47 protein-coding genes, 3 tRNA genes and 3 pseudogenes are annotated in these 55,916 nt (G+C 67.7%); 20 read left to right on the forward strand and 33 right to left on the reverse strand.

Features of this window, described 5'->3' with window-relative positions; genetic code table 11:
- The 3 genes and pseudogenes from Q0W90_RS02940 to Q0W90_RS02950 all read right to left on the reverse strand — a co-directional run.
- Positions 1 to 808: pseudogene (locus Q0W90_RS02940) on the reverse strand (DNA-directed RNA polymerase subunit beta); the annotation flags it as partial.
- A gap of 404 nt (positions 809 to 1,212) precedes the next feature.
- Complete coding sequence (locus tag Q0W90_RS02945; protein WP_297594946.1) at positions 1,213 to 2,223, reverse strand: ATP-binding cassette domain-containing protein; 1,011 nt, start codon at positions 2,221 to 2,223, stop codon at positions 1,213 to 1,215.
- A 172-nt stretch (positions 2,224 to 2,395) separates the two neighbouring features.
- The gene (locus Q0W90_RS02950; protein WP_297773084.1) at positions 2,396 to 3,898 is read right to left on the reverse strand and encodes a carotenoid oxygenase family protein; all 1,503 of its coding nucleotides are present in this window, start codon (positions 3,896 to 3,898) and stop codon (positions 2,396 to 2,398) included.
- Positions 3,899 to 3,960: 62 nt separating this feature from the next.
- Here Q0W90_RS02950 and Q0W90_RS02955 point away from each other — a divergent pair, with 62 nt between their 5' ends.
- Entirely contained in the window at positions 3,961 to 4,653 is a 693-nt protein-coding gene (locus Q0W90_RS02955) for a TetR/AcrR family transcriptional regulator (protein WP_297594944.1), read from the forward strand.
- A gap of 60 nt (positions 4,654 to 4,713) precedes the next feature.
- On the opposite strand, the gene rplL is transcribed toward Q0W90_RS02955, so the two are convergent.
- From rplL to Q0W90_RS02985, 6 genes are all read right to left on the reverse strand, one after another.
- Positions 4,714 to 5,106 (reverse strand): 50S ribosomal protein L7/L12, encoded by a 393-nt coding sequence (gene rplL, locus Q0W90_RS02960; protein ID WP_008260886.1) that lies wholly within the window; start codon positions 5,104 to 5,106, stop codon positions 4,714 to 4,716.
- Positions 5,107 to 5,139: 33 nt separating this feature from the next.
- Entirely contained in the window at positions 5,140 to 5,772 is a 633-nt protein-coding gene (gene rplJ, locus Q0W90_RS02965; RefSeq protein WP_297594943.1) for a 50S ribosomal protein L10, read from the reverse strand.
- Positions 5,773 to 6,032: 260 nt separating this feature from the next.
- Positions 6,033 to 6,473 (reverse strand): DUF1772 domain-containing protein, encoded by a 441-nt coding sequence (locus Q0W90_RS02970; RefSeq protein WP_297594941.1) that lies wholly within the window; start codon positions 6,471 to 6,473, stop codon positions 6,033 to 6,035.
- A gap of 41 nt (positions 6,474 to 6,514) precedes the next feature.
- A complete protein-coding gene (locus tag Q0W90_RS02975; protein ID WP_297773087.1) occupies positions 6,515 to 7,435 on the reverse strand; it encodes an ROK family protein in 921 nt (306 codons plus the stop codon).
- Positions 7,436 to 7,440: 5 nt separating this feature from the next.
- Positions 7,441 to 8,058: a malonyl CoA-ACP transacylase gene (locus Q0W90_RS02980; protein ID WP_297773089.1), complete on the reverse strand. Its 618-nt coding sequence runs from the start codon at positions 8,056 to 8,058 to the stop codon at positions 7,441 to 7,443.
- The gene (locus Q0W90_RS02985; protein ID WP_297773091.1) at positions 8,055 to 12,254 is read right to left on the reverse strand and encodes an NEW3 domain-containing protein; all 4,200 of its coding nucleotides are present in this window, start codon (positions 12,252 to 12,254) and stop codon (positions 8,055 to 8,057) included. The genes Q0W90_RS02980 and Q0W90_RS02985 overlap by 4 nt, the downstream gene beginning before the upstream one ends.
- Positions 12,255 to 12,315: 61 nt before the next feature.
- On the opposite strand from Q0W90_RS02985, the gene Q0W90_RS02990 reads away from it, so the two are divergent.
- The 8 genes from Q0W90_RS02990 to Q0W90_RS03025 all read left to right on the forward strand — a co-directional run bounded on the left by Q0W90_RS02990 (position 12,316) and on the right by Q0W90_RS03025 (position 20,242).
- Positions 12,316 to 12,900: a DinB family protein gene (locus Q0W90_RS02990; RefSeq protein WP_297773125.1), complete on the forward strand. Its 585-nt coding sequence runs from the start codon at positions 12,316 to 12,318 to the stop codon at positions 12,898 to 12,900.
- Positions 12,901 to 12,940: 40 nt separating this feature from the next.
- Positions 12,941 to 14,302 (forward strand): AarF/ABC1/UbiB kinase family protein, encoded by a 1,362-nt coding sequence (locus Q0W90_RS02995; protein WP_297594933.1) that lies wholly within the window; start codon positions 12,941 to 12,943, stop codon positions 14,300 to 14,302.
- A 10-nt stretch (positions 14,303 to 14,312) separates the two neighbouring features.
- On the forward strand, positions 14,313 to 15,218 hold the full coding sequence (locus tag Q0W90_RS03000; protein ID WP_297773093.1) for an alpha/beta hydrolase: 906 nt from the start codon (positions 14,313 to 14,315) through the stop codon (positions 15,216 to 15,218).
- An 87-nt stretch (positions 15,219 to 15,305) separates the two neighbouring features.
- The gene (locus Q0W90_RS03005) at positions 15,306 to 16,166 is read left to right on the forward strand and encodes a cyclopropane mycolic acid synthase family methyltransferase (protein ID WP_297594925.1); all 861 of its coding nucleotides are present in this window, start codon (positions 15,306 to 15,308) and stop codon (positions 16,164 to 16,166) included.
- A 127-nt stretch (positions 16,167 to 16,293) separates the two neighbouring features.
- Positions 16,294 to 17,160, forward strand: coding sequence for a cyclopropane mycolic acid synthase family methyltransferase (locus tag Q0W90_RS03010; protein ID WP_297594923.1), 867 nt, complete (start codon positions 16,294 to 16,296; stop codon positions 17,158 to 17,160).
- A 163-nt stretch (positions 17,161 to 17,323) separates the two neighbouring features.
- Complete coding sequence (mmaA4, locus tag Q0W90_RS03015) at positions 17,324 to 18,220, forward strand: hydroxymycolate synthase MmaA4 (protein WP_297699110.1); 897 nt, start codon at positions 17,324 to 17,326, stop codon at positions 18,218 to 18,220.
- A gap of 92 nt (positions 18,221 to 18,312) precedes the next feature.
- Positions 18,313 to 19,011, forward strand: coding sequence for a YciI family protein (locus tag Q0W90_RS03020; RefSeq protein ID WP_297594919.1), 699 nt, complete (start codon positions 18,313 to 18,315; stop codon positions 19,009 to 19,011).
- Positions 19,012 to 19,015: 4 nt separating this feature from the next.
- On the forward strand, positions 19,016 to 20,242 hold the full coding sequence (locus Q0W90_RS03025; RefSeq protein ID WP_297773097.1) for a sigma-70 family RNA polymerase sigma factor: 1,227 nt from the start codon (positions 19,016 to 19,018) through the stop codon (positions 20,240 to 20,242).
- A 71-nt stretch (positions 20,243 to 20,313) separates the two neighbouring features.
- Here the strand turns inward: Q0W90_RS03025 and rplA are convergent, their stop codons facing one another.
- From rplA to Q0W90_RS03080, 11 genes are all read right to left on the reverse strand, one after another.
- Positions 20,314 to 21,021 (reverse strand): 50S ribosomal protein L1, encoded by a 708-nt coding sequence (gene rplA, locus Q0W90_RS03030; protein WP_297594915.1) that lies wholly within the window; start codon positions 21,019 to 21,021, stop codon positions 20,314 to 20,316.
- A gap of 76 nt (positions 21,022 to 21,097) precedes the next feature.
- On the reverse strand, positions 21,098 to 21,526 hold the full coding sequence (gene rplK, locus Q0W90_RS03035) for a 50S ribosomal protein L11 (RefSeq protein WP_007767860.1): 429 nt from the start codon (positions 21,524 to 21,526) through the stop codon (positions 21,098 to 21,100).
- Positions 21,527 to 21,574: 48 nt separating this feature from the next.
- Entirely contained in the window at positions 21,575 to 22,375 is an 801-nt protein-coding gene (nusG, locus tag Q0W90_RS03040; RefSeq protein ID WP_297594899.1) for a transcription termination/antitermination protein NusG, read from the reverse strand.
- Between the two features lie 41 nt (positions 22,376 to 22,416).
- On the reverse strand, positions 22,417 to 22,872 hold the full coding sequence (gene secE / locus Q0W90_RS03045) for a preprotein translocase subunit SecE (protein ID WP_297594897.1): 456 nt from the start codon (positions 22,870 to 22,872) through the stop codon (positions 22,417 to 22,419).
- Positions 22,873 to 23,018: 146 nt separating this feature from the next.
- Positions 23,019 to 23,091, reverse strand: a tRNA-Trp gene (locus Q0W90_RS03050).
- Between the two features lie 139 nt (positions 23,092 to 23,230).
- On the reverse strand, positions 23,231 to 23,737 hold the full coding sequence (gene hadC, locus Q0W90_RS03055; RefSeq protein WP_297594895.1) for a (3R)-hydroxyacyl-ACP dehydratase subunit HadC: 507 nt from the start codon (positions 23,735 to 23,737) through the stop codon (positions 23,231 to 23,233).
- Positions 23,738 to 23,740: 3 nt separating this feature from the next.
- A complete protein-coding gene (hadB, locus tag Q0W90_RS03060) occupies positions 23,741 to 24,169 on the reverse strand; it encodes a (3R)-hydroxyacyl-ACP dehydratase subunit HadB (protein ID WP_297594893.1) in 429 nt (142 codons plus the stop codon).
- On the reverse strand, positions 24,156 to 24,635 hold the full coding sequence (hadA, locus tag Q0W90_RS03065; protein ID WP_297594891.1) for a (3R)-hydroxyacyl-ACP dehydratase subunit HadA: 480 nt from the start codon (positions 24,633 to 24,635) through the stop codon (positions 24,156 to 24,158). Before hadA ends, hadB begins: the two co-directional genes overlap by 14 nt.
- 48 nt (positions 24,636 to 24,683) lie before the next feature.
- Entirely contained in the window at positions 24,684 to 24,851 is a 168-nt protein-coding gene (rpmG, locus tag Q0W90_RS03070; RefSeq protein WP_066818100.1) for a 50S ribosomal protein L33, read from the reverse strand.
- A gap of 45 nt (positions 24,852 to 24,896) precedes the next feature.
- Positions 24,897 to 24,970: transfer RNA gene (locus Q0W90_RS03075), tRNA-Met, on the reverse strand.
- A gap of 51 nt (positions 24,971 to 25,021) precedes the next feature.
- Positions 25,022 to 25,094, reverse strand: a tRNA-Thr gene (locus Q0W90_RS03080).
- 132 nt (positions 25,095 to 25,226) lie between these two features.
- Here Q0W90_RS03080 and Q0W90_RS03085 point away from each other — a divergent pair.
- From Q0W90_RS03085 to Q0W90_RS03105, 5 genes and pseudogenes are all read left to right on the forward strand, one after another.
- Entirely contained in the window at positions 25,227 to 25,940 is a 714-nt protein-coding gene (locus Q0W90_RS03085) for an MBL fold metallo-hydrolase (protein ID WP_297699106.1), read from the forward strand.
- 70 nt (positions 25,941 to 26,010) lie between these two features.
- Positions 26,011 to 26,858, forward strand: a pseudogene (locus tag Q0W90_RS03090) (hypothetical protein).
- Entirely contained in the window at positions 26,855 to 27,550 is a 696-nt protein-coding gene (locus Q0W90_RS03095; RefSeq protein WP_297594882.1) for a crotonase/enoyl-CoA hydratase family protein, read from the forward strand. The pseudogene Q0W90_RS03090 and the gene Q0W90_RS03095 overlap by 4 nt, the downstream one beginning before the upstream one ends.
- A gap of 60 nt (positions 27,551 to 27,610) precedes the next feature.
- Entirely contained in the window at positions 27,611 to 30,031 is a 2,421-nt protein-coding gene (locus tag Q0W90_RS03100; protein WP_297773104.1) for a molybdopterin oxidoreductase family protein, read from the forward strand.
- Positions 30,028 to 30,507 carry a hypothetical protein gene (locus Q0W90_RS03105; RefSeq protein ID WP_297594878.1) on the forward strand — a complete coding sequence of 160 codons (480 nt, stop codon included), beginning with the start codon at positions 30,028 to 30,030 and terminating at the stop codon, positions 30,505 to 30,507. The genes Q0W90_RS03100 and Q0W90_RS03105 overlap by 4 nt, the downstream gene beginning before the upstream one ends.
- Positions 30,508 to 30,616: 109 nt before the next feature.
- Here the strand turns inward: Q0W90_RS03105 and Q0W90_RS03110 are convergent, their stop codons facing one another.
- The 3 genes from Q0W90_RS03110 to Q0W90_RS03120 all read right to left on the reverse strand — a co-directional run bounded on the left by Q0W90_RS03110 (position 30,617) and on the right by Q0W90_RS03120 (position 32,958).
- The gene (locus Q0W90_RS03110; RefSeq protein WP_297773107.1) at positions 30,617 to 31,621 is read right to left on the reverse strand and encodes a patatin-like phospholipase family protein; all 1,005 of its coding nucleotides are present in this window, start codon (positions 31,619 to 31,621) and stop codon (positions 30,617 to 30,619) included.
- Complete coding sequence (cynS, locus tag Q0W90_RS03115; protein WP_297594874.1) at positions 31,622 to 32,089, reverse strand: cyanase; 468 nt, start codon at positions 32,087 to 32,089, stop codon at positions 31,622 to 31,624.
- Positions 32,090 to 32,208: 119 nt separating this feature from the next.
- The gene (locus Q0W90_RS03120; RefSeq protein ID WP_297594949.1) at positions 32,209 to 32,958 is read right to left on the reverse strand and encodes a class I SAM-dependent methyltransferase; all 750 of its coding nucleotides are present in this window, start codon (positions 32,956 to 32,958) and stop codon (positions 32,209 to 32,211) included.
- Positions 32,959 to 33,151: 193 nt separating this feature from the next.
- On the opposite strand from Q0W90_RS03120, the gene Q0W90_RS03125 reads away from it, so the two are divergent.
- Genes Q0W90_RS03125 through Q0W90_RS03145 form a run of 5 tightly spaced genes read left to right on the forward strand, consistent with a single transcriptional unit; the run spans position 33,152 to position 43,136 of the window.
- Positions 33,152 to 34,018: a cyclopropane mycolic acid synthase family methyltransferase gene (locus Q0W90_RS03125; protein ID WP_297773111.1), complete on the forward strand. Its 867-nt coding sequence runs from the start codon at positions 33,152 to 33,154 to the stop codon at positions 34,016 to 34,018.
- Between the two features lie 37 nt (positions 34,019 to 34,055).
- Entirely contained in the window at positions 34,056 to 37,355 is a 3,300-nt protein-coding gene (recC, locus tag Q0W90_RS03130; protein ID WP_297773114.1) for an exodeoxyribonuclease V subunit gamma, read from the forward strand.
- Entirely contained in the window at positions 37,355 to 40,657 is a 3,303-nt protein-coding gene (recB, locus tag Q0W90_RS03135; RefSeq protein ID WP_297773116.1) for an exodeoxyribonuclease V subunit beta, read from the forward strand. Before recC ends, recB begins: the two co-directional genes overlap by 1 nt.
- Complete coding sequence (gene recD, locus Q0W90_RS03140) at positions 40,654 to 42,387, forward strand: exodeoxyribonuclease V subunit alpha (RefSeq protein ID WP_297700278.1); 1,734 nt, start codon at positions 40,654 to 40,656, stop codon at positions 42,385 to 42,387. The genes recB and recD overlap by 4 nt, the downstream gene beginning before the upstream one ends.
- A gap of 8 nt (positions 42,388 to 42,395) precedes the next feature.
- Complete coding sequence (locus Q0W90_RS03145) at positions 42,396 to 43,136, forward strand: TVP38/TMEM64 family protein (protein ID WP_297773127.1); 741 nt, start codon at positions 42,396 to 42,398, stop codon at positions 43,134 to 43,136.
- A gap of 17 nt (positions 43,137 to 43,153) precedes the next feature.
- On the opposite strand, the gene Q0W90_RS03150 is transcribed toward Q0W90_RS03145, so the two are convergent.
- The 10 genes from Q0W90_RS03150 to Q0W90_RS03195 all read right to left on the reverse strand — a co-directional run bounded on the left by Q0W90_RS03150 (position 43,154) and on the right by Q0W90_RS03195 (position 54,507).
- The gene (locus Q0W90_RS03150; RefSeq protein ID WP_297773119.1) at positions 43,154 to 44,704 is read right to left on the reverse strand and encodes an MlaD family protein; all 1,551 of its coding nucleotides are present in this window, start codon (positions 44,702 to 44,704) and stop codon (positions 43,154 to 43,156) included.
- A gap of 3 nt (positions 44,705 to 44,707) precedes the next feature.
- Positions 44,708 to 45,838 carry a virulence factor Mce family protein gene (locus Q0W90_RS03155; RefSeq protein ID WP_297596566.1) on the reverse strand — a complete coding sequence of 377 codons (1,131 nt, stop codon included), beginning with the start codon at positions 45,836 to 45,838 and terminating at the stop codon, positions 44,708 to 44,710.
- 20 nt (positions 45,839 to 45,858) lie between these two features.
- The gene (locus Q0W90_RS03160; protein ID WP_297596567.1) at positions 45,859 to 47,358 is read right to left on the reverse strand and encodes a virulence factor Mce family protein; all 1,500 of its coding nucleotides are present in this window, start codon (positions 47,356 to 47,358) and stop codon (positions 45,859 to 45,861) included.
- Complete coding sequence (locus Q0W90_RS03165; protein ID WP_297596569.1) at positions 47,355 to 48,836, reverse strand: virulence factor Mce family protein; 1,482 nt, start codon at positions 48,834 to 48,836, stop codon at positions 47,355 to 47,357. The genes Q0W90_RS03160 and Q0W90_RS03165 overlap by 4 nt, the downstream gene beginning before the upstream one ends.
- Entirely contained in the window at positions 48,833 to 49,864 is a 1,032-nt protein-coding gene (locus Q0W90_RS03170) for an MlaD family protein (RefSeq protein ID WP_297596571.1), read from the reverse strand. Before Q0W90_RS03170 ends, Q0W90_RS03165 begins: the two co-directional genes overlap by 4 nt.
- Entirely contained in the window at positions 49,861 to 51,084 is a 1,224-nt protein-coding gene (locus Q0W90_RS03175; protein WP_297596573.1) for an MCE family protein, read from the reverse strand. Before Q0W90_RS03175 ends, Q0W90_RS03170 begins: the two co-directional genes overlap by 4 nt.
- Before the next feature lie 5 nt (positions 51,085 to 51,089).
- A complete protein-coding gene (locus Q0W90_RS03180; RefSeq protein ID WP_297596575.1) occupies positions 51,090 to 51,968 on the reverse strand; it encodes an ABC transporter permease in 879 nt (292 codons plus the stop codon).
- A gap of 1 nt (position 51,969) precedes the next feature.
- Positions 51,970 to 52,767: an ABC transporter permease gene (locus tag Q0W90_RS03185; RefSeq protein ID WP_297596578.1), complete on the reverse strand. Its 798-nt coding sequence runs from the start codon at positions 52,765 to 52,767 to the stop codon at positions 51,970 to 51,972.
- Positions 52,764 to 53,486 carry a FadR/GntR family transcriptional regulator gene (locus tag Q0W90_RS03190; protein ID WP_297596580.1) on the reverse strand — a complete coding sequence of 241 codons (723 nt, stop codon included), beginning with the start codon at positions 53,484 to 53,486 and terminating at the stop codon, positions 52,764 to 52,766. Before Q0W90_RS03190 ends, Q0W90_RS03185 begins: the two co-directional genes overlap by 4 nt.
- Before the next feature lie 73 nt (positions 53,487 to 53,559).
- Positions 53,560 to 54,507 (reverse strand): class I SAM-dependent methyltransferase, encoded by a 948-nt coding sequence (locus Q0W90_RS03195; RefSeq protein WP_297773123.1) that lies wholly within the window; start codon positions 54,505 to 54,507, stop codon positions 53,560 to 53,562.
- A gap of 171 nt (positions 54,508 to 54,678) precedes the next feature.
- On the opposite strand from Q0W90_RS03195, the pseudogene Q0W90_RS03200 reads away from it, so the two are divergent.
- Positions 54,679 to 55,916: pseudogene (locus tag Q0W90_RS03200) on the forward strand (TIGR00374 family protein); the annotation flags it as partial.

A 55,916-nucleotide genomic window follows, 5' to 3' on the forward strand; every position in this document is an offset into this window, starting at 1 on the left:
CGTCCGAGGACGCGATGTGGTCCTTGTCGAGGGTGGAGATGATCGTCTCGGACCACGCGAAGTGCTCGCGGATGCGGTCCTCGGACCAGCCGAGCGCCTTCAGCAGCACCGTGATGGGCTGGCGGCGCTTGCGGTCGATGCGCACGCCGACGGTGTCGCGCTTGTCGACGTCGAACTCCAGCCACGCGCCGCGGCTCGGAATCACCTTGACGCTGTGCAGCAGCTTCTCGGTCGACTTGTCGATGGTCTCGTCGAAGTACACACCGGGCGAGCGGACCAGCTGGCTGACCACCACGCGCTCGGTGCCGTTGATGATGAAGGTGCCCTTCTCGGTCATCATCGGGAAGTCACCCATGAACACCGTCTGGCTCTTGATCTCACCGGTGTTGTTGTTGATGAACTCGGCCGTGACGAACAGCGGGGCCGCGTACGTCATGTCCTTGTCTTTGCACTCGTCGACCGGCGCCTTGACCTCGTCGAAACGGGGGTCGGAGAACGACAGCGACATCGAGCCGGAGAAGTCCTCGATCGGCGAAAGCTCTAAGAGCACCTCTTCCAGGCCGCCCACCGGGGTGACCCCCACGGCCTTGCCCTCGCCGCGTGCGGCGGCCGCCGCACGCCACCGCGGCGCGCCGATCAACCACTCGAAGGCGTCGATCTGCACGTCAAGCAGACCCGGAACCTCGAGCGGTTCGCGGAGCTTGGCGAAGGAAACTCGGTTGGGCGCTCCGGGCACGGAGCCGTTTGACGAACTTCCGTTAGAGGAATTTTGTGGGCGATCCGTCTTGCTCTGGCGGAAATCAGCCAAGATGCATCCTTCCAGCACCTCGTGCGACTCACGAAGGCCGGGAATACCGGCCAGCTCGCCGCGAATTGTGTCGGTTCGGCCGGCGAACGATCTGTCCGGATCTCACGCGCGCAACTAAAGAACTAAGCCACGTAGGGGGCTCAGGCTTAGACCACGGTGTCAAGTGGCGGGTGAGGTGGGCAGGAGGTAGCCAGCGCAACGTCCAACAATAGCGCAGGACTGCGCATTCCTCAACTTCCCAGTACTGGCGGTCCAGGGACATCGACGCTGGCTGGCGATCTCGACTTCCCTTGAACAGTTCAGGTACATGCTGCCCAACAGACTGGCTCGTTTAGGGCCCGTCGTCAAGAGGGCGGGCCGCCGTGTTACGCGGAGTTCTCGCGCAACCCGCCGGGGCGGGCGCCCTAACCGCCGAACTCGTTCGCCCGGTACCGGTGGGTGCCCTCGAGGTCGTCGAGGATGGCGGCTTGGGCGCTCTTGGGCAGGGTGTGCAGAATCTCGCGCACCCGGGCCTGGCGGCGGGCGACGGCCTTGCGCTCGGGCATCCCCGGCGTCGCGACGATCTGCGGCGGCACACCCTCGATCTCCTCGACACCGCCGTCGCGGTGACCGGCATCGACCATGGCCTGCTCTTCGGCCATGGTCGCCTCGTCCTTTTCCTCCGACATGCCGATCGGCCCGATGCGGCGGCCGTTGAGGAACTGCCGCACCACCGGCTCGTCGCTGGTCAGCAGCACCTCACGCGGGCCGAACATGACCAACTTGCGGCGGAACAACATGCCCATGTTGTCCGGCACGGTGCGGGCGATGTTGATGTTGTGCGTCACGATCAGGACGGTGGCGTCGATCTGGGCGTTGATGTCCAGGATCAGCTGGCTCAGGTACGCGGTACGAACCGGGTCCAGACCCGAGTCCGGCTCGTCGCACAGGATGATCTGCGGGTCCATCACCAGGGCCCGGGCCAGGCTGGCGCGCTTGCGCATACCGCCGGAGATCTCGCCGGGGAACTTCTTCTCGTCGCCGCCCAGGCCGACCAGGGTCAGCTTCTCCATGACGATGTCACGGATCTCGCCTTCCTTCTTCTTGGTGTGCTCGCGCAGCGGGAACGCCGCGTTGTCGAACAGGTTCATCGAGCCGAACAGAGCGCCATCCTGGAACATCACGCCGAACAGCGTGCGGATCTCGTAGAGCTCCTTGGCCGAACACTGCAGGATGTCGGTGCCGTCGATGACGACCGAGCCGCGCTCGGGGCGCAACAACCCGATCAGTGACTTCAGGAACACCGATTTGCCGGTACCCGACGGCCCCAGCAGAACGCTGACCTCCCCGGAGGGGATTTCCAACGTCACGTCTTCCCAGATTCTCGAGGAGCCGAAGGACTTCGTCAGTCCATTCACCTCGATAGCGACGCCCATGGGAAATCCTTCCGTCGACACTCGTGCCCGCCACCTGCCCTTTTGTGTGGCATGAGTCACTGTAGCGCACGCCTGCCACACGGCATCAGGGTTGCTGAACACCGCCGGAAAAAATTAGCCGCCCGCAGACTCGGCCGGAAGCCCCGACGGCGCAAGTTATTTGACGCACGTGTTAGCCGGCTGGCGCCCAGTTCCCGTGGAAGCCCATCGGCACCCGCTGCGGCAGGTGGACGGTGGCGACGTGCTCGAGTGTCTGTGCGTCCAGCAACAGCAATTGGCCTTCGTCGCGGCCGCGGTGATAGCCGAAGCCCATCAGGATGCCGTCGTCCTCGGCGCGTGCCGCCGGGTCGGGCACGAACGACATCTCCCCGAGTAAAAGGCCGGGATCGAGTTCGGCGGCGGTGCTGGAATCGGTGGCGTAGTCGTGCTTGTACAGGGCGCTGGACATCTCGGATGCGCCGTTCGACAGGTAACCGCCTTCGGTACCGATGGTGTAGCCGAACCGGTGCCGCCCACCCAGCAGGGTCTCGTTGATACGCGGGAATTCCTGGGGGCGATCGTCGCGGCGTTCGCTGGTCAACGCCCCCGTCGCCAGGTTGAGCGTCCAGCGGTCCAGCGTCGGCCGGCTGTCGCCGGGACCGCGTAGGTCACGGTCGAACATCCGCGAGTAGCGCACCACATCGAGCACCAAAACCTCTGCCCCGTCCCGCATTTCGGAGTAGGCGTTGAGCGGGTGGTAGACGTAGCAGGGCTCGATGTCGAACCAGCGCATGTCTCGACTGCCGCCGTCCCGTGGCATGACCCCGATGCGCGGCGGGTAGTCGTCATCCCACGTGTAGGGCATCCGATCGATCGGCCGCCGATTGCGATTGAGCATCGTCGCCATCGGGCTGGGCAACCGCACGCGCCCGATGAGCGACTGCATGACCAGCCGGGCCGGCAGGCTCAACCAGCGGGGCACGTTCACCGGCATTACCTGGACGGGGTCGAACGTGACCGGCAGGTCGTAGATCACCACGTATTTGTCAGTCAGCGAGAAGTCGTGCATCATCGGCGACCCGCCCACCTCGATGTCGACGGTGCGCCGGGCTCGGCCGCGGGTGTCGATCACCGAGTACTGCACGGTGCGCCCGCGGGTGAACGAGTAGGAGACCGCGTGCAATTCGCCGGTCCGCGGATCGGCGTGCGGATGGGCGGTGTATCCGCCGAACAGGGTCCCGTCGAAATCGCAGGGCCCTTCGGTGTCCAGCTCGTCGGTCAGCCGGTAATTGGCCCCGCCGCCCTCCACGAGCGCCAGCGTGTGTCCGGCGTGGCTCAGCACGTTGGTGTTGGGACCGACGGAGAGCATGCCGGCGCGCGGGTTCAGCCCGCTGGGTGCCGGCTCGCCGAGTTCGGCGCAGACGTGGGCGGTGCGCACCCACCGGTTGCGATACCAGCACGCCTGGCCATCGCGCAGCGCAACCCCGTGCACCATGCCGTCGCCGCTGAACCAGTGGTAGGTCGCGGGGTCGACCTCGGCAACCGGGTTCGGCCCGTTGCGCAGGTAGCGCCCGTCGAGGTGTTCGGGGATGCGCCCGGTGACCTCGAGGTCGGTGGCGGTGACCTCCGCGTTCACCGGGGCCAGGAAGCCTTCGAGGTAGGGGTTCGACGACTTGACGGTTTCTCTGGTCGTCATGGCTGAGCTCCTATAACATTGTTATTTCAGCGTTATTGGCACGCTACGCCCCGGGTGAGAAGATGGCAAGGATGACTTCGGAGGTACGGGGCGGCGTCCGCAACGTCCGGGACGACATGCTGTCCGCGGCGGTCGACCTGCTGCACGAGCACGGCCCCGACGCACTGCAAACCCGCAAGGTGGCCGGCGCGGCGGGCACCTCGACGATGGCCCTGTACACCCATTTCGGCGGGATGGGCGGGCTGATCGCGGAGGTGGCCGAGGCGGGACTGCGGCAGTTCGACGCCGCGCTGGCCGTGGCCGAAAGCGACGATCCGGTCGCCGACCTGTTCGTGATCGGTGCGGCCTACCGGCGCTACGCGATCAAGCGCCCGCACATGTATCGGCTGATGTTCGGCAGCACCAGCGCACACGGCATCAACGCGCCCGCCCACAACGTCCTGACGCTGACGGTCGCCGAGATCGAGCGGGGCTACCCCAGCTTTGCGCACGTCGTGCGCGCGGTGCACCGGTGCGTGCTGTCGGGGCGGATCGGCGCCGGTGCGGCCGACGACGACGCGGCGGTGGTGGCGATAGCGGCCCAGTTCTGGGCGTCGATCCACGGATTCGTCATGCTGGAGCTGGCCGGCTATTACGGCGATGACAACTCGGCCGTCGTCCCGGTGCTGGGTTCGATGACGTCGAACCTGCTTGTGGCGCTTGGGGATTCACCGGAGAAGGTGAACCGGTCGCTGCGGTCGGCGGCGTCGCGCTGAGCAGACACAAAGCCCCCGACACGCCGGGCGTGTGGGGGCTTGTGTGTCTGCTCGGCAGAACTACTTGACGGTGACGGTGGCGCCGGCGGCCTCGAGCTTGGTCTTGGCCTCGTCGGCGGCCTCCTTGGCGACCTTCTCCAGCAGCGGCTTGGGTGCGCCGTCGACCAGGTCCTTGGCCTCCTTGAGGCCCAGGCCGGAGACGATCTCGCGGACTACCTTGATGACGCCGATCTTCTTGTCACCGGCGGACTCGAGGATCACGTCGAATTCCGACTGCTCCTCGGCGGCCTCGGCGGGCGCGCCACCGGCGGCCGGGCCGGCCGCGGCGACAGCGACCGGGGCGGCCGCGGTGACCTCGAAGGTCTCCTCGAACTTCTTGACGAAGTCGGAGAGCTCCAGCAGGGTCATTTCCTTGAAAGCGTCGAGCAGGTCGTCAGTAGACATCTTTGCCATGGGTGTGGGTCCTTCCTGATTTCGGGTTGGGGTTTATTCGGCTTCGGCCGGGGTTTCCGGAGCCTCAGTGGGTGGTTCCGAAGCTGCTTCTGCGGCGGGTTCCGCGGCGGCGGCGGGTTCTGCGGCGGGAACTGCCGGCCCCGCTGGTCCCTCTGCGGCCTTCTTCTCTTGCAGCGCGGCCGCGAGCCGAGCGACCTGCGAAGCCGGGGCGTTGAACAACCCGGCCGCCTTGGCGAGGTTGCCCTTCATCGCGCCGGCCAGCTTGGCCAGCAATACCTCGCGCGACTCGAGGTCGGCGATGCGCTCGACTTCGGCGACCGTCAGCGCGCGGCCGTCCATGTAGCCGCCCTTGATGACCAGCGCGTTGTGTTCCTTGGCGAAGGTCTTGATGGCCTTGGCGGCGTCGACCGGTTCCCCGGTGACGAACGCGATGGCCGTCGGACCGGCGAAGAGTTCGTCGAGGCCCTCGACCCCGGCTTCCGAAGCCGCGCGCTTGACCAGCGTGTTCTTGGCCACCGAGTAGGTGGCCGCCCCGCCGAGCGAGCGCCGCAGCGCGGCCAGGTTGGCGACCGTCAGACCGCGGTACTCGGTGACCAGGGCCGCGGTCGATTCCTTGAACTGCTCGGCGATGTCTGCAACGGCGGTGGCCTTGTCAGCCCTGGCCATGCCTACCTCCTGAAGTGAGAGTCATGCGACGTGTCGTCTCGATTCCCCCGAAAATCGACGAACGCCCCGGCGCAGGAAGCGGCCGGGGCGTAAAAACACGCCGGCGCGAGCCGGCGCTGGTGCCTCGTCCTCCTGCGTGGGCCGCCGGGATGCTCCCGGACCTTCAACCGATTGCTCGGTGACCGACGGTCTTCGGTGGATCGGCTAACAGAATAGCTTGGCCCGCGCGGTCAGCCAAAACGGCGTCCTCAGGTGACGGCTCAGGTGACAGCGAGGGTCAGCAGGACGAACGCCGCCAGCAGCAGGATCACTCGTAGTCGATGCCGTCGATCCCACCGGGCCGCGAGCTCGCGGGAGAGCTCACCTGTGGCCGGCCATTTCGCGATGCGGTTGTTGATCGGCACCAGCATGGTGACCGTCAGCAACACGGCCGCGCCCATCAGGCCCCCGGCGACGCCGCAGAGCCAGTCGCGCGGCGCTCCCCGCTCCTGGACGGCGAGCGCCACCACCAGCAGCAGGGTGACGGCGTACCAGAACGGCATCGTCGTGCCCAGCGCTCGGGCGGCACCGCCGCGGGCCGCACGGAAGGCGTCATCGGGCAGCCGGGCGATGACCGGGTTGAAGAAAACCGCGACCGCCAGCTCCACGCCGACCATCAAACCCGTGATCACAATCGCGAGCGCGTCGATGCCGTGGTTCATGCAGCCAGCGTAGGGAGCCGTCCGGGGCCGTCTGCCGCGCGTCAGCCGAGGGCCGCGAGCCGGGCGGCGCCGATCAGACCGGCTTCACCGCCGAGCTCGCCCGGCACCACGCGCAGGCCGGACAAGAAGTCCAGTCCCGCGTAGTCGCCGAGCTTGGCCCGCAGCGGGTCGAAGAGCAGCGGCCCGGACTTGGCCACCCCTCCCCCGATCACGACGAGGTCCAGATCGCAGACCGCGCCGACCGAGGCGATCATCGCGGCGAGAGCGTTGGCCGACCGATGGAACGCCCGCTGGGCCAACGGGTCTCCGGCCGCCGCCGCAACGGCCAGGTCGCTGGCGCCCGCGCCGGGCGGTGCGGCCCATCCGTTTTGCCGCGCCCAGCGCACCATCCACGGCCCGGACGCCACCGTCTCCACGCAGCCGCGGCCACCGCAGGTGCAGGGCGAACCGTCCAGGTCGACCACGACGTGCCCGACGTGACCGGCGTTGCCGGTGCGTCCGGTGTAGGGGACGCCGTCGAGCACCAACCCGCCGCCCACCCCGGTCGAGACCACCATGCCCAGCAGGAACCGGGCGTCCGGCCCCGCGCTACGGCCCGCACCAATCCAGTGCTCCCCCAACGCCATACACAGGCCGTCGCCGCCCAGTATCACCGGCAGCCCCGGCACCGTCGCGGCGACCCGGTCGCGCAGCGGGAAGCGGTCCCAGTTCGCGATGTTGATCGGGCTGACCGATCCGGTGCGCCCATCGATCGGCCCGGCCGAGGCGATGCCGACGGCGGTGATCGGGGCGTCGGCCGCCCGCAACGCGTCGGTGATCATGGCTTCGACGACGGCCCACACGTCGTCGGAGGCGGCCGTGGCCGGGGTGGGGCGGATCGCGGTGTACGCGAGCGCGCCAACCGAATCGACCAGTGCGGCAGCGATTTTGGTGCCGCCGATGTCCAAACAGAGGGTAAGCATGGCGTTCAGTGCCGGTGGGTGTTGTCGGGTTGGCGGGGGTCGCCGGGATGCTCGTACCCGGGTGCGAGCCGCACCAGCTCGGCGCGGCGGGCATCCAGCCACAGCCGGAAGGCGCGCCGGCGCGCGGCGCCGCGCAGATGTTCGGCGATCACCGATCGCACCTCGCTCAGCGGTGGTGCAACCAATGCTGTTGTGCGCCAGCCATTTTGACCCCGTCGGGTTGCGGCGAATCGCAGCGGGTTGCGGGCGTGATAGGCGGCCACCTCGCCATCGGTGACGTGCACCGCGGCGGTGACATCGGCGAACAGCGCCCGGGCGCGCGGATCGGCCAGCACGGCCGCGGCGACGCTGCCGATCTCCAGCCGCGCGGTCGCGTCGGGCAGCAACTCGGTCTCGGGCGGGGCCCCGCACGCGGTCAGCCCGCGCGCGCCCGCCTCCGTGGCGATCAGGCGTTGGGTCACGATCAGTTGGGTCAGCCAGCGCCGCAGTTGACGGCCCTCGCCGGTGCCGCCGGCCGGCAGCGCGCCCGCTGCCCGCGCGGCGCGCAGCCGCGCTTCGGCCGCGTCGATTTCGGCGGACGACACGGGGACGCCGGCGACGGTGGCGATCGGGTGGTTGTTCATGTCACCGTCACCTGCACGGCGGGCGAGTAGATCAGCCGGCCGGCGCAGCCGATGCGCACCAGCGCCCACCACCGGCCGGGTTCCAGCCACGCCGGCGGGGTCAACCGGAAGCCGAGGTCGACGGTGCCGCGGGCGGGCAGGACCGCGCCGAGCGCGGCGGGGCCCATCCATTCCCACGTCCCCCACGGGCTGATCAGATGCGCCTCCAGCCCCAGGTCGGCCCGGGCGCGGGTGCCGACCGTGACGGTCAGGTCGCCCGCTTGCCCGGGTCGCAGCGTGACCTCGCTGGGCCCGCCGGCGAGGTAGATCAGCTCGCCGGGGTCGGCCGGCCCGCTCCCCACCGCCACCACGCACACGTCCTCCACCCCTTGCCGCCACGAAGTCGGGATCCCGTCCCCGGTGAGGCGCAGCTCGGCCCGGACCGGGTAGAGCCCGGGTTCGGCGCCGAGCGGGATCGACATCACCACGTCGGCCTCCAGGTGGCCACCGCTGCACAGGGCGAAGGGCAGCTTCGCCGGTGCGGCAGACCAGCCGTCCGGACACGCCAGGACGACCGCGCCGCGCAGCGGGGCGTCGCTGCAGTCGCTGGCCGCCGTGAGGCGCACGGTCACCTCGCCGCCGGGCCGCGCGCTGATCAGTGTCGGGTGCAGGTGGGCGACCGCCGGCAGCCCACCGAGCGGCGCGGGGCCCCGGTTGTGCAGCCAGTAGCGGGCGTACAGGGGTTGGGCGACCTCGGCCTGCGGCGCCAGCCCGGCGGCGGGCGATACCGCCGCGGGCGTGTCGAGGCGGGCGAGCACGGTTGCCACCTGGTAGCCGTGCAGGTCGACCGAATCCAGGCACTCGGCTGGGTGTTCCAGGAGATCGGCGCGCCGCAGGTCGCTGATCGCCGCGAAGTCCGAGCCGAGGACGACGCGGGTGCGGGCACCGGTCGTTTCCACCAACCGCAGCGCGACCGCGTTGGGGTCGAGCTGCGCCGCGCTGCCCGCGGTCAGTGGATTGCCGGCCGCCTTGAGCGCCGCCAGGTGCACCGATTCGGCGGGCTCGACGCGCAACAGCGACCCGGCCGGCGACGGCGCGCCGTCGCCTCGGCCCCCGGCCACGGCCAGGAGCGGCTGGGAGAACTGTGCGCTGCGGGCGGGGATTTCGGCGCGCCGCCAGTCGCCCTCGCCGCTGACCACTGCGTAGTCGAAATCATGGGTCCAGTGCTGAAGCTGGAAGTTGGAACCGTCCGGCGCGGTGCGGCGGGGGTCGTCGATCCAGATGCCCGACGGCCAGCCGGTGCAGGAGCGCATCAGCGCCGTGTGCAGGGTGCCCTCGGTGTCGGCGGCGAAGCTGGGCACCCCCCGGTTGAGCAGGGCGACGGTGCGGTCCTCGAATGCATCGGTTCCCGGCGGGGGTTGTTGCGTGACGACGATCTCGGCGTCGCCGAGCTCGTCGGCCACCGAGGCGATCGCCGCCCGCAGTTCGTTTTCGTCGCGGCCGTCGATCACCAGCACGGGCAGCGCCCGCAGCGGGCGCAGGTCGGCGCCGGGCACCCACACCGCGGCCAGCGGCGTCGCGGCCGGCACCCACACCCTGGCCCGGCCGGCCGCCGCCAGCTGACGGTCCAGTTCTTCGGCGTAGACCGGATCGGCGTGGGCCAGCAAGGCCCCGGTGAAGGCGTTGCGGTCCGGCCCGCCCAGCGCGATGCGCACGTCGGGCAGGTTGGAATCCACCTCGAGGTAGCCGTAGCGCGGTTTGTCCGCGGCGCTGCAGGTGGCCGTGACTCCGGCGCGGACCAGCGCCACCATCAGCTCACGCGCCAGCGGTCCGGACAGCGTCTCCGCCGGCGACACCACCTCGGCGACCGATATCGCCCGCACGCCGGCCCCCGAAACCCGCACCCGGGCCGCCGACGACAGGCCGAACCAGCCGTACGCCGGGTTGTCCAAGGTCCACAGGTGTCGTGCGGTATCCACCGAGCGGGAGCCGCTGGGAGTGGGGTGCAGCAGCGCGAAACCCCGACCGACGACGGCGTCGCCGACTTCGCTGACCGGCATGGCGCCCGGCACCGGGCACGGCCAGCGCAGCCGCACCAGCTGATCGGCGCCGGTGAACTCGCCGATCGTGGTGCGGCAGTCCACCCGGGCGACGCCTCGCCACAGCGTCAGGGTTTGGGTGTAGCGCAGCAGCGTGCCGATCCGGCCACGCACCACCACCCGCTGACCGAGGGGACCGTGGTAGGCCCGCACCCGCGCCCGCGCTTCCGACGAGCACACCACCGGTCCCTTGGGCAGCAGATGCCACGGGCCCTCGCCCTGCGTCGGGTGCGAGGGATATTCCTCGTAGACGGCGAGCTCGTTGCCCACCCGGCCGTCGGCGATCAGCTCGCGGCCCCCCTGGCCAGACAAGTCGATCAGCGAGGCGACCGCCCCGCCGCGGGCGGCGTCGACCTCGATCCGGTAGTGCTCGTTGGCGATCAGTGATCCCGGCGCCGGTTCCCAGCCGGTCGCGCGGTCGGCTTTATCGGCGGGAGCCAGCCGGTAGGCCCGCCAGCCCAGCGACGGGACGTCGCGGGCCAGCCAGGTGACCGAGCTCCCGTCGTGCTCGACAAGCGCGGGCAGCTCGGCGCCGTCGGCGTCCAGCACCCGCGCGCCCGCGCGCAGCGGCGGATCGACCCGGGCGGTGACGATGTCGGTGCGCTCCTGCGTCAGCGAGTTCCACACGATGACGTCCCCATCGATCGCACCCGACAGCAGCGCCAGTGAGTTGTCCCGGGCCTCGCGACCCAACTCCCACGCGTCGCGCCAACCGGTCAACAGGTCGAGGTAGACCTGGTCGGACTCCGAGCCGGTGATTGCGTCGTGGTGCGCGCCGTAGGCCAGCTGCACCCACGCCTTGGCCAAGGCGGCATGTGGGTAGTCGACGCCGGCCGTCAGCGCCGCGAACACCGCGAAGCGCTCGGCCGCCAGCACGGTGTTCTCCGCGGCCCGGTTGGCTTGCTTGGTGTCGATGTACGACACGTCCTTGCCGGTGTAGATCGGATTCATGTCGCGGGTCTGCGGCGACGGCGCACACTCCCGCTGCGCCAGTTCGGCGCGCACCGCCGCAAAGAATTCGCGCGGCAGCGCGCACACGAATCGCGGCCAGGTGTAGCGGGCGGCCCAGTCGCGATGGATGGCGGTGACCCACGTGTTGGGCGGGGTGTAGTCGGTGCCGACGGGCAGCAGCACGTTGCGGGTCAGCGCGACCTTTTTGAGCTGGTCGAACAGCTCGTACGTGGCGTCCTCGGCCTCGCCCAGCGACGTCGCGGAATCCATCCACCAGCCCGCCGAGTAGTGCGCGGGCATGTAGTGGGTGAGCAGGCCGCGGCCCGACGGCGAGATCCACTCGAACTCGCTGCAGAACTGCATGCCGCCCAGGCCGCCGTCGCTGTGCATCGGGCCCCACTGGTGGTGCGGTCCCCGGGCCCACGAACTCGACGTCAGGCCGGCGTCGGCGGCCAGCCCGGGGAACTGCGGGTCGTGGCCGAACACGTCCAGCTGCCACGCGGTCGCCGGGTCGGCACCCAGGATGTGACGCTGAAAACCCATGCCGTGCACCAGGTTTCGAATGGTCGTTTCCGGGCTGGTCAGATTGGTGTTGGGTTCGTTGTAGGTGCCGCCCATCACCTCGACGCGGCCCTGCGCGATGAACCGCCGCAGGTCGGCGCGGTCCTCGGGCCGGGTGTCCCAGTACGGCTTGAGGTAGTCCACCTCGGCGAGCACGAACTTGTACTCGGGCTCGCGGCGCGCCATCTCCAGGTGTGCGTGCACGAGTTCGAAGCCGTTGGTCTGCCGGGCCCGCCCCGGCGGATCCTCGGTCCATTCGCTGGTATAGGCGCCCTGCGTGTTCCACCACACCGGGTCGTAGTGGAAATGACTGACCATGAACATGGTCCAGCCGGGCTCGGCGACGGTGAAGTCAAATGGCAGTCGCGCGCGGCCGGCGTGCACCCGCGCGGGCCGGCGCTCACCGACGACCGGACCCTCCACGGCGACCGGGACCTCGATCACTTCCCGGCCGGCCTCGGCGAGGATCTGCCCGCCCAGTCCGTCGCCGTCGATGCGGATCGGCGTCGGCTCGGCGCACCCCGAGACGGTGAGCCGGACCAGCTGCAGCGGCGCGTCCGGCGGCCCGACGAATAGCTCGGTCGAGCGCGCCGAAACCAGCTGCATCCCCGCACTTTACGGCGTGCGGACGAACTACGATCGGACAATGCCCGCCCTCGCCCGACCGGTGGCCGACGAACGCAGCGCCCTGCGCGAATTCCTCGCGTTCCACCAAAGCGCGTATTTCGCCGTCTCGCACGGCCTCACCGACGAACAGGCCCGGTCCGCGCCGTCGGTCAGCGCGCTGTCGATCGGCGGACTGGTCAAGCACGCGACCGGGATGCAGCGCAGCTGGATGGCCCGCGTCGCCGCCGCTCCGGACGCGCCGCCGAAAGACACCCGCCCGTTCGAGCAGATCAGTAAGGAGTTCGCGGATCAGCATGTGATGCGGCCCGACGAGACGCTGGACGGGCTGCTGCGGGCGTTCGAGGCGCAGAACGCGAAATCGCTTCGGCTGGTCGAGACCGCGGCCCTCGACGCCGCGGTGCCCGTGCCGCGGGACATCCCGTGGTTCCCGAAGGACCAGGAGGCCTGGTCGGTGCGCTGGGTGATCCTGCACGTGATCAACGAGCTGGCGCGGCACGCCGGGCACGCCGACATCATCCGGGAGACCATCGACGGCGCCACCATGTATGAGCTGATCGCCGGGCTCGAGGGCTGGGCGATCCAGGGGTGGGTGCAACCGTGGCGAAGCGGGGATCGGCCCCGGTAGAGATTGGGACTTGGCAGAGCCGATTTGGCAGACTGCTGGGATGGGTTCTACCAAACATCGCGAGGTGGCCAAGCTCGACCGGGTGCCGTTGCCGGTCGAAGCGGCCCGGGTAGCGGTGACAGGCTGGCAGGTCACCCGCTCCGCCGCTCGCATCGTCACCACGCTGCCGGGCCGCGGGCCGTGGCAGCAGAAGGTGATCAGACAGCTCCCCCAGACCTTCGCCGACCTGGGGCCGACGTACGTCAAGTTCGGGCAGATCATCGCGTCCAGTCCGGGGGCGTTCGGCGAATCGCTGTCCCGGGAGTTTCGTGGCCTGCTGGACCGGGTGCCACCCGCGGACCCCGGCGAGGTGCACAAGCTGGTCATCGACGAGCTCGGGGCCGACCCGTCCGAGCTGTTCGCCACCTGGGACGAAGAACCGTTCGCCTCGGCCTCCATCGCCCAGGTGCACTACGCGACCCTGCACAGCGGTGAGGAGGTCGTCGTCAAGATCCAGCGGCCGGGCATTCGCCGCCGGGTCGCCGCCGACCTGCAGATCCTCAAGCGCTTCGCCCAGGCCGTCGAGGTGGCCAAGCTGGGCCGCCGGCTTTCCGCGCAAGACGTCGTCGCCGACTTCTCCGGCAACCTGGCCGAGGAGCTGAATTTCCGGCTGGAGGCGCAGTCGATGGAGGCGTGGGTGTCGCACCTACACGCCTCCCCGCTGGGCCGCAACATCCGGGTGCCGCAAGTGTATTGGGACTTCACCAGCGACCGGGTGCTGACGATGGAGCGGGTCTCGGGCATCCGCATCGACGACGTCGCCGCCATCCGCAAGGCCGGGTTCGACGGCGTTGAACTGGTGAAGGCGCTGCTGTTCTCGCTCTTCGAAGGTGGGCTGCGGCATGGGCTGTTCCACGGCGACCTGCACGCGGGCAACCTCTACGTCGACGATCAGGGCCGCATCGTGTTCTTCGATTTCGGCATCATGGGCCGCATCGACCCGCGCACCCGCTGGTTGCTGCGCGAATTGGTGTACGCGCTGCTGGTCAAGAAAGACCATGCCGCGGCGGGCAAGATCGTGGTGCTGATGGGCGCCGTCGGCACCATGAAGCCCGAAGCCGAGGCCGCCAAGGACCTGGAGCGCTTCGCCACCCCGCTGACCATGCAGACGTTGGGCGACATGTCCTACGCCGACATCGGCCGGCAGTTGTCGACACTGGCCGACGCCTACGACGTCAAGCTGCCCCGCGAGCTGGTGCTGATCGGCAAACAGTTCCTCTACGTCGAGCGCTACATGAAGCTGCTGGCGCCCAAGTGGCAGATGATGTCGGATCCGCATTTGACGGGGTATTTCGCGAACTTCATGGTCGAAGTCAGCCGCGAACACTCCTCCGACGTGGACCAGTCCGACGTCGAGGTATAGGAGCCCTTCGGTGCAGGTCCGCGCGGGGCATGCCATATCAGGCGGCCTGAAGCTGTACTACGAGGACATGGGCGACATCGACGACCCGCCCGTCCTGCTGATCATGGGGCTAGGGGCCCAGCTGCTGCTGTGGCGGATCGCCTTCTGCGAGAAGCTGGTCAGTCGGGGCCTGCGTGTCATCCGGTACGACAACCGCGACGTCGGCCTGTCCAGCAAGACCCGCTACGGCAGCTCGGGGCAGCCGCTGGCGGCGCGGTTGGTCCGGTCCTGGCTGGGTCTGCCCAGCCGGGCGGTGTACAAGCTCGAGGACATGGCCGACGACGCCGCGGCCGTGCTGGATCATCTGGGCATCGACCGCGCCCATGTCGTCGGCGCGTCGATGGGCGGCATGATCGCCCAGATCTTCGCCGCGCGATTCCGCGAGCGCACCCAGACCCTGGCGATCATCTTCTCGAGCAACAATGCGGCCCTGCTGCCGCCGCCGGCACCGCGCGCGTTGCTGGCGCTGCTGAAGGGGCCGCCGCCGAACTCGCCGCGCGAGGTGATCATCGACAATGCGGTGCGCGTCGGCAAGATCATCGGTAGCCCGCGCTACCGCGTCCCCGACGAGCGGGCCCGCGCCGAGGCCGCCGAGGGGTATGACCGCAACTACTACCCGCAGGGCGTGGCGCGGCATTTCGCCGCGGTACTCGGCAGCGGCAGCCTGCGGCGCTACAACCGCGAGACCGTCGCCCCCACCGTGGTAATCCACGGCCGGGCGGACAAGCTGATGCGGCCCTTCGGAGGCCGCGCGGTGGCCCGCGCCCTCGATGGCGCCCGATTGGTGTTATTCGATGGGATGGGTCATGATCTGCCACAGCAGTTGTGGGATCAGGTGGTTGGCGTGCTGACAAACAACTTCGGCAAGGCGTGCTGAGCCAAAGAGCATCCCGTAGACGCATTTCTTCGCATTTTCAGTCCAGTCACAGCGTTGTACGGTTGTCGAAGGAGGGTGGGTGTACCAATGGTCAAGCTGGAACCGTATTACGAAGAATCGCAGGCAACCTACGACATTTCGGACGAGTTCTTCGCATTGTTTCTTGACCCCAACATGGTCTACACCTGCGCCTATTTCAAAGACGACGACATGACGCTGGCAGAGGCACAGCTTGCCAAGTTGGATCTGGGACTGGACAAGCTGAACCTCGAGCCGGGAATGACGGTGCTCGATGTCGGCTGCGGCTGGGGCGGGGCCGTGGTGCGAGCGGTGGAGAAATACGACGTGAATGTCATCGGCATCACGCTCAGCCGCAACCACTACGCGCGCACCAAAGCGAGGCTGGCCGCGATCCCGACGACTCGGCGGGCCGAGGCCCGGCTGCAGGGTTGGGAAGAGTTCGACGAGCACGTCGATCGGATCATCAGCTTCGAGGCCTTCGACGCATTCAAGAAGGAACGCTGGCCCGCGTTCTGGGATTGGGCGTACGAGACCCTCCCCGACGACAGCCGGATGCTGATGCACAGCATATTCACGCACCCGCAGTCGCACTGGAAGGAAGTCGGCATCAAAATCACGATGTCCGACCTGCGTTTCCTGCACTTCCTCGGCAAGGAAATCTTCCCCGGCGGGCAGATGTGCGGCGAATCCGACATCGTCGACTTGTCGCGAGCCAGCGGTTTCTCGCTCGAGCAGACCCAATACCTGCAGCCGCATTACGTCCGGACCCTGGACACGTGGGCGGCCAATCTGGAGGCCAATCGCGAACGCGCCATCGCCATCCAGTCCGAAGAGGTCTACGACCGCTTCATGCGCTACCTGACCGGCTGCGCGGGCCTTTTCCGCAAAGGCATCTCCAACGTGGCCCAGTACACGCTCACCAAGTAACGCCTGACGTCGTTCGCTCGGGGTTTGCGCTGAACCGAACGGTTAGGCGCCTCGTCCTTCGGGGTATACGTGCTTGCGATCCTGACTGTCGAGGGGGCCGGCGAGGTCCGGGAAGGCGTTTCGCCTGATGGCCGCCAAAGACTTGACGCCGCATTTCGGAGATGTGCAGGCGCATTATGACCTGTCCGACGACTTCTTCCGCCTGTTTCTCGACCCGACCCAGACCTATAGTTGCGCGTACTTCGAGCGCGACGACATGACGCTGGAAGAGGCGCAGATCGCGAAAATCGATCTGTCGCTCGGCAAATTGGGGTTACAACCCGGTATGACGCTGCTCGACGTGGGCTGCGGGTGGGGCGCCACTCTGCGCCGGGCGATTGAGCGGTATGACGTCAACGTGATCGGCCTGACGCTGTCGAAGAACCAGGCCGCGCATGTACAGCAGTCGTTCGACGAGATGGACAGTCCGCGTGGTAAGCGGGTACTTCTCGAGGGTTGGGAACAATTCAACGAGCCCGTCGACCGCATCGTGTCGATCGGCGCGTTCGAGCACTTCGGCCCCGACCGCTACGACGGATTCTTCACAATGGCCCACAACGTGCTGCCCACCGATGGCGCGATGCTGCTGCACTCGATCACCGGCTTGTCGCAACAGGTAGCCATCGACCGGGGCTTGCCGATATCCATCGAGCTGCTTCGCTTCCTCAAGTTCCTCCAGACCGAGATCTTCCCCGGTGGCCGGTTGCCGACGATCGAAATCGTGGAGGAGCACTCGTCGAGGGCGGGCTTCACACTGACCCGCCGCCAATCGCTACAGCAGCACTACGCCCGAACCCTCGACCTATGGGCCGACGCCCTGCAGGCACACAAGGACGAGGCCATCGAGCTACAGTCCCAGGAAATCTATGAGCGCTACATCAAGTACCTGACCGGCTGCGCCAAGCTGTTCTGGGACGGCTATGCCGACGTCAACCAGTTCACGCTGGAAAAGTAGGCTATGTCTCCACGGTTGGGGTATCCACGGTCGGGCTGGCGACGCGCACCCCATCCTCGTGAGATGATGCCTCGACGTTGGGTATCGTTGCCGGTCACACCGGGCCCCTCGATGCGTACGTGGGTTATAGGAAGTGAACCTCATCCAGGAGAACAGGACGAAAATGGCTGAGCAACCGACTGCCCCGACGAAGACGCGGACGCGTTCGGAGGACATCCAGGCGCACTACGACGTCTCGGACGATTTCTTCGGCCTGTTCCAGGACCCATCGCGGATCTACAGCTGCGCCTTCTTCGAGCGCGACGACATGACCCTGGAAGAGGCCCAGTACGCCAAGATCGACCTCAATCTCGACAAGCTGGATCTGAAGCCGGGCATGACCCTGCTGGACATCGGCTGCGGCTGGGGCACCACCATGAAACGCGCCGTCGAGCGGTTCGACGTCAACGTCATCGGCCTGACGCTGTCCAAGAACCAGCACGCCCGCGCCGAGGCCTTGCTCGGTTCCATCGACAGCAACCGCTCGCGCCAGGTGCGCCTGCAGAACTGGGAGGACTTCACCGAGCCGGTCGACCGCATCGTGTCGATCGAGGCCTTCGAGCACTTCGGCCACGAGAACTACGACGACTTCTTCAAGCGGACCTACGGCATCATGCCCGACGACGGCCGGATGACGGTCCAGAGCAGTGTCAGCTACCACCCGTACGACCTGGCCGCGCGCGGCAAGAAGCTCAGCTTCGAGACGGCGCGCTTCATCAAGTTCATCGTCACCGAGATCTTCCCCGGCGGCCGGCTGCCCACCACCCAGATGATGGTCGACCACGGTGAGAAAGCCGGTTTTGTTGTGCCCGAGCCGCTTTCGCTGCGGCCGCATTACATCAAGACCCTGCGCATCTGGGGCGACACGCTCGAGTCGAACCGGGACAAGGCCATCGAGGCCACTTCCGAAGAGGTCTACAACCGCTATATCAAGTACCTGCGCGGCTGCGAGCGTTACTTCACCGAGGAGATGCTCGACGTCAGCCTGGTGACCTACCTCAAGCCTGGTGCGGCCGCCTGATTCCCCGGCACCTGTCGGATTAGCGCTGCGCGGTTCGTCGAGTAGGTAGAGAGTGGAGCAGACGGCTTCGCTCACTATCGGAGGTGACGACCATGCAGTACTTCGCCTTGTTGATCAGCAAGGAACAGGACCGTACGCCCGACGATGCCGCCGCCGCGATGGCAGCATTCGAGAGCTTCCACGCCACAGCCGGGCCGGCGATCAAAGCCGGTGACGCGCTGGCGCCCGCCGCGGCCGCCGTGGCCATCACGGGCGGCCCGGATGCGCCGACCGTCACCGACGGGCCCTTCGCGGAAGCGGCCGAGGTGGCGTGCGGCTATTACGTCTTCGAGGCCGAAAACCTCGATGAGGCACTGGCATTGGCACGCGACGTCCCGGTGGCCGCGTTCGGGGCGGTGGAGCTGTGGCCGGTGGTCCACGCCGTCGAGCCGTCCCGCGCGCTCACCGGCGACGACTGGCTCGCGCTGCTGCTGGAACCCCCCGAATCCGCGCACACACCGGGCACGCCGGAGTGGGATGCCGTGGCGGCCAAGCATGTGGATCTGCACGCCGCCGCCGGCGATCATGTGATCGGCGGCGCCGCGCTGCACGACCGATCCACGGCCACGACCGTGCGGGTGCGCGGCGGCGAGGTCCTCATCACCGACGGGCCGTATGTGGAGGGCGCCGAAATCGCCACCGGGATCTACCTCCTGAGCGCCGCGGATCGTGACGAGGCGGTCAAGATCGCTTCGATGATCCCCGCCTCGGCGGTGCACCTGCGCCAGCTGGCGGGAGTCTCCGGCCTGTAAGCAGATGGCCGACCTGGACGGCGTCTTCCGCCGGGAGTGGGGCCCGGCCGTGGCCGCGCTCGCGCGGTGGTCGGGTGACCTCACCGTCGCCGAGGACGCCGTCCAGGAGGCCTGCGCCGAGGCGCTGCGGACCTGGCCGCGCGACGGGGTGCCCGTCAACCCGGGCGGATGGCTGGTAACCGTCGGCCGCAACCGCGCCCGGGATCGCCTGCGGCGCGAATCACTGCGCCCCGGAAAGGAATTGAAAGCGATGCTCGGCGATATGGAGGCCATCAGGGCACGCACCGAGCACACCGACCCGCATCCGGTTCGCGATGACGAGTTGCGGATGATGTTCACCTGCGCGCACCCGGCGCTGGATCGGCAATCACAGCTGGCGTTGACGCTGCGGTTGGTGTCCGGTCTGACCGTCGGTGAAATCGCCCGCGCGCTCCTGCAGACCGAAACGGCAATCGGCCAGCGAATCACGCGCGCCAAGAACAAGGTTCGGCACGCCAACATCCCGCTGCGGGTCCCGCCCGCTGAGCTGCTGCCCGAGCGCACACACCATGTGCTGGGCTGCGTCTATTCGGTGTTCACCGAGGGCTACTGGTCGACCGCCGGGCCTTCGGCCATCCGTGACGACCTCTGTGACGAAGGGATCCGGCTGGGCGGCGAGCTGTGTGCGCTGCTGCCCGATGAGCCGGAGGCGCACGCATTGTCCGCCCTTATGCTGCTGCATGATTCGCGACGCGCGACCCGGGTGGACGAGTCCGGGATGCTGGTGCCGCTCGAAGATCAGGACCGCCGCCGGTGGGACCGCGCACGCATCGCCCGCGGGCTGCAGCGGTTGCGGCGGGCCCAGGGTTCGACGGGCGCTTATCTGCCTCAGGCGGTGATCGCCGCGCTGCACGCGACGGCGCCGTCGTGGGAACATACCGATTGGGTCGCCATCTGCACCGCCTATGACCGGCTATTGGGGATCACCGACTCCCCGGTGGTGGCCGCCAACCGTGCGCTGGCGATTGGGTTTCGCGACGGTCCCGATGCCGGCCTCGCCGCCTTGGACAAGGTGGCGGCCGATCCGCGGCTCGGCCGGTCCAATCTCGTCGTGACGGTGCGCGCCGACCTGCTCCGGCGCGCGGGCAGACCGGCCGAAGCGCTCACCTGGTACCGAACGGCATTGGAGTCCCACGGATCTGAGCCGGGTCGCGAGTTTCTGCGGCGGCGCATCGCCGAGTGCTCAATGTGAAGTCGCCGAACGTCGACTCGTTGCGCCCGTCGGGTCCGAATCGCCCAACAAGTCGACGCTCGCGAGAGAACTCAGTCCTCGGAGAAGTTGCGGGTGACGGACGGGTCGACCGGAATGCCCGGGCCCGTCGTCGTCGAGACGGTGATCTTCTTCAGGTAGCGGCCCTTCGACGCGGACGGCTTGTGCCGCAGCACTTCGTCAAGCGCGGCGCCGTAGTTCTCGACCAGGGCCTTTTCGTCGAAGGAGGCCTTGCCGATGACGAAGTGCAGGTTCGCCTGCTTGTCGATGCGGAAGTTGATCTTGCCGCCCTTGATGTCGGCCACGGCCTTGGCGACGTCGGGGGTGACGGTGCCGGTCTTGGGGTTCGGCATCAGGCCGCGCGGACCGAGCACCCGCGCGATGCGACCGACCTTGGCCATCTGGTCCGGGGTCGCGATCGCGGCGTCGAATTCCAACCAGCCGCCCTGAATCTTCTCGATCAGGTCGTCGCTGCCGACGATGTCAGCGCCGGCGGCCTGCGCCTGCTCGGCCTTGTCGCCGACGGCGAACACCGCGACGCGGGCGGTCTTACCGGTGCCGTGCGGCAGGTTGACCGTGCCGCGGACCATCTGATCGGCCTTGCGCGGGTCGACGCCGAGCCGGATCGCCACCTCGACGGTCGCGTCCTGCTTGCTCGACGACGTTTCCTTGGCGAGCTTGGCCGCCTCCAGCGGGGAGTAGAGGTTGTTGCGGTCCACCTTCTCGGCGGCGGCGCGGTATGCCTTGCTGTTCTTGCTCATTGATTCGTCCAATCTGGTGTTGGGTCGTGGTTAGCGCGGACCGAAGCTGGCCCTCCCACGGTGGTGGTGCGGGGTATTACTCGACGGTGATGCCCATCGACCGGGCGGTGCCGGCGATGATCTTGGCGGCCGCGTCGATGTCGTTGGCGTTCAGATCGGCCTTCTTTGTCTCAGCGATCTCTTTGACCTGATCCCAGCTGACCTTGGCGACCTTGGTCTTGTGCGGCTCGGCCGAGCCCTTGCCGACGCCGGCGGCCTTGAGCAGAAGCTTGGCGGCGGGCGGGGTCTTGAGTGCGAACGTGAAGCTACGGTCCTCGTAGACCGTGATCTCGACCGGGATGACCTGGCCGCGCTGGTTTTCCGTGGCGGCGTTGTACGCCTTGCAGAACTCCATGATGTTCACGCCGTGCTGACCGAGCGCGGGCCCGACCGGCGGCGCCGGGTTGGCCTGCCCCGCCTGGATCTGAAGCTTGATCAGCCCGACGACTTTCTTCTTCGGGGCCATGAGATGTTGTTCGTTCCTTCCTGGTTTATGCCCGGCGTACGCGCCGGTTTAGAGCTTGGAGACTTGGCTGAAGGTCAATTCGACCGGTGTTTCGCGGCCGAAGATCGACACCAGCACCTTGAGCTTCTGCTGTTCGGCGTTGACCTCGTTGATCGTGGCCGGCAGCGTCGCGAACGGCCCGTCCATGACCGTCACCGATTCGCCGACCTCGTAGTCGACCTCGATGACCGGACGTTCCAGCCCGCCCGCCTCGGCGGCGGTGGCCGCGGTGCTGGCCGCGCCCTTGGCGGCCTTCTTCGCCGCCCCGCGCGGCAGCAGGAACTTCACCACGTCGTCGAGCGTCAGGGCCGACGGGCGCGAGGTCGCCCCGACGAACCCGGTGACCCCGGGGGTGTTGCGCACCGCGGCCCACGAGTCGTCCGTCAAATCCATGCGCACCAGGATGTAGCCGGGCAGCACCTTGCGATTGACCTGTTTGCGCTGGCCGTTCTTGATCTCGGTGACCTCTTCGGTGGGCACCTCCACCTGGAAGATGTAGTCGCCGACGTCGAGGTTCTGCACACGCGTTTCGAGGTTGGCTTTGACCTTGTTCTCGTACCCCGCGTAGGAGTGGATGACGTACCAGTCGCCGGGCTTGCTGCGCAGTTCCGCCTTGAGCGTGACGGCCGGGTCGGCCTCTTCGGCGGGCTCGTCGTGCGCCTCGGCAGCGTCGTCCTCGGTCGCGTCGGAGTCCGCGGATGTCGCCGCGTCGTCAGAAGCCTCAGAAGTCTCAGAAGCTTCCGGGACCTCGGCGGTCTCTTTCAGGTCGACCGCGTCACCCGCGGACGGGTCACCGTCGAAGGTAGTCACGGTGTGAGTCCTCTCTGTCACGTAAAAGCGGTGTCACTTGCTCAGCCGAACACCAACAGCACCAGCTTGGTCAGGCCGAAATCCGCCAGGCCGACCAGCGCCACCATGAAGGCCAGGAAGGCCAGCACAACTGAGGTGTAAGTGATCATCTGCTTGCGGTTGGGCCAAATGACCTTCCGCATCTCCGCAACGACCTGCTTGAGGTAGTTGTAGACGAACACGAACGGATTGGCGCGATGATCCCCGGATCTCTTGGGCTTGGCGGCCTTCTTGGCTTTGGCGGCCTTCTTGGTCTTGTCCTTGCCGAGGACCTCGATCTCGCCCGACGACCCGGCGTCGGCGTCCTCGCCGGCGTCGACTGCTTTCTGCCGGGACCGCTTACCGCTGGGGCGTTGGGGCCGCGTCACCACCGCTGTCCGACCGCCACTCGCGCGACCGTCCTCTTTGTCAGTGCCGTCGCTTGCGGCGTCGTTGGCAACATCGCCTTCGTCGCTCACCGCACGCTCCTTTGTTTGCTAGTACCCCGAGAGCCGTCCCATGTGTGGCGGCACATACTTCCAGTGTCCACCATGGCACATCCCTCATTGTCCGCTTCCTCCTCAGGCCGTCCCGGCCTGCATCGTCAGCGGACGTTCGTCTTCAGCAGGGGCGACAGGACTTGAACCTGCAACCTGCGGTTTTGGAGACCGCTGCTCTGCCAGTTGAGCTACGCCCCTTCGCGGTTGGCAGGCCAACCTGCGCTTACCTACGGGGCTTACATGACACGCGCGCCTTCCGATTGCTCGACTCACGGAAAGCGCGCTGATGCTGGGAAAACCCCGAGGACCGAGTGTACATCGGCGCGGGAGTCAGATACTAATTACGCGCTCTCCTGACGACCTGGCCGGATTCTGCGTCCCAGCGCAGGTTCGCGGACTCGTCGCCGTGCTGACCCATCAACGTGGTATAGGCCTCAAGGACAAGCTCACCCTGATCGTTGGTGCAGGTGTTCTTGGTGACGACGATGTCGGCGCCGAAACGCTCATCCACCGATTGGACCTCCATCCGGGCCCACAGCTTGTCGCCCGCCTTGATCGGCTTGGCGAACACGAACCGCTGGTCGACCTGGACGATCACTAAGGTCTCCATGCCGATGTCGACATGCCGGAAGAAATCCAGCTGAACCAACTTGGCCAAGATCGACCCGAATGTCAGCGGCGCCAGGACCGCGGAGTGGCCCAGCTCGGCGGCCGCGTCTTCCCCAAAATACGCAGGGTGGTCGTTCTTGACCGCTTGCGCGAACTGGCGCAACTGCTCCCGCCCCACGACGAAGCAGTCCGGGTAGCGCCAGATCATTCCCCTGATGTCTGTTTTGAGCGCCATCGGCTATGCGAGAGTTGCCGACGCGATGGCCCTGCCGAAGATCTTCTTGCCGCCGGTGGTGGCCGTGAGCGCGATGGTCACGGACTTGGTCTCGGGATCGGCGGACTTCACCCGGCCGCTGAAGATCAACTCGGCGCCCTTGCCGTCGTTGGGCACCGGCACCACCGCGGTGAACCGCACGTTGTACTCGGTGACGGCCCCGGGGTCACCGATCCAGGCGGTGACGTAACCGCCGCCGATGCCCATGGTCAGCATGCCGTGCGCGATGGCGGTGTCCAGGCCGACGACCTTGGCGATCTCGTCGTCCCAGTGGATCGGGTTCAAGTCGCCGGAAACCCCCGCGTAATTCACCAGATCCTGTCGGGTCAACGGGTAGGTCTTCTCCGGAAGCTGGTCGCCCACCTTCACGGAGCTGAACTCACGCAGTGGCATCGGTAAACCCCTCTTCTCCCTCTTCGCCGGCGCGGCCCGCCAGGGTCGTGTAGGTCTCTTGCACGACGTCACCGGCCGCGTTGGTGATGACATTCTTCGTGACGATGATCTGGGTGCCGTGCGACACGCGCACCGAGTCCACATAGACGTCGCAGTAGAGCTTGTCACCGGCCACCAGCGGCGCGAAGTACTTCAGCACCTGGTCGACCTGAACGACCTGCGCGTCTTGGACGGCGACGTTGGCGTACTTGAAGAACGCCGTCTGCGCCGTGTAGCCGAACACGCAGACAAATGTCAGCGGGGCCGGCAACCCCTGGTAGCCGAGATCGGCGGCCGCCTTCTCCTCGAAAAACTCCGGTGCGTCGTTTTGCACGGCGACCGCGTACTCGCGGATCTTCTCCCGCTCCACCTCGTAATGATCGGGATAGCGGTAGTGCATCCCGACGATGCTTTCGCTTAACGGCACGGTTCTTAAGCTACCTAATCAATCGGAATAAACGCTGGCGGGTCGCCGCTAGCGCGTCTCCCGATGCGCCTGGTGCTTACCGCAGTTGGGGCAGAACTTCTTCAGCTCCAGTCGGTCCGGGTCGTTCCGGCGGTTTTTCTTGGTGATGTAGTTGCGGTGCTTGCACACATCGCATGCCAAGGTGATCTTCGGCCGTACGTCGGTACTGGACGCCATGACGGTTCTCTCTCGATTCGTGAAAAGTTCGGTGCTGTTCTGTTGTAGCGATGGCCGGACTCGAACCGGCGACCTAACGATTATGAGTCGTTCGCTCTAACCGACTGAGCTACATCGCCTCTGGCCACCCCTTTGGGGCCGGGGCCGCCGCGCCTGCTCGGGGGCCGCCGAGCCCCCTAACGGAATCGAACCGTTGACCTTTTCCTTACCATGGAAACGCTCTACCGACTGAGCTAAGGGGGCCGTTCACCCGAAGCGATCAGTCGCGCGGGCCTAAAAGAGGGTACAACCTGGCTCGCAGCGTCACCAAACCACGAGTACCGATCGACGGTGGCCCGCCGCGACCCGCCTGGATCCGGGTCCTAATCTGGTCACGTGTCAGAAGACCGGCTGTACTTTCGTCAACTGCTCTCCGGCCGCGACTTCGCCGCCGACGACATGATCGCGACGCAGATGCGCAACTTCGCCTACCTGATCGGCGACCGGCAAACCGGCGACTGCGTGGTCGTCGACCCGGCATATGCCGCCGGTGATCTCCTCGACATTCTCGAGGCCGACGGCATGCGGCTGTCCGGGGTGCTGGTGACCCACCACCACCCCGACCACGTGGGCGGATCGATGATGGGCTTCTCGCTGCGGGGCCTGGCGGAACTGCTGGAACGGGCGTCGGTGCCGGTGCACGTCAATACCCATGAGGCGCTGTGGGTTTCGCGAGTCACCGGGATCGGCCTGGGCGACCTGACCGCACACGAGAACCATGACAAGGTCAGCATCGGCGATATCGAGATCGAGTTGCTGCATACCCCCGGTCACACCCCGGGCAGCCAGTGTTTTCTGCTCGACGGCCGCCTGGTCGCCGGTGACACGTTGTTCTTGGAGGGCTGCGGGCGCACGGACTTCCCCGGTGGCGACTCCGACGAGATGTACCGCAGCCTGCAGCGGCTCGCGACCCTTCCCGGTGACCCGACGGTGTTTCCGGGGCATTGGTATTCGGCTGAGTCGAGCGCCTCGCTGTCGGACGTCAAGCGTTCCAACTATGTGTATCGGGCCGCGGACCTTGACCAATGGCGAATGCTGATGGGCGGCTGAGCGTCGCGGTGATCGCTCGATGGTGACCATTCGGCGCGCGGCGCTGTGATATAAGCGGAGGGTGGATTCCATGGGTTGGATCCAGGACAGCTGGCATGGGGTCACGAACGTCGGGTCCAGCACCTGGATTGCGTGGGCGGCGTGGGCGGCGATCGCCCTCGCCGTCGTCACCCTCGTCTTCACCAACAGCCAGATCACCCGCAATCGCCGCGCGGCGGCGGACCAGACCCGGCCGCACATCGGGGTGTTCATGGAGCCGCATTCCGCCGACTGGCACGTGATCGAACTGGTGGTCCGCAACTTCGGTCAGACCGCGGCCTACGACATCGAATTCTCGTTCGTCAATCCGCCCACGGTGGCCGAATACGAAAGCGCCACCGACGGCTACGCCGACGTCGTCGAATTGCGACTGCCCCGCGAGCTGCCGGTGCTCGCACCCGGTCAGGAATGGCGCATGGTGTGGGATTCCGCGCTCGACCGCGCCGAAATCGGCAGTGGCATCGAATCGCGCTTCACCGGGACCGTCAGCTACTACGACCGGCCCGATCGGCCGCGGCGGTTCTGGCAGCGCGAGCGCTCTCCGCTTCGCACCGAGGTGGTGCTGGACTGGGACGCGCTGCCTCCCGTCCAGCGCATCGAGTTGATGACCACCCATGACCTGGCGAAGCGGGAAAAGGAGAAGCTGGAGCTGCTGCGCGGCCTGCTGACCTATTTCCACTACGCGAGCAAGGAGACCCGGCCCGAGGTCTTCCGCAGCGAGATCGAGCGGATCAACGCCGCGGTTCGGGAAACCCAAGACCGATGGCGCACCCGCCAACTCGACGAACCCACCGACGTCAGCCTGCGCTGGAGTAACGCCGAAGACGATTTGGGCAAACACCACGGCCAGCCCGCGTGACGGCAAGGAGCAAGCCATGACCGCCCCGGTCCACTACAGCACCAAGGACTCCGTCGCCGTCATCAGGATGGACGACGGCAAGGTCAACGCGCTGGGTCCGACCATGCAGCAGGCCCTGGGCGACGCGATCGACCGGGCCGAGCAGGACAACGCCGGGGCGCTGGTGATCACCGGCAACGAGCGGGTATTCAGCGGCGGGTTCGACCTGAAGATCCTCACCTCCGGCGAGGTGCGGCCCGCGATCGACATGCTGCGAGGCGGGTTCGAGCTGGCGTACCGCCTGCTGTCTTATCCGAAGCCCGTGGTGATGGCGTGCACCGGCCACGCGATCGCGATGGGGGCGTTCCTGTTGTCGTCGGGCGATCACCGGGTGGCCGCTCACGCCTACAACATCCAGGCCAACGAGGTCGCGATCGGCATGGTCATCCCGTATGCCGCCCTGGAGATCATGAAGCTGCGGCTGACACCATCGGGTTACCAGCAGGCCGTCGGTCTGGCCAGAACGTTCTTCGGTGAAACCGCCCTTGCCGCGGGCTTTATCGATGAGATCGTGCTGCCCGAGATGGTGGTCGACCGCGCCGAGGAAGCCGCCACCGAATTCGCCGGCCTGAATCGGGGCGCCCACGCCGCCACCAAGCTGCGCGCCCGAGCCGACGCCCTGGCGGCCATCCGCGCCGGCATCGACGGGATCGAAGCCGAATTCGGGATGTAAGCCGCGCGGCGGCCCCGCCCGAGGGGGTTTCGCCGGCCGCTGCCGGGGAAGTCCTCGCCTGTGGCCATCGATCGCATCGCGGACCCCTGGGGGACGCGCACCCCATACGAACCCGGCACCCGATGGCCGGACCGGGTCGACACCTACCTGGCTGACGGGATCACCGCAGAGTCGGTGGATCGCTGGGTGCAATCGGCGGCGGTGCTGCACTCCAACGGTGACGGTCTGGACATCGCCGTCAAGGACGGGCGGATCGTGGGCGTGCGCGGGCGCGCCGTCGACCGGGTCAACCACGGGCGGCTCGACCCCAAGGATCTGTTCGGCTGGCAGGCCAACGCCTCGGCCGACCGGCTCACCACACCGATGGTCAGGAGCGGCGGCGAGCTGAAGCCGTGCGACTGGGACACCGCCATGCAGCGGATCGTGGACCGCACCGCGGACTTGCTCGACAGCTACGGCCCCAGCTCGATCGGCTTCTACACGTCCGGACAGCTGTTCCTCGAGGAGTACTACACCCAGGGCGCCATCGCGCACGGGGCGATCGGCACCAACCACGTCGACGGCAACACCCGGCTGTGCACCGCGACGGCGGCCGAGGCGCTGAAGGAATCGTTCGGCTGCGACGGACAGCCGGGGTCCTACACCGACGTCGACCATGCCGACGTCATCGCGTTGTTCGGGCACAACGTCGCCGAGACGCAGACGGTGCTGTGGGCGCGGATGCTGGACCGGCTGGCCGGCGACTCGCCGCCGGCGATCGTCTGCGTCGACCCCCGGCTGACGCCGGTCGCCCGGCGCGCCACCGTCCACCTGGCGCCGGTACCCGGCACCAACGTCGCGTTGATAAACGGCCTGTTGCACGAGATCATCGGCAGCGGCTGGATCGACCAGGACTACATCGACTCGCACACAGTCGGTTTCGACGAACTGCGCGGGCGGGTCGACGAGTTCCCGCCCGAGCGGGTCGCCGAGATCTGCGGCGTGCCGGCCGAGGACATCCGGCGCGCGGCGCGGCTGCTCGGCACGGCGGAGCGGCTGCTGTCCACCGTGCTGCAGGGCTTCTACCAGTCGCACCAGGCCACCGCGGCGGCCGTGCAGGTCAACAACATTCACCTGGTGCGCGGCATGCTGGGCAGGCCCGGCTGCGGCGTGTTGCAGATGAACGGTCAGCCGACGGCGGAGAACACCCGCGAATGCGGTGCCGACGGGGACCTGGCCGGTTTCCGCAACTGGTCCAACGACTCCCACGTCGCCGAGTTGGCGAAATTGTGGAACCTCGAGCCCCTGCAGATTCCGCACTACGGTCCGCCCACGCACGCCATGCAGATGTTTCGTTACGCCGAGGAGGGCACGCTGCGGATGTTGTGGGTCACCGCCACCAATCCCGCGGTGTCGCTGCCGGAGCTGGCCCGAATCCGCGACATTTTCTCCCAGGAACGGCTGTTCCTGGTCGTCCAGGACATCTTCCTGACCGAAACCGCCGCGCTGGCCGACGTGGTGTTACCCGCCGCCGCGTGGGCGGAGAAGACCGGCACCTTCACCAACGCCGACCGCACCGTGCATCTGTCCGAAAAGGCAGTCCAGGCACCGGGTTCCGCGCGCTCGGACCTCGACATCTTCTTGGACTACGCGCGCCGGATGGACTTCCGCGACAAAGACGGCCAACCATTTCCGCCCTGGACCGATGCCGAGTCGGCGTTCGAGGCGTGGAAGAAATGCAGCGCGGGCCGGCCGTGCGACTACACGGGTTTGAGCTACGAGAAGCTGCGCGGCGGCAGCGGCATCCAATGGCCCTGTAACACAGAATATCCCGACGGCACCGAACGGCTCTATGCCGACGCGCAGTTCTGGGCGAAGCCCGACTACTGCGAGGCATACGGCAAAGACCTGATCACGGGCGCCCCGCTGCAGCCCGACGAATACCGTTCGATGAACCCCCACGGCAAGGCGATCATCAAGGCGGCCGAATACGTTCCGCCCCATGAGCGCACCAGTCCTGAGTTCCCATTCGCGCTGATCACCGGCCGCACCGTCTACCACTTTCACACCCGCACGAAAACCGCGCGGGCACAGCAACTTCAGCAGGCCGCACCCGAGGTATGGGTCGAGGTCTCGGCGGCCGACGCGCGACGCCTGGGCATCGAATCCGGCGAGCTCGTCGAAGTGAGCACACCGCGCGGCCGCGTCAACTGCGCGGCGCGCATCTGCGGCATCCGCGACGGTGTCCTGTTCGTACCCTTCCATTACGGCTACTGGGACACCGACGGGGGCGGGACCGGCACGGCCCATCAGCGGGCCGCCAACGAACTCACGCTGACCGATTGGGACCCGGTGTCCAAGCAGCCGATCTACAAGACGGCCGCCGCCCGGTTGCACAAAGCCCCCGCGCGGCACGCGCAGAGAAACGGGTCGGTGCCCGCGGGCGCGGCGCCCCTGACCGCGGCTGTGACCGAAGTCGTGCCGGCGGGGAGCCGACCATGAAGCTCAAACCGGCGATCCGCGAACTGCACCGCTCCGAACGCAAGCTGGCCCATGAACTCAACGTGGTGGCGGCGCGGCACCACAGCGACCAGGACATCAGCCACCTCGCGCGCGACCTGGCCGGCTGGTCACGCGGTCACCTCGCCGAGCTGGCGCGGCACGGCCGCCACTACGGCCTGCGCCTGTCCGCCGATCCGCGCACCGGGACGATCACCGGTTTTCTGCAATCGCGGATCAGCGGCCTGCTGCGCCACCGGCCGGAACCCGGCGTGATGCTGCTCGCCGATCTGCGCCGGATTCACCGGCTGTCGGCGGGGGTGTCGCTGGATTGGGAGCTACTGGCGCAGGGCGCACAGGCGGCCAAGGATTCCGAACTGCTGAGCCTGGCCTCGCGCTGTCACCCCGAGACGTTGCGGCAAATGCGCTGGGCCAACGCGATGCTGAAAGAGCTTTCACCGCAAGTGCTGATGAACTGAACGGCGAACGCGGTGGCCGCTGCTAGCCGCCACCGCGTTCCCTTCGCCTCCTCGCGGCCAGTCTGACACGTACGGGACGAGTCGTCACTTCACCCAGCGGGGCGACGGCTTACCGGAATCGGTCCAGATAAGCCGGCCAATCCCACGTCGACAGGAAGGTCTGCGCCGCCGCATAGCCGCTCTCGTAGAGCTCTTCGAGACGGCCCCTGGAGATGTCGAAGTCGAGCACGCCGACATCGGTCGATTCGACCGCGATGGCGCGCGCCGCGACCCACGGCTGGCTGAGATGGGTCTGGTCATGGCCGGCCAGCACGGTGGTGAGCAGGCTTTCCAGCAATGCGGTCTGTTCGAAGAGGCGCAACGGTTTCAGGGCCGGCATCACCGCACCGAGGCCCTCGGTGAGCCTCGGCAGGACGGTGATCCCGAACGTGGGCCAGCGCGGCGCCCCTCCGTCGGGCCGATCGAAGGTGTCGATGGGGAAATTCGAGAGCACCCCGCCGTCGACGAGGGTGGACCTCTTGCCATCGGCGCCGGTCAGCTTGACCGGACGATAGAAGAACGGAATCGCCATCGAGGCGCGCACCGCGTGGGCCACCGGCTGCTCATCGGGGTCCAGACCGTAGAGCCGCCGATAGTCCCACGGGAACCGCACCAGCTGGGCCGCGGTCAGGTCCGCGACGGTGACCACCAGCTTGTTGCGCCGCCCTTCGAGCAGGCCGTCCTCGTCGAGATGCAGATCGCCGAAGAAGGTGACGCCGAAGTTCTTCAACTCGCTGCGAATCCAGTCGTGGGCGACGTCGCCGCGGTACATGCTCGTTTCGGTCGCCAGCCCCCAGGCCGCACCGAGATAGGGGACGGGCCCGGCGTCGCGCCACTTGCGGAGCGGGACCGAGAAGGCGAGCTCCTTGACCTGCGCGCCGGTCAGCTGACCGCCGCTGGATCCGGCCGCCAGGATCGCCGCGACCACCGAACCGGCCGAGACCCCGGACACCCTCTTGATCGAATACCCGGCGTCCATCAGGGCGACGATGGCGCCCACCAGACCGATGAACTTGACGCCTCCGCCGGACAGCACGAGGTCAATGGGTTTCGACTGGTTCGCCTCGGATGTCATCTACTGCTCCGACGAATCCCATTGATAGGGAAGGAATTTCCCGTCGAAGGTGACCACGACGCGATCGCCGGACGGGTGCGGTTTCTTCTGTAGGTCGACGCTGAAGTTGATCGCGCTCATGATTCCATCGCCGAACTGTTCGGCGATCAGCTCCTTGAGGGCGCCGCCGTACACCTGCAGGGCCTCGTAGAAGCGGTAGACGGTCGGGTCGGTCGGCACCGCGCTGGGCAGGCCGCCCCGCATGGGGGCGGCGGCGAGCACGGGCACCGTCGACTGGTCGAGGCCGAGCATCTCCGCCAGAACCTTGGCCTGATCAACCGGAATGGGATGCTGTCCGAGCAACGCGGCCGTGGTCCACACCACCGGCCTGCCGATGGCGTCGGCCAGCTGCTGCCACGTCAGCCCCTTGGCCAGGCGCGCGACGACGATCTGTTCGGTGAGTTCGTTTCTCGTCATGCGTATCAGCATTGCACCGCGATCCGGCCGACCGCGCTCGGTGGACCTTGAGGCGCATTCCGAACCCGATAGCGCCTGCGCTATCAAATCTGGGCGGGACCTCCAAGGCCTCCACCACCGGCGCCCACGCGTCAGCCCGGCTTGGTCGCGGTGACCAACCGGGTGGAGAACCAGGGGCCGCCGTACCACATGCGCCAGCCGAGGTTGCGGCGCCGCACGCTGCGCCAGCCCAGTTCGCGCAGCCGCGCGGCGTGCTGACGCGTCTCCCAGAGGTCCGCGATCGCGAGCCGGCCACCCGGTCGCAGCACGCGCGCGGCCTCGTCGAGCGCCTGCCGCCGGCCGGCGTGGCCGCCGATGTTGTGGATGGCCAGGTTGCTCACGATCACGTCGACGCTGTCGTCGGCCAGCGGCAGCGCGGTCATGTCGGCGGTGTACACCTCGATGCGGTCGGCGACGCCCTCGGCCACCGCGTTGGCCAGCGTGGCCTGCCGCGAGTTGTCCGTCTGGTCGGCCTGCCACAGATCGACACCGATCGCGCGGCCCCGCGGCAACCGCTTGGCCGCGGCCAGCAGCACCGCACCACGCCCACACCCGAGGTCGAGCACCGTCTCGTCGCCGGCGAGCGGCAGGTCGCGCAGGACCCGGTCCCACACGACGAATTTCCCGGACCGCGTCGCATACATGTACAGCAGCGTGTTTCCCGCGATCCCGGCGCTGGACACCGCGGCCAGTGCCGCCCTGAGCCGCCTGCCGCGCGCCCAGCTGATCCCCGCCCACACCACCAGGGCGGCGACCTGAGCGCCGACGCCTATCGCCTGGGTTCGCGCCGAGACTTTGTGAAAGGACCCGTCGACTCCGTAATCGCCCCGATGGCCATGCACACCGCGGTCGAGGTCCTCGTCGGCGCCCATCTGGTTACCTCCCGGCAGCTGTTTTTCCCCAGTATTGACCGGGCCCGCCCGGCCGGCCCGTCCGCGTTTGCTTTTTGCGATATCGGGAAGCCGTGGTGAACCAACCGTGCGACCCGCTCGTGAACAGCTGAATGGCCCCGAGTCTGAAAGGCGGGTAGCCGCCGTGGCAGAGAAGCTGACGCCGCACTTCGAGGAGGTGCAGGCCCACTACGACCTGTCGGACGACTTCTTCCGGCTGTTCCTCGACCCCACCATGACCTATAGCTGCGCGTATTGGGACCGCAACCGGGACATACCGCTGGAAGAGGCGCAGCTACGCAAGATGGACCTCTCGCTGGGCAAGCTGGGTCTGCGGCCCGGGATGACGTTGCTGGACGTCGGCTGCGGCTGGGGCGGCACCATGCGCCGCGCGATCGAAAACTACGACGTCAACGTCATCGGGTTGACCCTGTCCAGACACCAGGCCGAACACGTCCAGAAGCTCCTCGACTCGCTGGACACCGAACGCAGCAGGCGGGTACTGCTGCACGGCTGGGAAGAGTTCGACGGAACCGCGGACCGGATCGTCTCCATCGGCGCGTTCGAGCATTTCGGGTATGACCGCTACGACGACTTCTTCGCGATGGCCTATCGCACCCTGCCCGATGACGGGGTGATGCTGCTGCACACCATCACCATGCTGACCCCGCAGCAGATCGTCGAACATGGCCTGGACCTGTCCGACGAGCAGACGAGCTTCAACGAATTCATCGCCACCGAGATCTTCCCGGGCGGCCAGTTGCCGGCGATCGAGATGGTGGAGTTCCACGCCTCCAAGATGGGTTTCAACCTGAAACGCAGGCAGTCGCTGCAGCTGCACTATGCCCGCACGCTCGACTGTTGGGCCGAGGCATTGCGCGCGCACCACGAGGAGGCCGTCGCGATTCAGTCCGAGGTGGTCTACCAGCGCTACATGCGATATCTGACCGGCTGCGCCAACGCATTCCGCGCCGGATACATCGACGTCAACCAGTTCACCTTGACGAAGTAGGCCCCGCCGGGCGCTGGGGGTTTATCGTGACAGCGCAATGCCGCTTCATCTGCACCGCGCCGAGCGCACCGATCTGTTGGCCGACGGTCTCGGCGCTCTGCTGGCCGACCAGCCGGCCGACCCGTTCGCCCCCGAGCTCGTCGTGGTCCCCGCGCGCGGCGTGGAGCGCTGGCTGAGCCAGCGGCTGTCGCATGTGCTCGGTCGCGACCGCGGCGGCGACGGGGTGTGCGCCGGGGTTTCATTCCGCAGTCCCGGCTCGCTGATCGCCGAAATCACCGGCACCGCCGACGAGGATCCGTGGTCGCCGGACGCCATGGCCTGGCCACTGCTGGAGGCGATCGACTGCTCGCTGGACGAGCCGTGGTGCCGCACGCTGGCCATGCATGTCGGTCATTTCCACACCGGCGCGGAAGCCGAGCTGCGCAGGGGCCGGCGGTACGAGGTGGCGCACCGGCTGGCCGGGCTGTTCGCCTCCTACGCGCGGCAGCGCCCCCAGCTGCTGATCGACTGGGGCAACGGCGACCCGGGCGATCTCGACGGGGACCTGGACTGGCAGCCCCAGCTGTGGCGGGCGCTGGTTTCGCGAGTGGCGGCCGACCCGCCGCACGTTCGCCACGGCAAGACCCTCGCGCGGCTGGCCGAAGCGCCCAGCGACCTGCCCGCTCGGCTGTCGCTGTTCGGGCACACCCGGTTGGCCCGTACCGATTCCGAGCTGCTGGCCGCCGTGGCCCTCCACCATGAGCTGCATGTGTGGCTGCCGCACCCCAGCGACCCACTGTGGCGGGCGCTGGCCGATATGCACGGGGCGATTCCTCGCCGGGAGGACACCAGCCATCGGGCCGTGGGCCATCCCCTGCTCGCCACCCTGGGACGGGATCTGCGCGAACTGCAGCGCAGCCTGCCGGCGGACCCACAGACCGACGAGTACCTGGCCGGCGACGCGCGCCCGGACACGCTGCTCGGCTGGGTGCAGTCCGATATCGCCGACAACGCCGTTCGGCCGCGGGGGCGCTCGCTGGCCGCCGAGGACCGATCGGTGCAGATCCACAACTGCCACGGCGCGGCCCGCCAGGTCGATGTGCTGCGCGAGGTGCTGCTCGGCCTGTTGACCGACGACCCGACGCTCGAGCCGCGCGACATCCTGGTGATGTGTCCGGACATCGAAACCTACGCGCCGCTGATCGTGGCGGACTTCGGCCTCGGCGACGTGGTGCACGGTGCGCATCCGGCCCACCAGCTTCGGGTGCGGCTGGCGGATCGATCGCTGATTCAGACCAACCCGCTCCTGCAGGTGGCCTCCCAACTGCTGGCGCTGGCCGGCGGCAGGGTGACGGCCAGTGAGGTGCTCAACCTGGCCCAGGCCGCTCCGGTGCGCGCCCGGTTCGGCTTCACGGATGACGATCTGGAGGCCATCACCCGCTGGGTGCGGCAGGCGAACATCCGGTGGGGATTGGACCAGGAGCATCGGCGGCCCTACCACGTCGACTTCGTGCACAACACATGGCGTTTCGGCATCGACCGGATATTGGCCGGCGTCGCGATGTCCGACGACTCGAACGCGTGGATCGACGCGACGCTGCCGCTCGACGACGTCAGCAGCAACCGCGTCCAATTGGCCGGTCAGTTGGCCGAATTCGTCGCCCGGCTGCAGCACGTGGTCGACTCGCTCACCGGCACCAGGACGTTGACCGAGTGGCTGGCCACCCTCGACGACGGCATCACGCTGTTGACGCGCGTGCACGATTCCGACGGATGGCAGACCGGTCAGGTGCGACGCGAGTTCGCCACGGTCCTGGGGCACGCCGGGTCGCGGGGCGACACCGTGCTGCGGCTGCCCGACATCCGCGCGCTGCTGACCCGGCACCTCGCCGGGCGACCGACGCGGGCCAACTTCCGCACCGGCACCCTGACGGTGTGCACCATGGTGCCGATGCGCTCGGTCCCCCACCGGGTGGTGTGCCTGGTCGGCCTGGACGACGGGCTGTTCCCGCGTCTCGGCGCCGTCGACGGTGACGACGTGCTGGCCCGGCGCCCGATGACCGGGGAACGCGACATCCGTTCCGAAGACCGGCAATTGCTGCTCGACGCGATCTGCGCCGCCACCGAGAAGCTGGTGATCACCTACACCGGCGCCAACGAATACTCGGGGCAGCCACGCCCGCCCGCGGTGCCGCTGGCCGAATTGCTCGACACCCTCGACATGACCACGACGACGAAGGTTCGCCACCGCATCGTCGTCGAGCATCCGTTGCAGCCGTTCGACATTCGCAACGTCATCCCGGGTGAACTGGTGCCGGAGGTGCCGTTCAGTTTCGACCCCACGGTACTGCGCGCGGCGCGCGCGGCCACCGGCGAGCACACCGAACAGCCGAGGTTCATCGCCGCGCCGCTGCCGCCACCGCCGGCCGGCGACGTCAGCCTGGCCGACCTCGTCGGCTTCTTCAAAGACCCGGTGAAGGGCTTCTTCCGTGCCCTGGAATTCACGCTGCCGTACGACGTCGACGGCGTCCAAGATGCCATGCCGGTCGACATCAACGGCCTCGAGGAGTGGACGGTCGGCGACCGGATGCTGGGCGACATCCTGCGCGGGATGAGCCCCGAGGACGCGCGGCAAGCCGAGTGGCGCCGCGGCACGCTGCCTCCGGGCCAGCTGGGATGGCGCAAGGTCACCGAGATTCGGGACCAGGCGGCGACGTTGGCGCTCGAGGCGCTTCGCCATCGGCAAACCCATCGACTCGCCGGCGGCGCCGCCTATGACGTCGACATCGATCTGGGCGTCGGGCGGCGACTCACCGGCACGGTGTCCCCGGTCTACGGCGATGCCCTGGTATCGGTGACCTATTCCAGGCTGGACGGCAAGCACCTGCTCGAGTCGTGGATTCCGTTGCTGGCGTTGGCCGCTCACGACCCTGGCCGTGACTGGTCGGCGGCGTGTATCGGCCGCATGCGCAGGGGCACCAGCATCCGGGTGGAGGGCCTGGGGCCGCCGGGCGGCGATCCCGTCGAGGTGCTGCGTGAGCTGGTGACGATTTACGATGCGGGACGGCGGGAGCCAATTCCGTTGCCCATCAAGGCATCCTATGCCTGGGCGGCCGCGCGGTACGGCGGCGACGATCCGGTGGCCGAGGCGCGGCGCCGATGGAAATCCAGCGATCGGTACCCCGGTGAGGACCAGGCGCCCGCGCACGTGCGGGCGTGGGGACGCGGCGCACCGCTGGAAGACCTGATGCAGCCGGTGCGGCCGGGCGAGGACTGCGACGGCGAAGACAACCGGCTCGGTGCCTATGCGGCGCGGCTCTGGCTGCCGATGCTGCGCGCCGAGCGGAAGCCGGCCTGATGGAGCGTTTCGATCTTTTGGGCGCGCTGCCGGCCGAGCGCTCCACCACCGTGCTGGAGGCCAGCGCGGGAACCGGCAAGACGTTCGCGCTGGCCGGCCTGGTGACCCGGTATCTCGCCGACGGTGCCGCGAGCCTGGATCAGATGCTGCTCATCACGTTCGGCCGCGCCGCCAGCCAGGAGTTACGGGAGCGTGTCCGCTGCCAAATCGTCGATGCCGTAGGCGCTTTCGCCGATCCGTCGACGGTCGGCGACAACCAGTTGGTGGAGTACCTGCTGGACGGCACCGCCGATCAGCGCGCGGCGCGTTGCCAGCGTCTTCGCGACGCGCTGGCCGGCTTCGACGCGGCGACGATCGCCACCACCCACCAGTTCTGCCAGCTGGTGCTGCGCTCGCTCGGCGTGGCCGGCGACACCGCGGCCGGCGTGACCCTGCTGGAGAGCCTCGACGACCTGGTCACCGAGATCGTCGACGATTTGTACCTGGCCCACTTCGGGCAGGAACGCGACGATCCGGCGCTGCACTATCGCGAAGCGCTCCGGCTGGCACGCGAGGTGGTCAACAACCCGTCGACTCAGCTGCGGCCGCGCGATCCCGATCCCGATTCGAGGGCCGCCGTCAATCTCAGGTTCGCCAACGATGTTCTGGCCGAACTCGATACGCGCAAGCGCCGACTCGGCGTCCTCGGCTACGACGATCTGCTGATCCGACTGGCCGACGCGCTGGCCACCGACGACTCCCCCGCCCGGCTGCGCATGCATCGACGCTGGCCGATCGTCATGGTCGACGAGTTCCAGGACACCGACCCGGTGCAATGGCAGGTGATCGACCGCGCGTTCAGCGGGCGCTCCACCGTGATTCTCATCGGCGACCCTAAGCAGGCGATCTATGCGTTTCGCGGCGGTGACATCGTGACCTACCTGCGGGCGGCGGAGACGGCGGGCCAGCGCAAGACCCTGGACACCAACTGGCGCAGCGACTCCGCGCTGCTGCAGCGGCTGCAGGTGGTGCTGCGCGGTGCCCAGCTCGGTGACCCCGCCATCGTGGTGAACGACGTCGGCGCACATCACCGGGGTCATCGGCTCGCCGGCGCGCCGCGCAATGACCCGTTCCGGCTGCGCGTCGTGTCGCGAGAGACGCTGGGGCGCCGTGGTATTCAAAACCTACCCATCGACGAGCTGCGGGAACACATCGGCGCCGATCTCGCCGCCGACATCCGCGCCCTGCTGGCCGGCGACGCCACGTTCGACGGCGACCCGCTGCAGGCCCGCGATATCGCCGTCATCGTGGAAAGGCACCGCGACGCGCAGGCGTGCTTCACGGCGCTCTGCGACGCGGGCGTCCCCGCGGTCTACACCGGAAACACCGATGTCTTCGCCTCCGAGGCCGCCGGGGACTGGTTGTGCCTGCTGGAGGCCTTCGACCAGCCGCACCGGCCCGGCATGGTGCGTGCGGCCGCGGCGACCATGTTTTTCGGCGAGACCGCCCAAACGCTGGCGGCCGGTGGCGACGCGCTCACGGATCGGATCGCGAAGACCCTGCGGGAGTGGGCCGGTCATGCGCGCGAGCGCGGTGTCGCGGCCATTTTCGAAGCCGCCCAACTGCTGGGGATGCGGGATCGCGTGCTCGGCTGGCAGGGCGGCGAGCGACACATGACCGACCTGGCGCATGTCACCCAGCTGCTGCAGGAGGTGGCACACCGCGAGCATTACACCCTGCCGGCGCTGCGCGACTGGCTGCGCCGGCAACGCGACGAGCGCGCCGGCGCGCCCGAACGCAACCGCCGGCTCGACAGCGACGCCGCCGCCGTCCAGATCATGACCGTCTTCGTCAGCAAGGGCCTGCAATACCCGATCGTGTATCTGCCGTTCGCGTTCAACCGCAACACCCAGGACAGCGACGTGGTGCTGTTCCACGACGAGGACGGCGCGCGTTGCCTGCACGTCGGCGGCAAGGACAGCCCCGACTTCAAAGCCGTTGAGCGGCTGGGCCGTAAAGAGGACGCCAGCGACGACAGCCGGCTGACCTATGTCGCGTTGACCAGGGCGCAGGCCCAGGTGGTGGCCTGGTGGTCACCGGCGTACTACGAACCCAACGGCGGCCTGTCGCGCCTGCTGCGCGGCCGCCGGCCCGGCGATCCGGTCGTTCCGGACCGGTGTGAACCCGCGAAGATCTCCGACGGAGACGCCCTCGCCCGGTTGCGCGAGTGGGAGGCCGCCGGCGGTCCGGTCATCGAGGACTCGGTGGTGGCGCCGGCCCCCGCGCTGTCACCCGCCCCGACGCCCGCCAACCTGGGGAGCCGCCACTTCCACCGCGGCATCGACACCGCGTGGCGGCGCACCTCCTACTCCGGCCTGATCCGTGGCGCCCAAACCAGCGGGGTGAGCAGCGAACCCGACGTCGCCGAACTCGACGACGAGGTCGGCGATATCCCGTTGGCTTTCCCGGTGACCGGCCCGGACGTGCCCTCGCCGATGGCGGACCTTCCGGCGGGCGCCACCTTTGGCACCCTGGTGCACGCCGTGCTGGAGACGGCCGACCCGTTCGCCGCGGATCTGGCCGCCGAGCTAGCGGCGCAGATCCGGGAGCACTCGGCGTGGTGGCCGGTCGCCGCTGCCCCCGAGGAACTGGCCGCGGCGATGGTGCCGATGCATGACACACCGCTCGGCCCGTTGGCGGGCGGAATGACGCTGCGCCACATCGGGCTGTCGGATCGATTGCGCGAACTCGATTTTGAGCTGCCGCTGGCCGGCGGTGATCGACGTTCGGCGGCGCCCGAGGTGCGCTTGGCGGATCTGGCGCCGCTGCTGCGCGAGCACCTCCCGGCCGACGATCCGCTGGCATCGTATGCCGACCGGTTGATGGACCCGGGTCTCGGTGCGCAGTCGTTACGCGGATACCTCACCGGCTCGATCGACGCCGTGCTGCGCATTCCCGACGGCTCGGGGCACCGCTTCGTGGTGGTGGATTACAAGACCAACCGGCTCGGGGATCCGGAGCGGCCGCTGACGGCCGCCGACTACGACCGGCCGCGGATGGCGGAGGCGATGTTGCACTCGGACTATCCGCTGCAGGCGCTGCTGTATAGCGCGGTATTGCATCGGTTCTTGCGTTGGCGACTACCGGATTACGACCCGTGCCGGCATCTCGGTGGCGTGCTTTACCTGTTCGTGCGAGGCATGTGCGGCGCCGCTACCCCGGTGCTCGACGGGCATCCGTCGGGCGTCTTCAGCTGGCAGCCGCCGCCGTCGTTGATCGCGGCTCTGTCGGATCTGCTCGATGCCCAGGGGGTGCCCGCGTGACGGTGGAGGTGGTGTCCGGGACTCCGTTCAAAGCGGGATTGCTGCGCACGTTCAGCGATGCCGGCATCTTTGAGCCCGCGGATATTCATGTGGCGCAACGCCTTACCGTGCTCACAGGTGAATCCGACGACCGGGTGGCGCTGGCGGTCGCCCTCGTGGTGCGTGCGCTGCGGGGCGGTTCGGTCTGCGTCGATCTCCGCGCGGCGCCCGCACAGATCGGCGACCCCGACCTGCCCTGGCCCGGCGCCGACGACTGGATGGCGGCGGTGCGGGCCAGTCCCTTGCTCGGACCGCCACCCGTGCTGCGGATATTCGGCGAGCTGCTGTACTTCGACCGCTACTGGCTCGAGGAAGAGCAGGTCTGCACCGACCTGCTGGCGCTGTCAGCGGCCCCGGTCACCGTCGAACCAGCCAGCTATGAAAGGCTTTTCGAGCCCGGTTACGAAGAACAGCGGGCGGCCGCCGAAATCGCGGTCTCGCAGCCGGTGACGGTGCTGACCGGCGGGCCCGGCACCGGCAAGACCACCACGATCGCGCGGCTGCTCGCGCTGCTGGTCGAGCAGGCGCAGCGGGCCGGCCTGCCGCGACCCCGGATTGCGCTGGCCGCACCGACGGGTAAGGCGGCGGCGCGGCTGGCCGAGGCGGTGGCCGCGGGAGCAGACGAGCTCGGCGCGGCCGACAGGGCGCGGCTGACCGGCCTGCCGGGGACCACGCTGCACCGGCTGCTGGGGCCCCGGCCGGATACGTCGGTGCGGTTCAAGCACAATCGCGCCAATCGGCTGCCGCACGACATCATCGTGGTCGACGAGACGTCGATGGTGTCGTTGACGATGATGGCTCGCCTGGTCGAAGCGGTCCGGCCGGACTCGCGGCTGATCCTGGTCGGCGATCCGGACCAGTTGGCCTCGGTGGAAGCGGGGGCCGTGCTGGCCGATCTGGTGGATGGGCTGGCCGCCCGGGACGACGTGCGGGTCGCCGCCCTGCGCACGCCGCACCGATTCGGCGCGTCGATCGGCGCGCTGGCCGAAGCCATCCGGGTCGGCGACGCGGACCGGGTGGTCGGGTTGCTGGCGGCGGGCGGTGAGCATGTCGAGTGGGTGGATTCCGGGCGCCCGGCCGACCGGCTGCGCGAGGTGCTGGTTTCGCACGCGCTGCGGCTGCGCTCGGCGGCGCTGCTGGGCGCGGCGGACGAGGCGTTGTCCACGCTGGACGAGCACCGGCTGTTGTGCGCGCACCGCGAGGGGCCGTATGGGGCGACGCATTGGAACACGCTGGTGCAGAAGTGGCTTGCCGAAGCGACCGGCCAGCCGGCCTGGTCGCAGTGGTACGCCGGGCGTCCACTGCTGGTGACGGCGAACGACTACGGGCTGCGGCTCTACAACGGCGACACCGGAGTGACGGTGGCCGGCGCGGAGGGCCTGCGGGCCCTCATCGCCGGCGCCTCCGGGCCGCTGGACTTCGCGACCAGCCGCCTCGGCGAGGTGGAGACGATGCATGCCATGACCATCCACAAGAGTCAGGGCAGCCAGGCCGACGAGGTGACCGTGTTGATACCGCCGGAGGATTCGCGGCTGCTGACGCGGGAACTGTTCTACACGGCCGTGACCCGGGCGAAGGCCAGGGTGCGGGTGGTGGGGCCCGAGGCGTCGGTGCGCGCGGCGATCGAGCGCAGGGCGATGCGGGCCACCGGACTGCGGCAGCGGTTGCGCGCCGACGACGCGACGACGTGACGGCCGGCATGGACGACGACGGTCCCGCCCCGACATCGCAGCCCGTATCGCGGCGGGGCCCCCTCGTGCGGCTCGCGGTGTTCACTGTCTTTCTGGGGGTGGTCTTCTACCTGGTGGCCGTCGCGCAGGTCATCGACATCGAGGAGGTCCGGCGGGTGGTCTCGGCCACCGGTCCGGCGGCACCGCTGACCTATGTCGTGGTCTCGGCGGTGGCCGGCGCGCTGTTCGTCCCGGGCTCGATCCTGGCCGCGGGCAGCGGGTTGTTGTTCGGTCCGTTACTCGGCGTGTTCGTCACACTGGGCGCGACGGTGGGCACCGCGATCGTCGCGAGTTCCGTCGGCCGCCGCGCCGGCCGCGACAGCGCCCGGGCGCTGCTGGGGGCGGCCCGGGCCGACCGCATCGACGCCCTGATCGGGCGCCGGGGGCTGTGGGCGGTCGTCGGGCAGCGCTTCGTGCCCGGAATCTCGGATGCGCTGGCCTCGTACGCGTTCGGGGCCTTCGGGGTTCCGTTGTGGCAGATGGCCGTTGGCGCGTTCATCGGCTCGGTTCCGCGGGCTTTCGTCTACACCGCGCTGGGCGCCTCGATCGGCAACCGGTCATCGCCGTTGGCCTACGCGGCGATAGCGGTGTGGTGCGTGAGCGCCATCGTCGGCGCGTTTGCCGCGCATCGTGGATACCGAAAATGGCGTGTGCACAGCCGCGAGGGTGACGACACCTCCGACGAGGATTCGCACACCGGGAAGCGCTGACGAAACACCCGCGTGTTTCAGCGCGCCGACCCCAGCATCTCCTTCCATCCCTCGTCTCCGATGTTGGCCGAATTCGCAACCGAATAGACCACACCGTCGGGGCCCACGACCTTGCCGCTGCGCACGTCGTAAAGCGCCGTGGGAAGTGCGCTCGGGGTGTAAACGCACGGGTTCGGCTGCTGCCCATTGCATTCGACACCGCCCGATCCCGGCCGCTGCAACGGATCGCTTTTCGGCGGCGGTGTGCCCGGCAGCTGATCGGCGGGCAGCGGGTTGAGGCCGTTGTCGACCGACGGCGCCGGGATCACCTGACCGGGTTTCACGGGTTGGTCACAACGCGCGCCCGGCGCGGGGCAGGTAAGTATCTGATTGGGGTCGCCGTACCAGGGGTTGGTTCCCAGCGGCACATAGGGTTCGGGGCTGCGGCACTCGCGCGGGGTCGCCGCCCGCTTCCCGGGCACGTCCACACACGGGTAATTACGCGCTCCTCGAACCACATTCGTGGCGTCCATGGGGATCTTGCAATAGGTACCGGCCGGGAGCGGCGCGGTGGTGGTATCGGCCGGAGCCCGCCACTGCGAGGCCGGCAGGAAGCCGGTCAGGCACGGCGGTGGTTGGTTGAGCGATATGGCGCCGACGCCGAGGGCGGCCTGGCCGGGAGATTGTGCGGTCACCGACTGAGCGATCGCCCCCGACTGCGGCAAGAACACCAGTGCCTGCTCGACGCCGTTGTGGTAGCGCTTGAGCATGTCGATGACGACCTCGAGATTGGCCAGCGTCTGCGGCAGCGACTCCCGCACGTCGCCGAACGTGCTATTGACCTGTGCGGCCGTCGGCGGCGCGTTGGCCAGAATGCTTCGCACCGCCTGATCGTTCCGCGCGCTCTGCGCGGTCACCGTGTTCAGGTTGGCGGCCCAGCGCCTGATCGTGTCGGCGGAATCGGCCTGGCTGTCGATGATCGGCGCCGAGCGCCCGATGATGTCGTCGACGTCATCGATGCTGCCCCGCACGTCGTGGGCGATCGCCTGGGTGGCATCCACCAGACGCCGCAGCGACGGCCCCAGCCCGCCCAGCGCCTGCGACGACTCGTACAGCAGTGACGCCACCTTGTCCTTGGGTAGCACCGCCAATCCACGGTTGGCCGCGTCGAGGGCGGGGCCGATCTGGCTGGGAACCGTGCTTTTGCTGATCGTCTGTCCGTCTCGCAGGTACGGGCCCCGTTTGGCGGTCGATACCAGGTCGATGTATTGCTCACCGACCGCCGAGACCGAGTGCACGTTGGCCGACGCGTCGGCCGGTATCTGGTAGCCGTTCTCGATGCTCATCGTTGCGCGCGCGCCGCGCTCGGTCGGTTCGACGCCGGTGACCTTGCCGATCGTGATGCCGCGATAGGCGACGTTGGCCGTGCGATACAGGCCCCCGGACTGCGGCAACTCGGCATACAGGGTGTAGCGGCCGACGCCGACCAGGCTCGGTATCCGCAGGTAGTACCAGCCCAGGACCACCACCGCGGCCACCGCCACGCCCGTCAACAGTACCAACTGGGTTTTGATCATGCGGGGCAGCATCTTTCATTCACCCCTCTCCACCAGCGGCCCTCCCGGGGCGTCGTTGGGGTTCGGCGTGTAGCGCACGTCCGGGATCATGGTGTCCGGATCCCGTCCCCACGACTGCTCGAGCGCCCGCAGCGCCCCGGACAATCCGGTTCCGGTCAGCATCGTGTTATCGATGGTCGACAGTGTCAGGTCGAGCGCGGCGGACACGTTGACGTAGTCACCGCGGATCACCTGCGTAACGTCGTCGATGTTGAACGGCGCCGTGAGACCCAACTTCAGCGCACCGGCCACGAACGGAGAGGCCAGGACGAGTTGGCGCAGCGGTCGCTGTAGCGACCGCAGGTTCCGGTAGAGGTCGGGCCGGGCCCCGGCCAGCACCCGGTTGGCGGCGCTGCTGAATCGACCCAGGGATTCGGTGGCGTCCGCGAACAGATCGCGGGTGTCGGCGAAATGCTGGATCAGCGGCGGGATGTCGGTCAGTACCCGGTCCAGCGTGTCTTTGCGGTCGGCGAAGATGGCCAGGAGTTCGTTGGTCGAATCAATTGCGCGGGTGAGGTCGTCGCGTTGGCGGTTCAGCTCGGTGACGAAAGTGTCCAGCCGGCCCAGGAATTCGCGAATCTGCCCGGCGTGGCCATCGAGGATGTTGACGACCTCGGTCTGGATCGCGTCGAGATTCGCGATGCCGCCGCCATTGAGGATCACCGCGACGCTGGCCAACGTCCGTTCGACGGTGGGGTACGCCGAGGAATTCTTCACGGGGATCGTGTCGCCGCTCTTCAATTGCCGCACGGACGGGCTTTTCGGTGCGGCCAGCTCGATATGCTGGGTGCCCAGCAGGCTGGTCTGACCGATCTTGGCGGTCGCGTTCGCCGGAAGTTTCACGCCCGGATCGAGATCCAGCCTCAGCGTGGCGACCCAGTTCTTCAGGGTGATGGCGCGCACCGTGCCGACCCATACGTCGGCGACCCTCACCCGGCTATTGGTGTTCAGCGCCAAGGTATCCGGCACCTGCACGTAAATCGTCATGTGGTCGGCGCCCGTGCCGTGGCCGATCGGTAGCGGCATGTCGGCGATGCCCCGCCAATGGCAGGACGTCAGCGTCGCCACGGCCAGGAGGAACGCCAGTCCCCGGTGTGCCGCGCTCACACCGCGCCTCACGCCGCGCCTCACTGGCCCGGCCCCGGCTGTGCGGGTCGCGGAAACCACGGTGGGGGCGCCGGATTCGACTCGTCATAGGCATTCGGCGGTCCGGGCGAACTGACCCCCGGCGGCGGGGAAGCGATGTCCTGACCACCCATGAGCTCGGTCAGCGATTCGGGGGTGAGCATCTCGGCGGTAGCCGGCTGAACCGGCGTGCCCTGCATCCCGGGCGCGACCACCCAGCCCGGCTCGTGATTGCCATGCGAGAGTGGGGTGTCGCGCGCAAAGATTCCCGGGACGGTGGTGTCCTTGTATCCCGGCGGAGGCCGCAGTCGCTCTTCGGAGTACGCGACTTCCTTGGGCAGAGTGGCCGCGGAGTTGAACAAGTTCAGGCTGCCCGGCGGGTAATTGAATTTGATGGCGTCCAGCACCGGCGACAGATACTGTGCGCACAACTCGGCCGAGTCCTGATAGCCCAGCCGGCTGCCGGCCTGAATGGCGCTGCAGATGAAATGAAGGGGGTTGGCGAAGTTGGGGAATGCGAACAGGCCCACCAGCGAGCTGTGTGCGGGCTGGTAGAGGTTGTTGAAGTTGCCCGCAAAGGTGGGCAGCACATGTAACGCGGTTTCCAGGCCGTTCCGCGGCTCGGGTTGCAGGATCGTGGTGGTCACGTCGCCGAGGTTGTCGACATCGTGCGTCAGCGTGGATCCGTTGTCGTTCAGGAATTTTCGAGCTACACCTAGTACATCATCGATGTGGGTGATGGTGTCGCTCACGTCGTGGTCGGATCTGGTGAACCAGTCGGTGAATTGGGCCAGGTTGTCGTTGAGTGCGACGAACTGTTGGCTGTTCTGGTACAGCGCGGTGACGAACTGGGCCAGGCTTCGGGTGATGGCGACGAAGTCCCCTCGGCCCTCGTTGAGCGCGGTCAACGCTTGCGACAAGCTGTTCAGGGTTTCGTTGACCTGTGCACCCTTGCCGGCCAGATTGTCCGCAGCCGATTCGATGACGTCGCCGAACGGGCCCGCCGGCTGCTGGGGTGTCGGGCCGAGCTGGCGCAGGATACCGTTGATGGAGTCCCGCAACTGATCCCACTCCACGGGCACCTGAGTGCGCTCGATCGGGATGATTTCGCCGTCGCTGAGCACCGGGCCTCCGGTGTAGGGCGGTGACAGCTGAATGGTGCGCGAGGCCACCAGGCTCGGGTTGAGAATCGATGCGGTGGCGTTGGCGGGCACCTTGTACTTGTTGTTGTAGTGCAACGTGACTCGCATCTTGTCGCCGGCCGGCTCGATCTTGTCGATCGAACCGACCCGCACACCCATGATCTGAACACGGTCGCCGGGGTACAGCGCAAGGGTCTCAGAAAAATATGCGACGACGGTGGTAATGGTCAGCCTCCGGTAGAGCTGCACTCCCGCGGCCGCGGCGATGCAGACGAGGACCGCCACCAACGCGGCGACGACCACCGCTCTGGCCGACACTTTGGGCAATCTGAGGCTGCGGATATCGAAGATGGTGCTCATCGGTCGCTACCGCCCGTTCCCAGCTGTTGGCCCGGCCCCGGCCGCGCCGGTTGCCCTGTGGGGCCGAGGTTCTCGGTACGGGCCCCCGGTGGGGCGTGCACCGGGAGCGGCACCGGAGTGCCGGGAACGCCCGGCGGCGCCTCACCCGGTCGGCCCGCGCTCGGGATACCCGATGCGGGCGGCGGCCCGTCCGGATTTGGCTGCGACGCCTCGACATCCAGCGGAGCCGGAAAACCGCCGGGGACCGAGCCAAACGGGCCTTGGCCGGAAAGGGCACAGGGCAACGGGTTTTCGGGTCGCGGCGGGCTATCGCCCGCCGGTGTGTACGAACACGGTGATCCCGGCGGTACGGCCGGTCGCGGGTGATCCGGAGTGCCCTCGGCCACCGGGGGCGCCGGGGGCGGGGCACCGTTGGGGAACCGGGTGCCGTTGGGGTCGGGCCAGCGAAACGCCGGCAGCCCGGCGCTGCGCCAGAAGTTCTCCGGGTCGATTCCCCGCTTCTTGAACGCCGCGTCGACCCACGGCTGAAGGACTTGGTAGGGAAGCAGATTCGCCACGATCGCCTTGAAAAACGGTCCGGAAGCCACGGCCTCGGTCAGGGACGCGGTATACCTGCTGACCAGTACGAGCACATCGGACAGTTCCTTCTTGCGCTTGACCAGCTCGTCGCTGACCGTGCCCAGCTGTCGCAGCACGTGGTGGGCGTTGGGGTTTTCCCTGATGAAGCCGGACACCTGCGTCGACACCGCCGACACGTTGCTCAGCAGTATGCTCAGCGCCTGGCTGCGGTGCCGGAACGCGGCCAGCAGAGTGTTGGCGTTGACCAGCAACCCGTCGACCTGCTGGCCGCGATCGCCGAGCACGCGAGTGATCTTGTCGGCGTTGGCCAGCAGCTGTTTGATCTGATCGTCGCGATTACCAATGGTGCCGGAGAATTTGGCCACACCGTCCAGGGCGGCCTTCAGATGCGGCGCGGTCTGATCGAACGTCTCCGACAAAACGTTCAGCGACCGTTTGACGACGTCGATGTTCCAGTCCGTCGCCGCCTTGGTGACATCGACGAACGCGTCGTAGATCTGGTACGGCGTGGTGGTCTGACCCGATGGGATAATTCCATTGGGCCGCAGCGGATCCGAACCCCGGGGTTGGATCGCCATGTTCTTGCGTCCAAGGAAGGTGTCGGTGCGGATCGCGGCACGGCTTTGCGTCCCGATCGTCTTTCCAGGCATCGAAAAGCCAACCAGGACGCGGTCGCCGCGAATTACCAGTGAGCGCACCAAACCGACGTTCACACCGGCGATTTCCACCTTGTCGCCGGCGCTGATGCCGCCGGTGTCGGCGAATTGCGCGTAGTAGGTCGGTGTGGCGAACAGCATCGGAACGCTGGTGAAACTCTGCCCCACCCCGACGGCGAGCAGCGTGACCAGCGTGCCCATCAGACCGACGCGGGTGCGGTTGAACTCCGTCAGCGTTCTCATTGCGGCGTGCACCTCCCGGTCGGCTGCCCGAAAAGTTTGACCGTGCGTACCGGACCGCCAGGCTGCAATCCGTTGACTTTGATCGAGATGTCACACAGGTAGAAGTTGTAGAAGTCGCCGTAGATGCCGCCGGCGCGGCCGATGACGCGGAACGCGTCCGGCAGTTTGGCCAGCACGTCGTCAAGCGTCGGCAGGTCGTTGATGAGCGACTCCTGGATGCCCTCGAGATGTCCGAGGGTGCCGTGGAGCAAGGGCCGGTCGTCGCTCAGCAGACCGGCCAGGGTGCCCGCCGCGTCGCTGATGTGTGCGGTGGCCGCGGCCAGCGGGTCGGCCCTGTTCTTCAATCCGGTGATCAGCAGTTCCAACTTGTCGACCGTTCGGTCGAACTCCCTCTCATGCTTGACGGTCGTGGCCAGCACGGTATTCAGGTTGTTGATCACCTCGCCGATCGCCTTGTCGCGATCGGCGAGCGCCCCGGTCAGCGCCGCGGTCTGGTCGAGGATGTCGTTGATGGTGGCGCCCTGTCCCTGGAACACCGTGATGATCGACTGCGCGATGCCGTTGACCTTGCCGGGGTCCAATGCCTTGAAAAGCGGCCGGAACCCGCCGATCAGCGCATCGAGATCCAACGCCGGCTGCGTGTGCTCGAGCGGGATGCGGCCACCGGAGGCGAGCCGCCGGCCGCTCTCTCCGCGTTTGAGTTCCAGGTAGCGGTCGCCGATCAGGTTGAGGTAGCGGATCGACGCCGTCGTCGCCTCATCCAGTGGCAGTGACCGATCGACGTTGAACTCCACCAACACTCGCGTGTCCCCGTCGGTCAAGGTCACCTTGGAGACCTTGCCGACCTCCACACCCGACGCGCGCACGAATTGCCCCGCCCGTAGCCCACTCGCGTCGGTGAATACCGCGGCGTACCCGGTGGTTCGGTCGAATCGCACCTGGCCGAACACGATGATGATCATCACGGTGAACATCGCCAGCACAGACCAGAAGATGCCGAGTTTTACCGCTGTGCCCGTGACTTTCATGGGTTGATCGTGTTCTCCCCGTATTGGCGTCCCCAGACGTATTCGGTGGCCAGCGGCTGGCCGACCTCGAGGTGGTTGTAGGGCGCAAGGCTGGCGCCGGTGTCCATCACCAGATAGGGGGCGGGCCACAGCTCCCGAGTGATCTTCTGCCAGCAGCCCGGCCGCCCACCGGGGCCGCCGTGAGCATTCACCCGTGGCAAATTGTCCGGATAGACATACGGGTTGGGCGCACCGATGATCGACCCGGCGGCAGCCAGCGAATAGCCGTTGCCGCCGGCGGCTTTCGCGACTTCCGGTGCGGCATCGTGGAAGTTACGGATCATGCAGAACAGTTCGGGGCTGTAGGTGTCGAGCAGATCGGCGGTGGGGACCAGATCGGCGGCCCCGCGCACCAGATACGGCCCACCCCGGACGAGAATGTCTTCGCCGGTGTGACCCACGCCCACCGCCGCCAACAGCGCGGCGTCCAGGTCGCCCTGTTGGCGGGTCAGTGTGCGCGCGGTGGTCACCGCGTTGCGCAGGAAGTCCCACAGGTCGGGCGCGGCCTTGACGTATACATCGGCCAAATCCGCCAACCGCCGCACGTCATACCGGATCTGCGGCATCCGTGGATTCACGTGCGCCAGAATCTCGTTCCCGTTGACGATGGACGCGCCGAATTTGCCTCCCAGCCCGTCCAACGCCTGCGCGAGCGCGGACAACGTGGCGTTCAGCTCGATCGGATCCACTTTCTCGGCTATCGAGTTGACCGTCTCGAACAACGTGTTGAATTCGGTGGTCACCGACCGTGCATCGATCACGTCATGGGGCGAAATACGCTGTCGTGAAGGTCTTTCCGGTGCCGACGGTGATGTTAGCGACACGTACTTGTTGCCGAACAGGGTGGCCGCCTCGATATTGGCCACCACATTGGCCGGAATCAGCCTGATGTAGCGCGGGTCTACATCCAACATCAGCTTGGCCGCGGGCGCTCCGTCACGCTCGATCTCCGAGATGCCGCCCACCCGGCCGATCTCCACCCCGTTGTAGGTGACTTTGGATCCCGGCTCCATCACCAGGCCCGCCCGCGTGGCGACCATCGTGAGCTCGGTCTTGGGTGTGAAATCCCCCCGAAACTGCAGATACACCAGCATCAAAACCAGCCCGCAGACCAACAGCAGCAACACACCCTCGACGTACACCCACGCGCGTCGGGTCTTCCGTGTCACCGGCGTCGTCATGTCGGCTACACCGTGAGATTGAAATTCGGGTCGACGCCGTAGAGCGCCAACTGGGCCAGCAGGACCACGACCACCACCGAGACCAGTGAGAACCGCATCGATCGACCGACGGCCTGGCCGACGCCGACCGGACCGCCGCTGGCGGTGTAGCCGTAGTAGCAATGGGTGATCATCACCACCACCGCGATGATGACGACCTCCACCACCGACCAGCCCACGTCCTCGGGTCGCAGAAAGGTGCGGAAGTAGTGCTCGTAGGTGCCATTTGACTGCCCGTAGAACACCGTCGTCACGACCTGACCCGAGGTGAACGCCATGTCGAGGGCGAGGGCGTACAGCGGCATGATCACCGCCAGCCCCCCGAGGATCCGGGTGGAGACCAGAAACGAAATCGATTTGATGCCCATGACTTCCAGGGCGTCGATCTCCTCGCTGATCCGCATGGCACCCAACTGGGCGGTGGCCCCGGCTCCGACGGTGGCGGCCAGCGTGACGCCGGCGACGATGGGCGCGGCGATACGCGTGTTGGCCAGCGCGGCAAAGAATCCGGTGAAGGCCTCGACGCCGATGTTGCCCAGCGACGCGAAGCCCTGGATCGCGATCAACGATCCTCCGGACAGTGTCACAAATCCGATGATCGCGACCGTGCCGCCGACGACGGCCATCGCGCCGGTGCCCATGCCGATCTCGGCGACCAGGCGCAACGTCTCGCGCCGGTAGCGGCGTAACGCCCATCCGATCTGCCCAACAGCGATCCGCGCGAACCTCGCGAAAATGCCGATCCGCCACAGCCTTCGGACCGTGCCGCCGCCATAGCGGTTGAGGTTGGCGGCTGTGCGCGGGTAGCGGGCGCGCAGCGCGCCGGGCGCTGATATCGCCGTCATGTCAGCGTCCCGTCCCGAACCGCACGCCGATCGTCGTTAGCACCACGTTGACCGCGAACAGCGCGATCACGCACAACACCAATGTCTCGTTGACGGCGGTGCCGACGCCCTTGGGGCCGCCCTTCGTGGTCAGCCCGCGATAGCAGCCGACCAGGCCGGCGATCGTTCCGAATGTGGCCGACTTGACCACCGAAATGATCACCTCGGGCAAACCGGTGATCAAGGTGAGGGTGCTGACGTAGGCGCCGGCCGAGATGTGTTGGATGAAAACACCGAACACGAATCCGCCGACCAGGCCTATGGTGATCACCGCGCCGTTGAGCAGGGTGGCGACGATGGTCGCGGCGACGACGCGGGGTACCACCAGGCGGTGGATCGGGTCGATGCCGAGCACCTCCATCGCGTCGATCTCCTCGCGGATGGTGCGCGCGCCCAGGTCGGCGCAGATCGCCGTGGATCCGGCGCCGGCGATCACCAGCACGGTGGTCAGCGGGCCCAGTTGCGTGACCGCACCCAATGCCGCTCCGGCGCCCGAGATGTCGGCGGCGCCGAATTCCGCCAGCAGGATGTTGAGCGTGAAGATGATCAGCACGGTCAGCGGAATCGCGACCGCGAGGGTGGGCAGCAACGAGACGCTGGTGATGAACCAGCCCTGCTCGATCGTCTCCCGCCATTGGAAGGGCCGCCGAAACAGCGCTTTACCGGTCAGCACGCAGGTCCGGAAAAAGCCACCGATCGCGTCGACCCCTGGCTGGATCTGGCCACGAAGATAGGTGGTGATCACTGTGTGGGTGCTCACCGGCGTTCCGCCCAACGGTCGAGTGCGGCCAGCATCGTCGAGTTCGCGAGTTCGAGTACGTCCTGGGCGGCTTTCCTCGCGTTGGCCGCATCGCCGGCGCAGATGGCCTCGGCCAGTTCCCGGTACGTGTCCGTTCGGTTGACCTCGGCGTTCATCGCGGCGGCCAGGACAGCCAGAGCCCGCTCATACGCGGCACGAAAAGGGTTGTACATCAACCGGAATACGATCGATCCGGAGCTGTCGACCATATGATCCCAGAAGCCGAGGGTGACGCGCTGCCATTCGACCGGATCTTCTGAGTCCTCGAGGCCGCGCAGCGAATCTTCAAGCAATGCAGCCAGCTCGGGGCCGTGTTGTTCGGCTGCGAGTTCTGCGACCTTCGGACCGATGCGCAGACGGGCCTCGAGGATGCTGCGGAAAACGCTCGCATCGAATTCGCCATTGCGAAACAACAACTGGGGCAGCAGATCAAGGCCGGCGTGCCGCCGAAAATCGCGCACGGTGGTGACGCCGCCCTGGCGGACCTCGACCAGGCTGGCCGCCGAGAGCCGCTTGAGCGCCTCGCGGACAGCGGGCCGGGATACCCCGAAAACCGCTGCCAGCCGGCGCTCGCTGGGTAACGCCGTGCCTGGCCTCATCTCGCCGCTGAGTACATCGGTGGCGATTTGGTCGAAGACCGCTTCAGGCACCGATCGGCGAATTACCGGCTGCAGCGCCATGCGGCCAGTGTGGCTGGCCGACGGCCAGTCAGGTGGTCAGACCACCGGCGTGTCGCAGATCTTTCCGGAGCGGCTAATGTCCCGTGCGCTGCGCTGCCACAAATAAATTCCCCGGCACGTAGTCGCGAACTTCGATCGGCGCCGCGCGGCCATAACCGGCCATCAATTCGCCGGACGGCGTTACCGTCACGTCCCAGCCGTGCCGGCCGAACCACTCGCCGACGTCCTCGCGCTCCTCGAAATACCAGAGCTCGTCGGTCCGCGGAACCTCGCGATCCGGATCCGTGTCGGCCATCAGCCCGCGGATCCGGTCCATCCGCTCCCGGCGCTTGGCGCGAAACTCGGGATCGAGGAACGTGGGGCCCAGCGCCTCCACGGCGACCCGACTGCCGGCGGCGGTGAGCTCCTGCATGCGGTCGAACAGCAACTCCTGAGCCGCGGCCGGCAGATAGGGCATCAACCCCTCGGCCGACCACACGCTCGGCGCGGAGGCGTCAAAACCCGCCTGCCGCAACGCTTCCAGCCAATCCTGGCGCAGGTCCACCGCAACGGGGACGCGGTGACAGGTGGGCTGTGCCCCGTGCTCGGCCAGCGTCGACGCCTTGAAGTCCAGCACCCGGGGCTGGTCGAGCTCGTAGAGCGTCGTCCCCGCCGGCCAGGGCAGCCGCCACGACCGCGCGTCCAAGCCCGCCGCCAGGATCACCGCCTGGCGAATGCCCGCGCCCGTGGCTTCGAGGAAGAACGTGTCGAAAAACGCCGTGCGCGAGGCCATGTAGCCGACCATCGCCTGCATCTGCAGCGGCAAGGTCGGTTCGGCTTCGACGACCTCGTCGGGTAGCCGGTCGGCGGCGTGCCAGTTCCACACGCCGTCGCCGGCCGCATCGAGGAAGACCTGGGCGAACGGATCGCTGATCAACGGGGTTTCGCTGCGGGTCTCGGCGGCGCGCGCCGAGGCCACACCCAGCGCGGTCGCACCCACACTTTCGGTGATCTCCCAGCTGTCGTTCTCGGTCCTGGCCACGCGCACGTCCTTCCACTTCGCTAGCACGGCTACCTACCCGACCCTACGCGGGGCCGGATGAGTCGGAGCTGTCAACGAGCCGGGTATTTGAGTTAACTTGTCGGCGAGCCCATCGGCGGGACGAGAGCGCGGTGTCAGCGATGCCGGGCGGATCCGAAGGATCGTTGATACATGCGAGTTGACGGGCGCGACATCACCGTTTCCGGCAGCCTGCTGCAACCACTGACCCGGCGGACCAATGACATCCTGCGGCTGGTCCTGGCCGCACTCTTCTTGGCGCTGGTGATCACGGGTTCGGTGATCACCCGCCCGCAGTGGATAGCGCTGGAGAAGTCCATCTCGCAGATCGTCGGCGTCTTGTCACCCACCCAGTCCGACGTGGTGTACCTGGTGTACGGGTTGGCGATCGTGGCTCTGCCATTCATGATCCTCATCGGTTTGATCGTCGCCGGGCAGTGGAAACTGCTGGGCGCGTACGCGGCCGCGGGGTTGGGCGCGATCGTTCTGTTGTCGATCAGCGGCACCGGCCTGGCGGCGCCTCGCTGGCATTTCGACGTCCTCGACCGGCTGAGCACGCTGCCGGCGCAGTTACTCGACGACCCGCGGTGGATCGGGATGCTGGCGGCGGTGCTGACGGTGTCGGGGCCCTGGCTGCCGGCGCGCTGGCGGCACTGGTGGTGGGCGCTGCTGCTGGCCTTCGTGCCCATTCACCTCGTGATCAGTGCGGTCGTTCCGGCGCGATCGCTGGTGGGTTTGGCCGTCGGCTGGCTGGTCGGGGCGTTGGTGGTGCTGGTCGTCGGCACTCCCGCGCTCGAGGTGCCGCTGGACGCCGCGGTGCGCGCCATGGCCAAAGCCGGCTTTGCGGTGTCGCGGCTCACCGTGGTTCGGCCGGCCGGGCGCGGCCCGCTCATCCTTTCGGCCGACGCCGACGATTCCGGCCGGACAGCGCTGGTCGAGTTGTACGGACCGCATCAACGCAGCGGCGGCGCGCTGCGCCAGCTCTGGGGGAAGCTGAAGCTGCGCGGCGCCGAGACCGCTCCCCTGGTGACGTCCATGCGCCGCGCGGTGGAGCATCGCGCGTTGATGGCGATCGCCATCGGTGACGCCGGCCTGGCCAACACCGCGACGGTCGCTCTCGCCCCCCTGGATCGGGGATGGATGCTGCACTCGCACAAGCCTCCTCGCGGCACTCCCATCGACCGCTGTGCGGCGACGACGCCCGTCCACCGACCGTGGGAATCGCTGCGAATCCTCAACGACCGTCAGATCGCCCACGGTGACCTACGCAGTCAGCACCTCACGGTCGACGACGGGGCGGTGTTGTTCGGCAGCTTCGGCAGCGCGGAATACGGCGCGACCGATGCGCAGCTTCAGTCGGATATCGCGCAGCTGCTCGTGACCACCACGGC

It is taken from the genome of Mycobacterium sp., assembly GCF_025933915.1.
GTDB lineage: Bacteria > Actinomycetota > Actinomycetes > Mycobacteriales > Mycobacteriaceae > Mycobacterium.

What these genes read in the sequence shown, in the direction of transcription:
- Q0W90_RS03105 (WP_297594878.1), top strand. Translation starts at nt 30,028, where the DNA reads ATGAAGCTCAAACCGGCGATCCGCGAACTGCACCGCTCCGAACGCAAG.
- Q0W90_RS02995 (WP_297594933.1), top strand. Translation starts at nt 12,941, where the DNA reads ATGGGTTCTACCAAACATCGCGAGGTGGCCAAGCTCGACCGGGTGCCG.
- Q0W90_RS03175 (WP_297596573.1), bottom strand. Translation starts at nt 51,084, where the DNA reads ATGACGACGCCGGTGACACGGAAGACCCGACGCGCGTGGGTGTACGTC.
- Q0W90_RS03095 (WP_297594882.1), top strand. Translation starts at nt 26,855, where the DNA reads ATGACCGCCCCGGTCCACTACAGCACCAAGGACTCCGTCGCCGTCATC.
- rpmG (WP_066818100.1), bottom strand. Translation starts at nt 24,851, where the DNA reads ATGGCGTCCAGTACCGACGTACGGCCGAAGATCACCTTGGCATGCGAT.
- Q0W90_RS03010 (WP_297594923.1), top strand. Translation starts at nt 16,294, where the DNA reads ATGGCCGCCAAAGACTTGACGCCGCATTTCGGAGATGTGCAGGCGCAT.
- Q0W90_RS02980 (WP_297773089.1), bottom strand. Translation starts at nt 8,058, where the DNA reads ATGAACAACCACCCGATCGCCACCGTCGCCGGCGTCCCCGTGTCGTCC.
- rplJ (WP_297594943.1), bottom strand. Translation starts at nt 5,772, where the DNA reads ATGGCCAGGGCTGACAAGGCCACCGCCGTTGCAGACATCGCCGAGCAG.
- Q0W90_RS02970 (WP_297594941.1), bottom strand. Translation starts at nt 6,473, where the DNA reads ATGAACCACGGCATCGACGCGCTCGCGATTGTGATCACGGGTTTGATG.
- cynS (WP_297594874.1), bottom strand. Translation starts at nt 32,089, where the DNA reads ATGCTGATACGCATGACGAGAAACGAACTCACCGAACAGATCGTCGTC.
- Q0W90_RS03190 (WP_297596580.1), bottom strand. Translation starts at nt 53,486, where the DNA reads ATGGCGCTGCAGCCGGTAATTCGCCGATCGGTGCCTGAAGCGGTCTTC.
- rplK (WP_007767860.1), bottom strand. Translation starts at nt 21,526, where the DNA reads ATGGCCCCGAAGAAGAAAGTCGTCGGGCTGATCAAGCTTCAGATCCAG.
- Q0W90_RS03150 (WP_297773119.1), bottom strand. Translation starts at nt 44,704, where the DNA reads ATGCTGCCCCGCATGATCAAAACCCAGTTGGTACTGTTGACGGGCGTG.
- Q0W90_RS03180 (WP_297596575.1), bottom strand. Translation starts at nt 51,968, where the DNA reads ATGACGGCGATATCAGCGCCCGGCGCGCTGCGCGCCCGCTACCCGCGC.
- Q0W90_RS03165 (WP_297596569.1), bottom strand. Translation starts at nt 48,836, where the DNA reads ATGAGAACGCTGACGGAGTTCAACCGCACCCGCGTCGGTCTGATGGGC.
- Q0W90_RS03025 (WP_297773097.1), top strand. Translation starts at nt 19,016, where the DNA reads ATGGCCGACCTGGACGGCGTCTTCCGCCGGGAGTGGGGCCCGGCCGTG.
- Q0W90_RS03170 (WP_297596571.1), bottom strand. Translation starts at nt 49,864, where the DNA reads ATGAAAGTCACGGGCACAGCGGTAAAACTCGGCATCTTCTGGTCTGTG.
- Q0W90_RS02955 (WP_297594944.1), top strand. Translation starts at nt 3,961, where the DNA reads ATGGCAAGGATGACTTCGGAGGTACGGGGCGGCGTCCGCAACGTCCGG.
- rplA (WP_297594915.1), bottom strand. Translation starts at nt 21,021, where the DNA reads ATGAGCAAGAACAGCAAGGCATACCGCGCCGCCGCCGAGAAGGTGGAC.
- Q0W90_RS03145 (WP_297773127.1), top strand. Translation starts at nt 42,396, where the DNA reads ATGGACGACGACGGTCCCGCCCCGACATCGCAGCCCGTATCGCGGCGG.
- recC (WP_297773114.1), top strand. Translation starts at nt 34,056, where the DNA reads ATGCCGCTTCATCTGCACCGCGCCGAGCGCACCGATCTGTTGGCCGAC.
- hadB (WP_297594893.1), bottom strand. Translation starts at nt 24,169, where the DNA reads ATGCCACTGCGTGAGTTCAGCTCCGTGAAGGTGGGCGACCAGCTTCCG.
- recB (WP_297773116.1), top strand. Translation starts at nt 37,355, where the DNA reads ATGGAGCGTTTCGATCTTTTGGGCGCGCTGCCGGCCGAGCGCTCCACC.
- Q0W90_RS02945 (WP_297594946.1), bottom strand. Translation starts at nt 2,223, where the DNA reads ATGGGCGTCGCTATCGAGGTGAATGGACTGACGAAGTCCTTCGGCTCC.
- Q0W90_RS03020 (WP_297594919.1), top strand. Translation starts at nt 18,313, where the DNA reads ATGCAGTACTTCGCCTTGTTGATCAGCAAGGAACAGGACCGTACGCCC.
- Q0W90_RS03160 (WP_297596567.1), bottom strand. Translation starts at nt 47,358, where the DNA reads ATGAGCACCATCTTCGATATCCGCAGCCTCAGATTGCCCAAAGTGTCG.
- Q0W90_RS02950 (WP_297773084.1), bottom strand. Translation starts at nt 3,898, where the DNA reads ATGACGACCAGAGAAACCGTCAAGTCGTCGAACCCCTACCTCGAAGGC.
- Q0W90_RS03110 (WP_297773107.1), bottom strand. Translation starts at nt 31,621, where the DNA reads ATGACATCCGAGGCGAACCAGTCGAAACCCATTGACCTCGTGCTGTCC.
- Q0W90_RS03005 (WP_297594925.1), top strand. Translation starts at nt 15,306, where the DNA reads ATGGTCAAGCTGGAACCGTATTACGAAGAATCGCAGGCAACCTACGAC.
- mmaA4 (WP_297699110.1), top strand. Translation starts at nt 17,324, where the DNA reads ATGGCTGAGCAACCGACTGCCCCGACGAAGACGCGGACGCGTTCGGAG.
- Q0W90_RS02975 (WP_297773087.1), bottom strand. Translation starts at nt 7,435, where the DNA reads ATGCTTACCCTCTGTTTGGACATCGGCGGCACCAAAATCGCTGCCGCA.
- Q0W90_RS02985 (WP_297773091.1), bottom strand. Translation starts at nt 12,254, where the DNA reads ATGCAGCTGGTTTCGGCGCGCTCGACCGAGCTATTCGTCGGGCCGCCG.
- hadC (WP_297594895.1), bottom strand. Translation starts at nt 23,737, where the DNA reads ATGGCGCTCAAAACAGACATCAGGGGAATGATCTGGCGCTACCCGGAC.
- rplL (WP_008260886.1), bottom strand. Translation starts at nt 5,106, where the DNA reads ATGGCAAAGATGTCTACTGACGACCTGCTCGACGCTTTCAAGGAAATG.